Raw genomic sequence first — 53,345 nt, forward strand, 5'->3', positions numbered from 1 at the left:
GCTGGCGCACGGTCCGCGAGCAGCTGCGGCAGCTGCCCGGCGCCTCCCACATCGCCCTGGTGGGCGGCGACTTCGACGTCCTGCTCCTGGTGCACACGCCCGACAACCGGGCGCTGCGCGAGCTGGTGCTGACCCGGCTCCAGGCCATCCCCGAGGTGCTCAGCACCCGCACGCTGCTGGTGTTCGAGGAGGAGGACCTGGAGCCGGAGGGCTGAGGCCGGTCCGTGCCGGCCCTGGACGGCCGCCGGGGTCAGTGCGCGCGCAGGCCGGAGAAGGCCAGCCGCACGACCGCGTCGGAGACCTCGCGCTCGCTCACGCCGTGTCCGTTCGGGCGGTACCACTCCACGATCGAGTTGACCATGCCGAAGACCAGCCGGGTGGCGAGGCGCACCTCGACGTCGCCGCGTATGTCCCCCTCGGCGGCGGCCGCCTTGAGCAGGTCGGCCACCCGGTGGTCGAAGTCCCGGCGCCGCTCCAGCGCCCAGCGCTCGGTGTCGGTGTTGCCGCGCACCCGCAGCAGCAGCGTCACGTACGGCAGTTCGGTGACCAGCACCTCGACCATGCGCCGTACGACGTGCTCCAGGCGGTCGGCGGCGGGGCCCACGCGCGCGTGCTCCTCGTCGAGGATCCCGAACAGGCCGTCCAGGGCCCGGCTGACCGCGCGGCGCAGCAGCTCCTCCTTGCCGGAGACGTGGTGGTAGATCGACGACTTGGAGATGCCGGCCGCCTTGGAGAGGTGCTCCATGGAGGTGCCGTCGTAGCCGCGCTCGTTGAAGACCTGGACGGCCACCGAGAGCAGGGTCTCGGGGGTGTAGGTGTCGCGCTTGGCGGTGGTCATGAGGCGCCCTCCCGCTTCTCGGTGGCGTAGGCGTGGCGGTAGAGCGCGAGGGAGGGCGCGTAGCGGCCGCTCGGATCGCGCAGGTGCAGGTCGTCGAGGAGGTCGTAGGCGAAGTCGCGGCCGAGGCGGCGGCTCCACTCGAAGGGGCCGAGCGGGTAGTTGACTCCCAGGCGCATCGCGGTGTCGATGTCCTCCTCGGTGGCGACGCCCTTGGCTACGGCGTCGTGCGCGAGGTCGATGACCCGTGCCACCGTGCGGGCGACGATCATGCCGGGCACGTCACCGATGACACTGACCTGCTTGCCGAGCGCCTGGAAGAGGCCGATGGCCTCGCTGAGGGTCTGGGGCAGGGTGTCGTGGCCCGCGGAGAGGGCGATCCGGGTGGCGCGGCGGTAGTCCAGGGCGAGGTCGAAGTAGACGACGTCCCGGAACTCCACCGAGGTCTGGCCGTCGGCGAGGACCAGCTGGCCGCCGCTGGGCAGGACCAGGCGGGTGCCGTGGTCCTCGTCCTCCTCGCGGACCTGGATGCCCGCCTCGCGGATCATCGCGAGCACGTCGGCCGCGGGGCCCAGGCCGCCCTCGGCGACGACGTAGGCGGGCCGGTCGGCCGGCTCGGCGGTGTGCGGCTCGACGGGCTCGGCGTCGTCCGTGTAGTCGTACCAGCCGTGCCCGCTCTTGCGGCCGAGCCTGCCGGACTCGACGAGCCGGCGCTGGGCCAGGGAGGGCGCGAAGCGGACGTCCTGGAAGAAGGCCTGCCACACGGAGTGCGTGACGGACTCGTTGACGTCCTGGCCGATCAGGTCGGTCAGTTCGAAGGCGCCCATCCGGAAGCCGCCGCACTCGCGCAGCACCGCGTCGATGGTGGCCGGGTCGGCGGCCTGCGCCTCGTGGACCGCGAAGGCCTCGGCGTAGAAAGGCCGCGCGATGCGGTTGACGATGAAGCCGGGGGTGTCCGCGCAGGCGACCGGCGTCTTGCCCCAGGAGCGGGCGGTCTCGTACGCGCGCGTGGCCGACGTGACGTCCGTGGCGAAGCCGGAGACGACCTCCACCAGCGGCAGCAGCGGGGCCGGGTTGAAGAAGTGCAGGCCGACCAGGCGGGAGGCGCTGCGCAGGGCGCCGCCGATGGCCGTCACCGACAGGGACGAGGTGTTGGTGGCGAGCAGACAGTCCTCGCCGACGATGTCCTCCAGGGCCCGGAAGAGTTCCTGCTTGGCCTCCAGCCGCTCCAGCACGGCCTCCACGACCAGCGTGCAGTCGGCGAACTCGGCGAGTTCACCGGCGGGCACCAGCCGGGCGCGGGCGGCGTCCCGGGCGGCGGCCGTCATCCGGTCCTTCTCGACGAGCCGGTCGAGGCGGGCGCCGATCGCCGCGGCCGCCTCCCCGGCCCGCCCGGGGACGGTGTCGTACAGCCGGACGGGATGGCCCGCGACGAGTGCGACCTGGGCGATGCCCTGGCCCATGGTGCCGGTGCCGACGACTCCCACGGTGCTGCTGAGGTCGAGTGCTGTCATGTGCGCGATCCTCCCGCACGGGGTTTTCCACAGATGCGGCAGGCCCCCTTGTCCCGACCGATCGTTCGGTTACTCTAACTCTGTCCGGCCGTTTCCGCCCAGGTCATGAGCTTCGAGGGGAGCTCATCAGACGAGGAGTTGGTCCCGCATGACCGCCGAACTCACCGCGCACGAGCTGATCGCCAAGCACCGGCCCACGCTTGACCAGGCGCTGGAGGCGATCCGCACACGCGCGTACTGGTCCCCCCATCCCGAGCACCCCAAGGCCTACGGCGAGCACGGCAGCCTGGACGCGGCCGCGGGCAAGGCCGCCTTCGACGCCCTCCTCGGCACCCGCATCGACCTCGGCCAGCCCGGCACCGACGACTGGACCGGCGGCGAGGTCTCCCCGTACGGCATCGAGCTGGGCGTGACCTACCCGCATGCCGACGTCGACACACTGCTGCCGGCGATGCGGTCCGGGCAGCGCGCGTGGCGCGACGCCGGCGCGGAGGCGCGCGCGGTGGTGTGTCTGGAGATCCTCAAGCGGATCAGCGACCGGACGCACGAGTTCGCGCACGCGGTCATGCACACCAGCGGCCAGGCCTTCATGATGGCGTTCCAGGCGGGCGGCCCGCACGCCCAGGACCGCGGTCTGGAGGCGGTGGCCTACGCCTACGCGGAGCAGGTCCGCACCCCCGACGCGGCGGAGTGGAGCAAGCCGCAGGGCAAGCGCGACCCGCTCGCGCTGACGAAGACGTTCAAGCCGGTCCCGCGCGGCATCGCGCTGGTCATCGGCTGCAACACGTTCCCGACGTGGAACGGCTACCCGGGCCTGTTCGCCTCCCTCGCCACCGGCAACGCGGTCCTCGTGAAGCCGCACCCGCGCGCGGTGCTGCCCCTGGCCCTCACCGTCCAGGTCGCCCGCCAGGTGCTCGCCGAGGCCGGCTTCGACCCGAACCTGGTGGCGCTGACGACGGAACACCCCGGCGAGGGCATCGCCAAGACGCTCGCGACCCGCCCGGAAATCAAGATCATCGACTACACCGGCTCGACCGCCTTCGGCGACTGGCTGGAGGCCAACGCCCGCCAGGCTCAGGTGTACACCGAGAAGGCCGGCGTCAACACGGTCCTGGTCGAGTCGACCGACGACTACAAGGGCATGCTCTCCAACCTGGCCTTCTCGCTCTCCCTCTACAGCGGCCAGATGTGCACCACCCCGCAGAACCTGCTGATCCCCCGCGACGGCATCCGCACCGACGAGGGCCCCAAGACGTACGACGAGGTGGTCGCCGACATCGCCCGCGCGGTGGACGGCCTGCTCGGCGACGACGCCCGGGCGAACGCGCTGCTCGGCGCCATCGTCAACCCCGACGTCAAGGCCCGCCTGGAGGCCGCCGCCGGGCTCGGCGAGGTCGCCCTCGCCTCCCGTGAGATCGCCAACCCGGAGTTCCCGGACGCGGTCGTCCGGACCCCGGTGATCGTGAAGCTGGACGGGGCCAAGCCGGACGACGAGGCCGCCTACATGAGCGAGTGCTTCGGCCCGGTGTCCTTCGCCGTCGCCGTCGACTCCGCCGCCGACGCGGTGGAGCTGCTGCGGCGGACCGTCCGCGACAAGGGCGCGATGACGGTCGGGGCGTACACGGTCGACGCCGAGGTGGAGGGCGCGGTGGAGGAGGTCTGCCTGGAGGAGGCGGCCCAGCTGTCGCTGAACCTGGTGGGCGGGGTGTACGTGAACCAGACGGCCGCCTTCTCCGACTTCCACGGCTCGGGCGGCAACCCGGCGGCGAACGCGGCGCTGTGCGACGGGGCGTTCGTGGCGAACCGGTTCCGGGTGATCGAGGTGCGCAGGGAGGCGTAACGCGCGGGGCGCGCGACCCAGCCGACATGGTTGGTCGCCCCCCTTTGGCCGCCGCGACGGCGCTCCGCCACGACGGTGGTGATCGGCGGTGCCGAACCGGGCGGTGCCGCCGTCATGGCTGCCGATCCGCGGCCAGTGCGGCGCCGTCGTGGCTGGTCGCGCAGTTCCCCGCGCCCCTTTCGGGGCGCTCCAGTCCCGCCTCCTACAAAGCACTCCAGTGGTACAAGGTCATCGCCACGCTCGTTGCCAGGTTGTAGCTGCTCACCTGCGGGCGCATCGGCAGCCGCAGCAAGTGGTCGGCTCGCGCGCGCAGGTCGGCCGAGAGTCCCGTCCGCTCGGAGCCGAAGGCGAGGATCGCGTCGTCCGGGAGTTTCGTCGCCCTGATGTCCTCGCCCTCCGGGTCCAGGGCGAACAGGGGGCCCGGCGGCAGCTCGGGCACCGTCAGCCGCTCCACCGCCGTGGCGAAGTGGAGGCCCGCGCCGCCGCGGACGACCGTCGGATGCCAGGGGTCGAGGGTGCCGGTCGTGATGACTCCGGTCGCTCCGAAGCCCGCCGCCAGGCGGATCACCGCGCCCGCGTTGCCCAGGTTGCGCGGCTCGTCGAGAACCACGACCGGGGCCGTGCGCGGGACGCGGGCCAGCTCGCGCAGGTTGGCCTCGCGGGACGGCCGTACGGCCAGGGCGGCCACCGCCGTGGGGTGCGGGCGCGGCACGAGGGAGGCGTACGTCTGGGACGGCACCTCCGTGAGCAGCGCGGACAGCGCCTCCCGTACGTCGGGCGCCAGTTCCTGCGCCAGGGCCAGCGTCGCCGCCCGGTCCGTCGTGACCGCCACCGGCACCTCCGCGCCGAAGCGCAGCGCGTGCTTGAGGGCGTGGAAGCCGTCGAGGAGGACGGCGGAGCCGGCCAGCCGCGCCCAGTGGTCGAGGGGGTCGGTCATGCCCCGAAGCCTACGCGGGGCCGTTCGTCGGCCTCCGGGAAGCGCTGCACGGGCAGCTCGGGGTCGGTCCGGCGGAAGACCCGGTCACGCGCGCGTGCCGCCCAGCCGCCGAGCCGCTGCAGGAAGGACGTCGGCAGGAAGACGGAGTCCGCCGCGATCATGGCCAGCGAGAAGAAGGGCAGGCCGAGGACGACGGCGATCACCGCGTGCTCGGTCATCATCGCGGCCAGCAGCACGTTCTTGACCCGCCGGTTGAACAGCGTGAACGGGAAGGCGACCTGCACGATGACCGTCCCGTAGGTCACCAGCATCACCAGCGTGCCGTTCGCGGACAGCAGGTCGGCGAGGGCCGGCCAGGGCGAGAAGTAGTCCAGGTGGAGCGGGTAGTAGACGGCGGTGCCGTCCTGCCAGCGGGAGCCCTGGATCTTGTACCAGCCGGCGGTGGCGTAGATCAGGCAGGCCTCGGCCATGATCACGAACAGGGCGCCGTTGTGCAGGATGTTGGCGACGACGTCGAGCAGTATCCGGGGCTCGGGCGTGCGCGCCCAGCGGCCGGCCGCCCACCACAGGGCGGCGCCCGCCCAGGTGGCCCACAGGACGGCCGGGACCAGCCAGCCGCCTCCGGTGCGGCCGGTGAGGGCCGCCACGAGCAGCACGAGGCCCGACACCGCCCACAGGGCGGGGCCCGCCCGGTCGGGGGCCACCCGCTCGCCACGCGCGCGTGCGGCGCTCGCGCGGGCCGCCCGGCGCGCGTCCAGCGACCACACCTGGCCGCAGCGCGTGAACACCAGGTAGAAGGACATCAGGTGCAGCACGTTGTCGCCGCCGTCGCCCACGAAGACGCTGCGGTTCTGCAGGGACAGCACGCCGACCATGAACAGCAGGGACGTGGCACGGGTGCGCCAGCCCACCAGCAGCAGGGCGCCGGCCACGACGGCGACGAAGTAGAAGACCTCGAAGTAGGCCTGGTTGTCGGAGGCCAGCAGCGCCGTGAAGGCATGGTTGTCGGCGGTCAGCTGCTGGGCGAGGTCGAAGCTCCAGGGGCCGTCGGGACCGTACAGCTCCTGGCGGTGCGGGTACTCGCGCAGCAGGAACAGCAGCCAGGTGGCGGCGAAGCCGATGCGGACGACGGCCGTCTGGTAGGGGCCGAGGGCCGCCTCGGTGACCCGGGCGATGGCACGGGACAGGCACAGGGCGAGACGGTTCACCGCACACCGCCGTTCGCCTCGTCCGCGGTGACCGTCCACCAGGGCAGCACCCGGTAGACGGGCGTGTCGGAGACCTTCTCGCCGCTCCAGTCCGGCGGCGGCACGTTGGTGGTGCTGGAGCGCACCTGGACGCGCTCGATGGTGCCCTTCTGGCTCGTAGCGTCCCCCGCGTACATGCGCATCACGACGATCCGGCGCAGGTACTGCTCGGACAGGGAGCCGCGCAGGCCGATCGGGCGGTTGTCCGCGCCGTGCGTGGTGGTGAAGAAGTCCCAGGCCCGGCGCAGTTCGTTCTGCACGGTGTGGCTGGGCAGCAGGCTGCCGTCGATGGCCCTGCCGTCCTGGGCGGACAGGTCGTTCCAGCCGGTGGTGGTCGTGGTGCCGTCCTGCATCAGCACGTCGGCACGCACCTGCACGGCGATGTTCTGCTGCAGCGGGTTCGGCGCGAAGAGCTTCCAGTTCTGTTCGAACTCCGGGTACACCCACTCCTCGATCGCCTTGCCGTGCTGCTTGGTCACCGTGTTCGCCGGCGCCACGCTCAGGAACACCATCCCGAGGTGCACGCAGGCGGCGACCGCGACCAGGGCGAGGGCCAGGGCCGCGCCGACCTGGTAGCGGGGGGAGAGGGCGGCGACGCCGGTACGGGGGAGGGCGAGGGGTCCCGCGGGCGGGGCCGGTGAGACCGGGGACACCGCTGGGACCGGGGATTCCGCGGTCGGGGGATCGAGGGGCGGCCGGCCCGGTGGGGCCGGTGGGGCGGACTCCGGCTCCGGACGCGTCCCGCTCGGGCCGTCCGGCCCGTGCGGGGCGTCCGCGCCCTCGTCGTACGCGTCGTCCATGCCGCCCCGTTCCCCGATCCCGCCACGTCGTCCGGGCGGCCGATCCGGGACCGCCAGGTGTGCCGCTGCCCGGCACTCGCACGGAACGGTACTCAGCACCGGCCGCCGGGCGCAGCCCCGGGGACAAGGCCGACGGCGTGGCCATCGCCACTCCGGTCGGCACCACCGGCCCTCCCGGACCGGGACACCGGAGGTTCTTCGCTTGATGTAGCCCCAGGTCATACGGCGTCCGGGCCCGCCCGCCGGTCACCCTCCCGCGAGTTTTCCACAGATCGTGGCCGAGGTTTTCCACAGGGGTTGATCGCTCGCACGGGCCCGGCGACCATGGGAATGGCCGAAACCGAACGATCGGCCGGGACGGCGCCCACCTGCGACGTCGGCATGCGACATCCGCCTGTGGTGTCCCACAGGCGGAGTCCGAGAGTCCGAAGGGCGGTGTCCGGGAGTCAGGCTTTGGCGGTCCGGGCGTGGAGCATGCGGCGGACGGAGTCCGCGCGCTCCAGGAGGGTGTTGCGGACCACGGGGGCCGCTTCCCGGGCGGCCTGGCGGGCCTTCTCGATGTAGGCGGGATCGACGGCGTACGGCGGGAAGAGGTGGGAGGCGTAGGTCATCGCCGGGATCATGCCGCCCTGGTGCAGCTCGGGGATCGCGGCCAGGTAGTGCTCGGCGTAGGGGGCGAGCAGGTCGTCCTGGCCGGGGCGCCAGAAGGCGGCCGCCACCGCGGAGACCGCCGCGACGGGCACCTCGCGGTCCACGGCCAGCCGCCGCCAGACCTCGGCCTTCGCGGCCGGGTCGGGGAGCGCGGCCCGGACGGTGAGGGCGCGGACCCAGGCGTCGGGGTCGGGGTCGCGCTCCAGCAGGGCGGCGGACTCGGCGGTGACGTCGCCGCCGAGTTCGGCCTCGCGGACGAGGGCGCGCCAGCGCAGGTCGACGTCGTCGCCTGCCTGCTCACGGAGCCAGGCCAGGTCCTCGGCGCCGGTCGCGGTGCGGGCGAGACCGCGCAGCGCGACCTGGCGGCGGCCCGGGTCGGCGGCGAGCCGCCGGCAGGTCGCGGCCACGGCCTCCGCCAGCGCGGGGCGCTCGGCGGGCGGGGCCCAGAGTTCGGCGATGTTCGTGACGAGCGTGAGGTAGGGCTCGATCACGGCGTCGGACGTCTCGGCGGCGAGCAGCGCGGTGAGGCAGCGGCCGGCCTCGGCCGCCGTGGCCTCCCCGGCCGTGAGCATGTCCCAGACCGTTGCGGCGGCCGCGCCCCGCGAGATGGCCGTGGGCAGCTGGTCGGCCGCGCCGAAGAGGGTGTCCCGGGTCGTGGGATCCGGGCGGGTGGTGGCGAAGGTGAGGTCGTCGTCGTTGATCAGGAGGAGGTCGGACGTGGCAGGAAGGCCGGTGACGGGGGTACGGGCCTCGGTCACCTCGACGCGGACCAGCGCGGTGCGTTCCAGGGCGTCGCCGATGCGGTCGTACGCGCCGACCGCCAGGACCTGCGGGCGCGGGTTGCCGTCGGCGACCAGGGTGACGGTGTCGCCGTCGTGCTCCAGGGTGAAGCGGTCGGTACCGGCGGTCTCCAGCCAGGCCTTGCGCCAGGCGGCCAGGTCGCGGCCACTGGCCTCGGCGAGGGCGTCGATCAGGTCCTGGAGGGTGGTGGTGCCCCAGGCGTGCCGGGCGAAGTAGGCGGCCATGCCGGTACGGAAGCGGTCCTCGCCGACGTAGGTCATCAGCTGGAGGAGGACGGAGGCGCCCTTGGGGTAGGTGATGTTGTCGAAGATCGACGCGGCCTGGGCGACGTCGTGGATGGGCTGGTGGATCGGGTGCGAGACCGGGCCCTGGTCGGAGAGGTACGCCCTGACCTTGCCGCCGAGGAGGTGGCCCGCCCAGGCGTCGGTGTAGCGGGTGGCGCCCTCGGCGGCCCAGTGGCAGGCGAACTCGGCGAAGGCCTCGTTCAGCCAGAGGTCGTCCCACCAGCGCATGGTGACGATGTTGCCGAACCACATGTGCGCCATCTCGTGCAGCAGCACCACCGCGAGCAGCTCGCTCTCGGCCGGCGTCGGCGTGGCCCGCCGCAGAAAGGAGTCCGACCAGGTCACGCAGCCGTAGTTCTCCATCGCACCGCCGAACTCGGGCATGAAGACCTGGTCGTACTTGCGCTGCGGGAACGGCATCGCGAAGGCCTCGGCGAAGAAGGCGAGGCCCTGGGCGGTGAGGGTGAAGATGTCGTCGGCGTCGCGCTCCAGGACCTCGGCGAGCGAGCGGCGCGCGTAGATGCCCAGGTCGTGGCCGTCGGCCTGGCGGCGGATCTCGTGGAAGGGGCCGGCGTTGACGACGGTGTTGTACACGGACAGCGGCGGGGTGTCCGGGAAGCTCCAGCGGCGGGCCGCGCCCTGCTCCTCGATCCGCGGGTCACCGGAGTTGCTGAGGACGGTCCAGGCGGCCGGGGCCGTCACGGTGAAGGCGTGCGGGGCCTTGAGGTCGGGCTGGTCGAAGCAGGCCCAGACGAAGCGGGCCTCGTCGGGTTCGAAGCTCGTCCAGACGTACACCTCGCCGTCGGCGGGGTCGACGGCCTTGTGCACGCCCTCGCCGGCCGTGGTGTCGGCCTGGACGCTCTCGACGCGCAGCACGTTGTGCGCGGCCAGGCCGGGCAGCGGGATCCGGCCGTCGGCGGAGAGGGCGAGGGGGGTGCCGTTCAGGGTGGCGGCACGGACCTCGGCCGCGCAGTCGACGAAGGTCTCCGCGCCCGGCTCGGAACAGGTGAAGGTCACCGTGGAGACGCAGCGGATCTCCGGTCCGTCGGGCAGGGCGGTGAGGTCGATGTCGACGTCGTACCGCTCGACCGCGATCAGCTCGGCCCGGCGTTCGGCCTCGGTACGCGTCAGGCTGCGGATCCCCATGTGTCCTCCCTCGTGTGCCCGTCCCCGTCGGCGGACAGCGGCCGTCAGCCTACGACGGGAGGAGCTGGTGATCGCAGCTGTTTTAGGTTCCCTTCTTCTAGAACCTGTTCTATCTTGACGGACCGTCAGATCAGCGGAGACCCGCCGGGAGGACAGGACCGTGGACTTCACCTTCACCGAGGAGCAGTTGGCGGCGGCCGAGGCGGCGCGCGGGGTGTTCGCCGGGGTGGCGCCGGACGCGGTGCCGAGTCCGGCGCTGACCACCGGCGCCGTGGCCGAGGGCTTCGACCGGGAACTGTGGGACAGGCTGGCGGGCGCGGATCTGCTGAGCCTGCTGCTGGGCGAGGAGTACGGCGGGGCCGGTCTGGACGCCATCGCGCTCTGCCTGGTGCTGCGGGAGTCGGCGAAGGTGCTGGCCAGGGTGCCGTTGCTGGAGCACAGCGCGGCTCTGGCAACCGTACAGAGGTATGGGGCGGCGGAGTTGAGGGACCGGCTGGCGGCGCGGGCTGGGCGGGGCGAGCCGGTGCTGACCGTCGCCGCGAGCGGGCGCACCGGGCACGACCCGGCGGAGCTGGCGGTGACCGCGCGGCGGGACGGCGACGGGTGGGTGCTGGACGGGGTGCAGACGGCGGTGCCGTGGGCGTACGACGCCGATCTCGTCGTCGTACCGGCGCGTACGGAGGCGGACCGGAGCGTGCTGGCGCTGGTGGCGCCGGGAGGCGAGAGGACCGGGGCCGAGGCCGAGGCTCGGAGCGCCGCCGGGGTCGCGGCCGGAGTCTCGGTCGCCGAGCAGGTGTCGACCAGCGGGGAACGGCTCGGGGAGCTGCGGCTGGACTCGGCGCGGGTCGCGGAGCGGGATGTGGTGGTGGCGGAGGGGGCCTGGGAGTGGCTTCGGGAGCTGCTCACGACCGGGATGTGTGCGCTGGCGCTCGGGGTGGGTGAGCGGGTGCTGCGGATGACCGCCGACTACGCGGGGAAGCGGGAGCAGTTCGGGCATCCGATCGCCACGTTCCAGGCGGTGGCCGTGCAGGCCGCCGACCGGTACATCGATCTGCGGGCGATGGAGGCGACGCTGTGGCAGGCGGCGTGGCGGATCGCGTCGGGTGCGTCCGGGGCGTTGCCGGCGGCCGGGGATGTGGCGGTGGCGAAGATCTGGGCGGCGGAAGGGGTGCGGCGGGTGGTGCAGACCGCGCAGCATCTGCACGGGGGGTTCGGGGCCGACACCGAGTATGTGCTGCACCGGTATCACGCGTGGGCGAAGCAGATCGAGCTGGCGCTCGGGGGGGCCGGGGTTTACGAGGAGGCGCTGGGGGATCTGCTCGCTGCGCATCCACTGGGGTAGCTGGAAGACAGGAAATGGGGGGCGCTCGGTGGTGGGGAGTCCGCGGGCCGGTGGGGGCTGGTCGCGCAGTTCCCCGCGCCCCTCACGGGGCGCGTCGATGCGGGGCGCTCCGGCGGCTTGGCTCCTGATGCGTCCCGTCAGACGACGAAGCCGGGCTCGCCCTCGTCCGTGACGACGTCGCGGCCCGCTGCCTGCCATACCTGCATGCCGCCGTCCACGTTCACCGCGTCGATGCCCTGCTGGACCAGGTACATCGTGACCTGGGCCGAGCGGCCGCCGGAGCGGCAGATGACGTGGACGCGGCCGTCCTGGGGGGCCGCCTCGGTGAGCTCGCCGTAGCGGGCCACGAACTCGCTGATCGGGATGTGCAGGGCGCCTGCGGCGTGGCCCGCCTGCCATTCGTCGTCCTCGCGGACGTCCAGCAGGAAGTCGCCGTCCTTGAGGTCCGCGACCTCGACCGTGGGCACACGCGCTGCGAAGTTCATGTCCCCGACGCTACCCGACCGGAACGGGGCGCTACTCCTGGGTCAGCAGGGCCGCCAGTTCCGCCTCGCGTTCGGCCACGTCCTTCTGCAGCCGGCCGGCGATCTCCTCGAGGAGGCCGTCGGGGTCGTCCGGGGCCAGCCGGAGCAGGCCGGCGATGGGGCCGTTCTCCAGCTCCTTGGCGACCAGGGCGAGCAGCTCCTTGCGCTCGGAGAGCCACTCCAGGCGGGCGTACAGCTCCTCGGCCCGGCTCGGCCTGCGCTCCGGCGGGACCGGGCCGGCCGCCCACTCCTCGGCCAGCTCCCGCAGCAGGGCCTCGTCGCCGCGGGCGTAGGCCGCGTTGACCCGGCTGAGGAACTCCTCGCGCCGCTGCTGCTCGGGCTCGTCCTGCACCAGGTCGGGGTGGGCCTTGCGGGCCAGCTCGCGGTAGAGCCGGCGGGCCTCCTCGCTGGGGCGGACCCGCTGCGGAGGCCGGACCTCCTGCTCGGTGAGCATCGCGACGGCCTCCGGGAACAGGCCGTCGCCGTCCATCCAGCCGTGCAGCAGTTCCTCGACGCCGGGCATGGGCAGGACCCGGGCCCGGGCCTCCTCGGCGGCGCGGATGTCCTCGGGGTCGCCGGTGCGGGCGGCCTTGGCCTCGGCGATCCGCGCGTCCAGCTCCTCGATGCGGAGGTAGAGCGGGCCGAGTCTCTGTTCGTGCAGGCGGGAGAAGTTCTCGACCTCGACGCGGAAGGTCTCGACCGCGATCTCGTACTCGATCAACGCCTGTTCGGCGGCCCGCACGGCCCGCTCCAGCCGCTCCTCGGGCCGCGGTGCCTGGGACTGCTCAGCTTCCGGGGTCGTCACCCGACCAGCCTAGGGCCTGTCGCCGTCGGCGGTGGCCGGGACCCGCTCGGCGACCGGATCGGTGCAGGCCACGACCAGGGTGCCGCCCGGATCACACCCCGAGTTCCGCCGCTATCCGCCCCGCCCGCACCGCGGTCACCAGTTCCTCGTGGTCCGCCTCGGTGCGGTCGGCGTAGGTCACCGCGAACGCGGCGATCGCCTCGTCCAGCTCCTCGTTCTTGCCGCAGTACCCGGCGATCAGGCGCGGGTCGGCGCTGTGCGAGTGGGCGCGGGCCAGCAGGGCACCGGTCATCCGGCCGTAGTCGTCGATCTGGTCGGGGGACAGGGCGGCCGGGTCGACGCTGCCCTTGCGGTTGCGGAACTGGCGGACCTGGAAGGGACGGCCGTCCACCGTGGTCCAGCCGAGCAGGATGTCGCTGACCACCTGCATCCGCTTCTGGCCGAGGACCACCCGGCGTCCCTCGTGGTCGACGGCCGGCGTCTCGAGGCCGGCCGTGGCGAGATGGGGGACGAGCGCGGACGGGCGGGCCTCCTTGACCTGGAGGATCAACGGCTCGCCGCGGTGGTCGAGGAGGAGGACGACGTAGGACCGGGTGCCGACGCTGCCGGTGCCGACGATCCGGAAGGCGACGTCGTGCGGGCTGTGCCGGGCGAGCAGCGGGTGGCGGTCCTCGGAGAGCGTGGTCACGTAGTGCTCCAGGGCCGCGGTGACCGCCTCCGCCTCCGCGTCCGGGACCCGGCGCAGCACCGGCACGGCGTCCACGAAGCGACGGCCGCCGTCCTCGGTGGGCTCGGTGGAGCGGGCCGCGAACCGGCCGCTGGTGTTGGCACGGGCCTTCTCCGAGACCCGGCGCAGGGTGCCGAGCATGTCGTGCGCGTCGGAGTGGGAGACCAGTTCCTCGTCCGCGATGGCGTTCCACGCGTCCAGCACCGGGAGCCTGGCCAGCAGGCGCATGGTGCGGCGGTAGGCGCCTGCCGCGTCGCCCGCGGCCTTGCGGCACGTGTCCTCGTCGGCGCCCGCCTCCCGGCCGGCCAGCACCAGGGAGGCGGCGAGCCGCTTGAGGTCCCACTCCCAGGGGCCGAGGACCGTCTCGTCGAAGTCGTTCAGGTCGATGACGAGGTCGCCGCGCGGGTCGCCGTACAGGCCGAAGTTGGCCGCGTGGGCGTCACCGCAGATCTGGGTGGCGATCCTGGTCATCGGGGTGCGCGCCAGGTCGTGCGCCATCAGGCCGGCCGAGCCGCGCAGGAACGCGAAGGGGCTCGCCGCCATCCTGCCGACCCTTATCGGGATCAGCTCCGGGATGCGGTCCTGGTTGGACTCCTCGACCGCGCTCACCGCGTCGGGACGGGAGCCGTCCAGGTCCAGGGCATCGTGGCTGCGGCGCGGAACCGCCGAACGCAGCGCCTTGCCCGCCTCCTTGGGGGAGCCCGTCAGGGGCCACTGCGCAAAGCCCTTCGGCGCGGGCAGTTTGCGCCCGCCGGCCCTCGTCGGCTCTTCCGGTCCGGTCACGTCGACCGCCTCCCCCGCACTCCACGCACGAACATCAACTCGTGGAGACGGTACAGGCGGGGGCCGAAAGTCGTCAGACCCTGTGGATAACTTCGGGGTGGTTTGGTGAGTGATGGGTGACCGTCGTCGTATATCTGTGGGCCGGTGGGGGTTGTTCGCGCCCACGCGGCGGCAGCCGCAAATCAACGCAGCCCCGCGCCCCCAAGAAAGGTGGGTCCACCGGTCCCATCTCAAAGGGGCGCGGGGAACTGCGCGAGCGACCACGACGCACCCGCAGCCGAAGACACCACGGAACGCACCCCGAAGCAAAGGCTCACGCCCTCAAATACGCCAGCACGGCCAGCACCCGCCGATGTGAATCCTCCGCCGGTGGCAGGTCCAGCTTCGTCAGGATCCCCCCGATGTGCTTGCCGACCGCCGCCTCCGAGACCACCAGCTCTCTCGCGATCGCCCCGTTCGACTTCCCCTCGGCGACCAGCGCCAGCACCTCCCGCTCGCGCGGGGACAGCCGCTCCAGCGGATCCCGGCGCCTGCGCAGCAGTTGCCGTACGACCTCGGGGTCGACGACCGTCCCCCCGTCGGCCACCTCCCCCAGCGCCGCGACGAACTCCGCCACCTGCCCCACCCGGTCCTTGAGCAGGTACCCGACGCCCGACCCGTCGCCGGAGTCGAGGAGTTCGGCGACGTAACTGCGCTGCACGTACTGGCTGAGCACCAGGATCGGCAACGTCGGCCGGGCCGCCCGCAGCCGCACCGCCGCGTGCAGCCCCTCGTCCTGGAAGCCCGGCGGCATCCGGACATCCGTCACGACGATGTCGGGCGCGTGCTCCTCGACCGCAGCGACCAGCGCCTCCGCGTCCCCCACCGCCGCGACCACCGCATGACCGAACCGGCTCAGCAGCCCCGCGATCCCCTCCCTCAGCAGGACGCTGTCCTCGGCCAGGACTACGCGCAGAGGTCGATCGGCTCGCACGGCAACTCCACACGCAGCAGGGTCGGTCCGCCCGGCGGGCTGGACAGGGAGAGTCTGCCATCGAGGACGGACACCCGGTCCGCCAGTCCGGTGAGGCCGCTGCCCGCCGCGGCCGCCGCGCCGCCCCGGCCGTCGTCGCGCACCTCCAGGTGGAGCCGGCCGTCCCGGTACCCCCCGGTCACCTCGGCGCGGCCCGCGCCACTGTGCCGGTCGACGTTGGCGAGCGCCTCGCGCACCACGAAGTACGCGGCCGCCTCGACCGACTCCGGCAGCCGCACGGGCAACCGGAAACCGACGTCCACAGGAACGGCCGTTCGATCCGCCGCGTCCGCCACGGCCGCCTCCAGGCCGTGGTCGGCCAGTACCTTCGGATGGATCCCGTGCACGATCTCCCGCAGCCCCGCAAGGGCCTCGCCCGCCTCGCGCTGGGCCTTGGCGAGCTGGTCGGCGAGCGGTCCCGGCGGGGCGTCCAGACGGGCCAGGCCCAGGGTCATCGACAGGGCGACCAGGCGTTGTTGGGCGCCGTCGTGCAGATCGCGTTCGATACGCCGCCGTTCCGCCTCGAAGGCGTCCACCAACCTCGCCCGGGACCGCGCCAGTTCGACCACCCGGTCCCCCAACCCGTCCTCGCGCGGCGCGATCAGCAGCCGGGTCAGTCCGGCCCGCGCACCGGCCGTCACGCCCAGCGCGTAGCCGCCGAGGGCCAGCAGGAACACCCCGGCCAGCGCGACGCCGAAGGCGGTCGGCCAGCCGGTGACGGTCCACAGCTTCAGCACCTTCGTCTCCCGGCCGCCGCCGGCCGTGGCCAGCAGCAGCGGGGCGGCGACCACCGACAGCGGGCAGAGCAGACCGAGCGCCACGGCGAGCGCGTCCACCGGCCACAACAGGCCCGCGAACAGCAGCGCGTGCCCGAGTTCGCGCCAGGTCGCCCGTTCCCGCAGCCGGGTCGTGAGCCAGGCCCGCAGCCCCGTGGCGGACGGCCGCGCGTGGGGGTCGTACACCCGCTCCCGGTCGACCATGCGCAGCCGGTGCCGTTCGAGCCGGGCCACCGGCAAACCCGTGAGTGCCACGAGGAACAGCAACGGCAGCCCGACGAGTGCGACGGCGAGCACACCGCCGGCCACCACCGCGACGACCAGCCCCACCAGGAGTACGGCACCGGTCACCGCGCCGGTCGCCAGGTAGGCGGCGGCACGCCAGGGCCAGGCGGAGAGCAGGTAGCGGGGCGCGGCCATCGCCTGCCAGACGCTGCGCGGAGGGGGCTGCATGCCGGTCACCGTAGGCGGCGGGCGGGGCACCCGGCCATCCGTCCAGCCTCCGTGACCGGGGTATGCCTGGCCCTACCCCAGGTCTCCGTCCTGCCGCACTGCGCCGCCCCGGCCCCGGACGGTTTCGTGGAGCCACCGACGTCATCGACGACGGGACCGGCCGCAGGACCGGGGACGAGACCGGCAACAAGACCGGCCACGAGCAGGACGGGGTTTCATGACCGCCATCACCTTGCGTTCCGTCAGCAGACGGCACGGTTCCGGAGACAGCGCCGTCACCGCGCTCGACGACGTCTCCCTCGCCTTTCCGGAAGGCACCTTCACCGCCGTCATGGGTCCCTCCGGCTCCGGCAAGTCGACGCTCCTGCAGTGCGCGGCGGGTCTCGACCGGCCCACCTCCGGTTCGGTCCTGTTGGCCGGCACCGAGCTGACCGGGCTGAACGAGACCGAGCTGACCCTGCTCCGCCGCCGGCGCATCGGCTTCGTCTTCCAGTCGTTCAACCTCCTCCCCTCCCTCACCGCCGAGCAGAACGTGGCGCTGCCGCTGCAACTGGCGGGCCGCCGTCCCCCGAGGGCCCGGGTCCGCGAGGTGCTCGACCGGGTCGGGCTCGCCGACCGCGCCCGGCACCGGCCGAGCCGGCTGTCCGGCGGTCAGCAGCAGCGCGTGGCGCTGGCCCGCGCCCTGGTCACCCGTCCCGAGGTGCTGTTCGCCGACGAGCCGACCGGCGCCCTGGACACCCGGACGAGCCGTACGGTGCTGTCACTGCTGCGCGCCATGGCGGACGACGAGGGCCGGACGATCGTCATGGTCACCCACGACCCGGTCGCCGCCTCCTGCGCCGACCGCGTGGTCTTCCTCGTCGACGGCCGGGTCGACGGCGAACTGACGGGCGCGAAAGCCGACGCCATCGCCACCCGCATGACCGGTCTCGAGGCCCTGCCGTGCTGAGCGTCGCCCGGTACGGCCTGCACACCCTGCGCACCCGCTGGGTCACCTTCGCCGGCAGTTTCGTCGCCCTCTGTCTCGGCGTGGGCCTGCTCACCGTGACGGGCCTGGCGCTCGCCTCCACCCTGGACGCCCCGCGGCGCGCCCCGGAACGGTTCGCCGCGGCCCCGGTCGTCGTCAGGGGCGCCGACACCCTGCGCGTCGCCACCCCGATCGGAACCCGCGCCCAGAAGCTCGCCCAGCCGCGTGCCGTGCCCGCCGCCGCCGTCGCCGCGTTGCGGAAACTCGGCAGGGTCACCCCCGACCGCACCTTCGCCGTGCGCCTCGCCAACGCGGGGAACGGGCCCGGTGATCTCGTCGGTCACCCCTGGTCGGTCGCCGCGTTCGCGCCGTACGAGATCGCCTCGGGCCGCGCACCGCGCACCGCCCGCGAGGTCGTCACCACCGGGACCTGGGCGAAGCCCGGCCGCACCCTCGGTACGGATCGCGGCGACGTCACCGTCGTCGGCACGGTCGCCGACCGCGGCTTCGAGCACGCCGTCTTCTACACCGACGCGCGGGCGGCGCGACTGGCGCCGCACAGCACCCAGTTGGTGGTGGCCGCGGCCGCGCCGGCCGTACGGAACGCGGTCCGGGGAAACCCCGGCGTACGGGTCCTCACGGGTGCCGACCGGCGCTTCGCCGACCCGGACCCGGACCGCGACCGGGAGGCGCTGAACGCGTTGAACGCCCTGTTCGGCACGGCCGGCGGGGTGGCCGCGTTCGTGTCGGTGTTCGTGGTGGCGTCGACGTTCGCCTTCGCGGTCGCCCAGCGCCGCCGCGAGTTCGGCCTGCTGCGCATCGCCGGGGCGACGCCCGGACAGCTCCGCCGGACGGTGGTCGCCGAGGCCCTGCTGGTCGGGGGGCTCGCCTCGGCGGTGGGCTGCGTGCTCGGCCGGTACGGCGCACCCGGCCTCGCCCGCTGGACCGTCGACGGCGGACTCGCTCCGGGCTGGTTCCGGATCGGCGACGGCCACAGGTGGCCCTACTGCGCGGCCTTCGCGACCGGACTGCTGGTCGCCCTGTGCGGAGCGGCCGCCGCGTCCTGGCGGGCGGGCCGCACCGGGCCGGCCGAGGCGCTGCGCGAGGCGGCCGTCGACGACCGGCCGATGACCGCGGGCCGCCGGCTGTCCGGCGGCGTCCTGCTGCTGACCGCGGCCGTCCTCCTGTTCCTCGCACTCCTCCACGACCCCGGCGGCCTGCTGCACCGCAAGTCCTACGTGAGCCGCCCCATGCTGCTGATCACCGCGGTCGCGCTGCTCGCCCCCGTCCTGGTCCGCCCGCTGACCAGGCTGCTCACCTGGGTCCCGGCCCGGCTCCCCGGCGCCGGCGGCATGCTGGTGCGCGAGAACGCGGCCGCCGGAGTCCGCCGTACCGCCGCCGTCGCCGCGCCCGTGCTGGTCACCGTCGCCCTCACGGGCTCGCTGCTCGGCACCGCCGCGACCCTGAACGCGGCCCGGGCCGTGGAGACCCGCGACCGGACCACGGCGGCCTTCGTCGTCACGCCCGCGGCGGGCGGCTTCGCGGAGACGACGCTCAGCGCGCTGCGCTCCGTACCCGGCGCCGAGCTCTCCGCGACCTCGGCGAGCGCGGTGTACGTCCTGGAGGACGGGGTCGCCCTGATCAGATCGGCGGCCCGGGCCGCCGATCCCGCCGCGCTGGAGGCCACCACGCGCCTCCCGCTCGTCTCCGGCAGGACCACCGGCCTCGACGACGACTCGATCATCGTCAACGAGGAGTGGGAGAACCACACCGTCGGCGAACGGGTCCGGGTGTGGCTCGGTGACGGCACCCGGAGGACCCTGCGCATCGCCGCCGTGATGCCGACGGGCACCGGAGACAACGGTGCCTACGTGACGCCGGCCAACGCGCCCGGTGCCGCCGTCGACCGCGTCGACGTGGCCCTGCGTCCCGGCGCGGACGCGTCCACGGTGGCCGCCGGGCTGCGCGCGGCGGCCCGGACGTCCGGCGCGCACGTCCTCACCAGGGACCGGTGGATCGCGGAGACCTACCCGGAGACCGACCGGACCACCCGCCTCGGCCTCCTCCTCGTCCTCGGCATCGCGCTTCTCTACACCGGGATCTCCCTGGTCAACACCATGGTGATGGCCACCTCGGACCGGGTGCGCGAGCTGGCCGCACTGCGGCTGGCCGGGGCGGGCCGCCGGCAGGTGCTGCGGCTGGTCGGGGCCGAGGCGCTCACGGTGGTCGCGGTCGGGGCGGTGCTGGGGCTGCTGGTGACCGCCCTCGACCTGGCGGGAGTCGCGGCGGCCCTGCACGCGCTGTCGGTCCCGGCCGCCCTCACCCTGCCGTGGACCACCCTGCCCTGGGCCGCCCTGGCCGTCACCACCGCCGGCTGCGCGGCCCTCGCCGTCCTGGCCTCCGTCGTCCCGGCGGCCCTGACCCTGCGCCACCGCGCGGTGGACCTGGCGGGCGTCCGCGCATGAGCAGGGTGAGCCCCCGCCCTCACGCCGCACGTGCGGCCGCAGCCGCCGGTCCCCCTGCCGACCGACCGGCCGACAGGCCGATGGGCCGACCGACCGATGGGCCGACCGACCGGCGGGCCGACGGGCCGACCGGACTACGCCCCCCGCTTGGCGACGGCGGTACGCGCGGAGTGCCACAGGGTGCGGGGATTGTCGCGGTCGCCGTGGAGCTGGAGCATCGCGTTGACGACGTCCTCGACCCCGCCGCCCTCGTTGACGACGCGGCTGAAGTCGCGCAGGTACTGCTGGCTCGCGCCGATGCTCTCGGGCAGGTCGGGGGCGCCCACGCTCTTGTGTCCGGCGACGACGATCCGCGGGTCCAGCGCGGCGACGGCGTCCAGGCTGGCGATCCAGGCCTCGCGGCTCTGCTCGTCCGTCTCGGCCGTCATCATGTGCACGCCGTTGTAGACGACGTCGCCTCCGACCACCGCGGCGGCCGAGGGAACGTGCAGGACGGTGGAGTGCTCGGTGTCTCCCTGGCCGACGGAGACCGCGCGCAGGATCCGGCCCTCCAGCTCGAACTCCCCGTCGGCCAGCGGCTCGGGAAGCACCGCCGTCCGCGGCAGTTCACCGGGGAAGCTGGCCTGCCAGTAGGCGGACAGACCTGGGTCACTGGCTTCGAACCGGGCACGCTCGACGACCTCGGGGGTGGCGATTCCCCGGGCGTCCGGGAAGTGTTCCTGGAGGCGGGCCAGGCCGATCCAGTGGTCCTGGTGGCCATGGGTGATGTAGACGCCGGTGACACGCTTCCCGAAGCCGCGCACCCATGCGGCGAGGGCGTCGACCTGGTCCAGGGTGACGAGCGTGTCGACGAGGACGGCCTCCTCGGCGCCGGCGATCAGAGTGCTGCTCATGGGCGACCACATCGGGTCGTCGCCCGGCCCCTGGGCGGAAGCGCCGGCGAACGGGCGCATCGGTGCGACGTACACGTCGACGGTAAGTGCATCTGAGCTCATGACAGGACCCCTCGGGGGTGGGCGGCGATGACTCCGACATCGGATTATGCTATGTAACATAGCATAATCAAGGGACGGGTCCAGGAGCCCGCACACGATGGGAAAGAATGGTCCGCATGTCAGAGAGCGTGCGCGAAGCGATGATCAAGGCGGCATGGGTGCTGATCGCCGAGCGCGGGCTCGAGGGCATGTCGACCCGCGAAGTGCTCGCCCGCACCGGGGCGCCCCGCGGCTCCGTCTACCACCACTTTCCCCGCGGCCGCGCGGAACTGATCGAACTCGCCATCGACCACTCCCAGCAGTGGATGCGGGACCAGATCGACGCGATCCAGGCGGAGACCCCGCAGGACGTGGTCACCGGGTACATCGACATCTGGCGCAGAGTGGTCGAAGGCACGGACTTCCGCGCCGGCTGCGCCATGGCCGGGGTCACCACCGGCGGACACGACCCCGCGATCCTCGACCGGGCCGAGGCGGCGTTCAACGCCACGGCCGACGCGCTGACCGCCCGGCTCGAGCAGGTCGGCCTGGCGCCCGCCGAGGCCGCACAGCGCGCCACCCTGCTGGTGATCGCCGCGGAGGGCGCCGTCATCCTGGCCCGCGCACGACGCAACAGCGAACCGCTCACCCTCGTCGCCGCACAACTCGGCTGACGGCCACCGCTCCAGGGCCGGCGTCGGCTCAGCGCCGCACGAGCACGAGCACCAACACGAGCACCGGCACCAGCACCAGCACCAAGACCGGCGCAGCTCAACCCTCCGCCCCACCCAGACAGCACCCACCGACGGGCTGACGCACCGCCAGGCGCCACAAGGCGACCAGGGCGACCGAAGCGACCTCGATCGCGACCACGCCGACGACCACGACCGCGAACACGACCGCGAACGCGAACGCGAACGCGACCGACGAGTCGATCCGGCCCATCGCCATGTCCTGCCGCACCGCAGGAGACGGACGCATCCACGCCACCACCAAGGGGCACGAGACACCCACGCTTGACTCTGAAGATGATGTGCGTAATCTTCAATGTGGGCGAGTCACTGGAGCACTGGGCATGTCGATACCGGAGCGCGGCAAACCCTGACGCCGCTCGGGCGGTTGATGTACAGGATTTCAACGCCCCCGCACCCTCGCCGACGGAAAAGCGATCCGTACGGTCACCACCCAGGGCCGAAGCGTTCACCCTGATTTCGTGCTCGTCGCTCGTCGGCACGGAAATCGACCTCCACCTGCCTGGGTTCCCCTGCCGGAGCGCCATCGCCCCGAGCGGCGAGATCGTCGCGATAATTCCAATCCGAGAACAGGAGATCAGCAAATGACCGACCGCATCATCGCCGAATCGGTTTCCGAATCCACCATCCAGGCGCCGCTGACGGCGATCGACCTGACAGAGTGGGTCTTCACCCTGACCGACAGCGAATATCAGGCCTGCTCGAAGAATCACATCGCCGGGGCGACGACACTCACGCCCGAGGGAAAGCGCATGTCCATCAACGTGGAGCACGTCGGCAATCTGATGGTGCAGCACTATGTCGAGGACGTCGCCGAGCGAAACCACTGCCGCCTCGTGTCGCTGTCGGATTCGATCGGTCCGGAAATCGGTGCCCGCGTCAAGCTCGTCGTGATCTGGGAATTCAGCGCCGAAGCCATCGACGCGGGCACGACGAACTTCATCAACAAGGTCGAGGTCCGGACAGCTCCCGGCTATCTGGAAGCGCTGGAGGAACGCGGCGTGCCTTTCGCCGTGGCGAGTGAAGCCGCGCAGAAGGCCTTGAGCGCCCACAACGCCGAGGAGACTCCGCTCTTCGCCAGGGACATAGAGCGCAAGGCACGCGCCAGTCGCTGGGGATGACGCAGATCCCCGGCCGAACGGACCGGCCGAGCCAGACCCGAACCGAAACCCAGCCCTAAACCCAAACCCAAACCCAAAGCCAAACCGGACAGGAGATTGTCATGAGCTACGACGCCTCGACCACCGCGGTTCTGCTGGTCGACCCCTACAACGACTTCCTCAGCGAGGGCGGCAAGATCTGGCCCCGGGTGAAGGCGGTCGCCGAGGAGGTGAACCTGCTCGATCACCTGCGAGAGGTGGTCGCGGCCGCACGCGCCCAGGGGGTGAAGATCATCTTCGTTCCGCACCACCGCTGGGAGCCAGGCGACTACGTCTCCTTCGACTTTCCCACGCCCTACCAGCTCAACTCCGCCAAGGCCGAGGTCTTCGCCAAGGACACGTGGGGCGGCACCTTCAGCGACGACTTCCAGCCCCGGCCCGGAGACGTCGTGGCCCACGAGCACTGGGGATCGAGCGGCTTCGCCAACACCGATCTCGATCTGCAGCTCAAGCAGCACGGCATCCGCCGCATCATTCTGATCGGCATGATCGCCAACACGTGCATCGAGGCGACCGGCCGCTTCGGCATGGAGCTCGGGTACCACGTCACCCTGGTCAAGGACGCGACCGCCGCCTTCAGCCAGGAGGCGATGCACTACGCCCACACGCTCAACGGGCCGACCTTCGCCCACGCCATCGTCACGACCGAGGAACTACTCGCGCAGCTGGGGTGACGACTGCGGCAGCTCCCGGCCCCCAGCCCGCATCACCCCAGGATGATGACTATAATCTTCATTTGTCGCGGGCCGAGGACGGCCCCGTGGGCCGGAGGTTCGATCATGGTGAGTTCGCAGGCGGACAAGGCGGCGAGTCATGCCCGGATCGTCGACAGGGCCGCGGCACGTTTCCGTCGCGACGGCGTGAACGGGGTCGGGGTGGCCGAGTTGATGAAGGAGGCCGGTCTGACCCACGGCGGCTTCTACCGGCATTTCGCCTCCCGGGACGATCTCGTCGCCGAGGCGGTCGAACACGCCTTGGAGCAGGGAAACCAGTGGTTCCTGACCACCGCCGCCCGTGGCGGACAGCAGGCGTTCACGACGATCGTCGACGACTACCTCAGCACCGCTCACCGGGACGCGCCACAGGACGGGTGCGCGGTCGCTGCCCTGCCGCAGGACGTCTCACGGGCCGATGACAGAACGCGGGCCGCGTACGGCCGGCAGGTCGAGAGCTACCTGAGCATCCTGGCGGGCCTCGCGTCGGGCGACGATCCCGCGGCCGACCGCCGGCAGGCGTTCCTGGCACTCAGCGCCATGGTCGGGGCGATCGCCATGGCGCGGGCCGTCGGCGACCCGGAGCTGTCCACCGAGATCCTCGCCGAGACGGCCGCCGCGCTCAAGGAGCTCCCGGAGCCTCGTTGATCGGTCCGGCCCCCGAACACCGCGGCACAACCACGGCGCAACGGCCGCCAACGGCCGCCGGGGCATCGCAGTTCCGCGGGCGGCTTCAGCGTGTGAACAGTTCGGGGTTCTTGCGGACGTAGTCGGCCACTCCGGCGGCGGGCCGCCCGGTGACCTCTGCCATGCCGTCGGCCTGGCGGTCGTAGCGTCCGGCCATGTGCAGGCGAGCCATGGTGGAGATGTGCTGGAAGACATGGTCCGGCAGTCCCAGTGCCCCGAGATCGTGGTCGAGCCATTCCTGCAGCGGAACGTCGGTGTGGCCGACCGTGCGGTGCAGGGCGTCGGAGATCTCCGCGGCCGTAGCGGCGGCGTCCTGTGACCGGGGGCCGGTCAGCTCGTAGATCCGGCCGATGTGCCGGGCCGGATCGGCCAGGATCTCCTCGACGACCGCGGCGACGTCGTCGGCCGCGATCGGGGAGGTCTTCGCCTCGCCGAAGGGCCACCTGACGGCGCCGTTCTCGGCGACCGAGGAGAACACGGCCCGGAAGAGCGGGTTCTCCATGAAGACGGTGGGCCTGACCTCGACCACGGGCAGGCCCGACCAGTCGAGGACCTGCTCGACCAGCCACTGCTGACGATGCTGGTGCGACTCGGAGCCGCTGGTGGCGTCCATCTCGGAGACGGTCAGCTGCGACATGTTCACGAACGCCTCCAGCTCCCCGTAGGCGCGCGCGACCGCCGCCGTGGTCACGGCGGCCAGCAGATACTGCTCCGACACGGCCATGCCGAAGTACATCCGTCCGCAGCCGTCGAGGGCGTCGGCGACGTCACGGGCCCGCGTCAGATCTCCGACCACGACTTCGGCGCCCGTCGCGCGCAGCGCCCGGGCACGGTCGTCGTCCCGGCGCACCAGAGCGCGGACCTGGAATCCCCGGCGCCGAAGACCTTGGACCACCGTCCTGCCGACGGCCCCGACGCTGCCCGCGGCACCGGTCACCAGAATGGGCCGCACGCCTGCTTCCGGGCTGTAGTCCATGGGGGCAGCCTGCGACCCGCACGACCCGGGCGCAACCGGGGTGATCCAGCCCCCAGCCCCCAGCCCCCGGGCCCGGGCTCCCGGTGACGCCGACGGCGACCTCCGGTTGCCGCCCGTCGCGACCTGCCGCCGCCTCCCCAGTCACCCGTGACATAGCTCACGAGCGAGGCCCTCCGCCTGCCCGGGCGAGGCCGTGCGATGCCTCACAGCCGCCGGACGATCACCGGAGAACCGACGGAATGCACTGGTGAGGGGTTTATGTTCCGCCAGCGAAGGGCGTTTCCCACACACATAAGGATCGTTTCCCACGGACCAGGTCGGGCGGCATGACGGCAGGGGCATCGAGTCCGCAGGCTCCCGCCGCATCCGCGGCATCGCCGCGCAGACGATCCTGCTCGCCTTCCAACTGGCCCACGCCAACCGCCGCAAGATCAGGAAGTGGCTGGACACCCTCGCCCTCGGCGGCGAACGCCCACGGCGCCGCACCCACCACCGCCGGCAGACCAAAGAGCGGAAGACCTGGACCCCGACGGGGCACCTCGCAGCAACGGCGTAGATCGATCCGGCGCCCCAGCGCCACAGCACAAAGAAGACAGGCCCCGCCCGTGAGATAGCTCACGAGCCGGGGCCTTCCCCATGCCTTGCCAAGGCCGTGCGATGCCTCACAGTCATCGAACGATCACCGGACAACGAGAAACGGGCCCCTGCGGTGACTTCTGTCACCAGCAGAGACCCGTTCCGTCGGTATCTCTCTGTGCGCGAGGGGGGAGTTGAACCCCCACGCCCTTGCGGGCACTGGAACCTGAATCCAGCGCGTCTGCCTATTCCGCCACCCGCGCATTGGGTGTGTCTTCCGGCTCCGACCCCGTTGTTTCCTTCGGGTTGGCCCCTTCCGACATCGAGAACACTAGCACGTGGGACACGGTGGGTTCACATCCCTTATCCCGGGGCAGCGCTGGGGCAGCGCCCACCTGACGATCACGTACCGAGCAGTCGGCCATCACGTATCAACCTCGTACCGGTCAGGGCCATCTGTCCAGGAGACGGATCGGGTGCACAGTCAGGTGCGGGACACTGGTCGTGGGCCACCTCTACGATCCATGGCAGAAGAAGCGCCGATCCTTGACAGGAGAAGCACGCCGAGGAGTTCGAACAGGGGCCGCTCGGGGAACCGGCTGATTGCCGGGCGCGTAGATACGATCAGTGAGCAGTAGCGGCAACGGCAGGCAGTACGGGCAAGGCGACAGAGGAGGTGCCCTGTGGGAGTCCTGAAGAAGTTCGAGCAGCGTCTCGAAGGTCTGGTCAACGGCACCTTCGCCAAGGTGTTCAAGTCCGAGGTCCAGCCCGTGGAGATCGCCGGCGCGCTGCAGCGCGAGTGCGACAACAACGCGACCATCTGGAACCGGGACCGGACCGTCGTACCCAATGACTTCATCGTGGAGCTGAGCGCGCCGGACTTCGAGCGGCTCAGCCCCTACTCCGGGCAGCTCGGCGACGAGCTCGCCGGGATGGTCCGCGACTACGCCAAGCAGCAGCGCTACACCTTCATGGGGCCGATCAAGGTCAACCTGGAGAAGGCCGACGACCTCGACACCGGTCTGTACCGGGTGCGCAGCCGCACCCTCGCCTCCTCCAGCAACCAGCAGGCCCCCGAGCGCGCCCCCGCCGGCGGCCCCGGCGCCCCGCAGCGTCCGGGCGGCTACGGCTACCCGCAGGGCGGCGCCGCCGCTCCGCCGATGCCGAGCGCCCCGCCGCCCGGAGCCCGCCCCGGCGGCTACGGCTATCCGCAGCCCACCCAGCCGGCCGCCCAGCGGCCGCCCTCGGGTCCCGTCGGCGCCTCGGCGCCCGGTTCCCGTACCCGCTACTGGATCGAGATCAACGGCACCCGCCATCAGATCTCCCGCGCGACGCTGGTGCTGGGCCGCAGCACCGAGGCCGACGTGCGGATCGACGACCCCGGCGTCTCCCGCCGGCACTGCGAGATCCGGACCGGAACGCCCTCGACGATCCAGGATCTCGGGTCCACCAACGGCATCGTGGTGGACGGGCAGCACACCACCCGCGCTACGCTCCGCGACGGCTCGCGGATCGTCGTGGGCAGCACCACCATCATTTACCGGCAAGCCGAAGGGTGAAGCGGGGGCAATGTCAGAGCTGACCCTCACGGTCATGCGGCTGGGTTTCCTGGCCGTACTGTGGCTGTTCGTGATCGTGGCCGTGCAGGTCATCCGCAGCGACCTGTTCGGTACGCGCGTCACCCAGCGCGGATCGCGTAGGGAAGAAGGGCGCCGGCAGCAGCCCGCCGCCCGGCAGCAGGCCGCGCCTCCGCAGCAGCGCGCCCAGCAGCCGGCGGCCGGCGGTCGCCAGCGCCGTAACGCCCCTTCCAAGCTGGTCGTCTCCGAGGGCACCCTCACCGGTACGACGGTCGCGCTCCAGGGCCAGACCATCACCCTCGGCCGCGCCCACGACTCGACGATCGTGCTGGACGACGACTACGCCTCCAGCCGTCATGCCAGGATCTACCCGGACCGTGACGGCCAGTGGATCGTCGAGGACCTCGGCTCGACCAACGGCACCTACCTGGACCGGTCCCGGCTGACGACCCCCACACCGATCCCGCTGGGCGCGCCGATCCGCATCGGCAAAACCGTCATCGAGCTGCGGAAGTAGTGCTACATCATGAGTAGGCGCGAGCGGAGCGAGCACGCGGCGGCGGACCGGACGCCGGTCCTTCGCGCGCTCCCGACCGGAGGGTGGGCACCGTGCGGATGTACCCGGAGCCGACGGGCGAGGTGCGCATGAGTCTGTCACTGCGCTTCGCCGCCGGATCGCACAAAGGCATGATCCGGGAGGGCAACGAGGACTCCGGTTACGCCGGCCCCCGCCTGCTCGCCATCGCCGACGGCATGGGCGGCCAGGCCGCCGGCGAGGTCGCCTCCTCCGAGGTGATCTCCACCCTGGTCACGCTCGACGACGACGTGCCCGGCTCCGACATCCTCACCTCCCTCGGCCACGCCGTGCAGCGCGCCAACGACCAGCTGCGCGCCATGGTCGAGGAGGACCCGCAGCTGGAGGGCATGGGGACCACCCTCACCGCCCTGCTGTGGACCGGGCAGCGGCTCGGCCTCGTCCACGTCGGCGACTCCCGCGCGTACCTCCTCCGCGACGGCGTGCTCACGCAGATCACCCAGGACCACACCTGGGTGCAGCGGCTCGTCGACGAGGGCCGGATCACCGAGGAAGAGGCCACCACCCACCCGCAGCGCTCACTGCTGATGCGCGCGCTCGGCAGCGGCGACCACGTCGAGCCCGACCTGTCGATCCGCGAGGTCCGCGCCGGCGACAGGTACCTGATCTGCTCCGACGGACTCTCCGGGGTGGTCTCCCACCAGACCCTGGAGGAGACCCTCGCCAGCTACCAGGGCCCGCAGGAGACCGTGCAGGAGCTGATCCAGCTCGCGCTGCGCGGCGGCGGCCCCGACAACATCACGGTCATCATCGCGGACGTCCTCGACCTGGACACCGGCGACACCCTCGCGGGGCAGCTCTCCGACACCCCGGTCGTGGTCGGCGCCGTCGCCGAGAACCAGCAGCACCTGCACGACAACGGCTTCATGCAGACGCCGGCCGGCCGCGCCGCCAGCCTCGGCCGCCAGGGTCCCCGGCACGGGGGCGGCGGCGAGTTCGGCCCGCCCGGCTCCGGCGACACCACCGGATACGTCCCCACCGACAGCTTCGGCGACTACACCGACGACGACTTCGTCAAGCCCCGCCGCGGCCGGAAGTGGCTGAAGAGATCCTTCTACAGCGTGCTCGCCCTCGCCGTGATCGGCGGCGGCTTGTACGGCGGCTACCGCTGGACGCAGACGCAGTACTACGTCGGCGCCAACGGCACGCACGTCGCGCTGTACCAGGGCATCAGCCAGGACCTCGCCTGGGTGTCGCTGTCGAAGGTGGAGACGGACCACCCCGAGATCGAACTCAAGTACCTGCCGCCGTACCAGCAGAAGCAGGTCAAGGCCACCATCGCGGAGGGCGGTCTCAAGGACGCCCAGTCGAAGGTCCAGGAGCTGGCCGTGCAGGCCTCCGCCTGCAAGAAGGAGTCGGAGCGCACCGCCGCCGAGTCCACCGCCAACTCCAAGACCGGCCAGGGCGAGGCCGGCGGCACCACGGGAACCACCAAGACCTCTCTCACGTCCAAGGCCTCGCCAAGCCCCTCGAACTCGGCGTCCTCCACGGCGTCACCGTCCCCGTCCCCCTCAGCGACCCCCAGCCCCGGCCCCACCCTCTCGGAGGATGAGCAGAAGGTCGTCTCGCTGTGCGGTAAGCAATAGGCAAGCCGTGAGAGGCCCCGTCACACGATGAGCAGTACTACCAACACGTCGACGAACCACACGTCCACGATCGGCTCCATCGGCACGCCGAGCCGGCGCAACACCGAGCTCGCGCTCCTGGTGTTCGCCGTCGCCATCCCGGTGTTCGCCTACGCCAACGTGGGCCTGGCCATCAACGACAAGGTCCCCGCCGGACTGCTGAGCTACGGACTGGGCCTCGGCCTCCTGGCCGGCGTCGCCCACCTCGTCGTCCGCAAGTTCGCCCCGTACGCGGACCCGCTGCTGCTGCCGCTGGCCACCCTGCTCAACGGCCTCGGCCTGGTCGTCATCTGGAGACTCGACCAGTCCAAGCTGCTCCAGTCGATCCACGTCTCGGGCGGCAAGGCCACCAACCAGCTGCTGTACACCGCGATGGGCATCGCGCTGTTCATCGTCGTCCTGATCTTCCTCAAGGACCACAGAGCACTCCAGCGCTACACCTACATCTCGATGGTGGCGGCGCTCTTCCTCCTCCTGCTCCCCCTGGTCCCGGGCCTCGGCCTGAACGTCTACGGCGCCAAGATCTGGATCTCCGTCGGCGGCTTCACCATCCAGCCCGGCGAGTTCGCGAAGATCGTCCTCGCGGTCTTCTTCGCCGGCTACCTGATGGTCAAGCGGGACGCGCTGGCCCTGGCCAGCCGCCGCTTCATGGGGCTCTACCTGCCGCGCGGCCGCGACCTGGGACCGATCCTGGTCGTCTGGTTCATCTCGATCCTCATCCTGGTGTTCGAGACCGACCTCGGTACCTCGCTGCTGTTCTTCGGAATGTTCATCATCATGCTGTACGTCGCCACCGAGCGGACCAGCTGGATCGTCTTCGGTCTGCTGATGTCGGCGGCCGGCGCGGTCGGCGTGGCCAGCTTCGAACCGCACGTCCAGCAGCGTGTCCAGGCCTGGCTCGACCCGATGAAGGAGTACACGCTCTCCCGGGAGGGCGTCGCCGGCCACTCCGAGCAGGCGATGCAGGCCCTGTGGGCGTTCGGCTCCGGCGGCACCCTCGGCACCGGCCTCGGCCAGGGCCACTCCGAGCTGATCCGGTTCGCCGCCAACTCCGACTTCATCCTCGCCACCTTCGGCGAGGAGCTGGGCCTCGCCGGCATCATGGCGATCCTGCTCATCTACGGCCTGATCGTGGAGCGCGGCGTGCGCACCTCGCTCGCCGCCCGCGACCCGTTCGGCAAGCTGCTCGCCGTCGGCCTCTCCGGCGCCTTCGCGCTCCAGGTGTTCGTCGTCGCCGGCGGTGTGATGGGCCTCATCCCGCTGACCGGTATGACGATGCCGTTCCTCGCGTACGGCGGTTCCTCCGTGATCGCCAACTGGGCGCTCATCGGCGTGCTGATCCGCATCAGCGACACCGCCCGCCGCCCGGCCCCGGCCCCCGCCGCCAACCCCGACGCCGAGATGACCCAGGTGGTCCGCCCCTCATGAACAAGCCCCTGCGCCGGATCGCGATCTTCTGCGGCCTCCTGGTCCTCACCCTGCTGCTGCGCGACAACTGGCTCCAGTACGTCAAGGCCGACACCCTCCGCGAGGACCCCGCCAACCGCCGTGTCACGATCGCCCGCTACTCCACCGCACGCGGCGACATAATCGTCGACGGCAACCCGGTCACGGGCTCCACGGCGTCCAGCTCCTCCGGTCTCAACGACCTGAAGTACAAGCGCACGTACAAGAACGGCCCCATGTGGGCCCCGGTCACCGGGTACGCCTCCCAGGCCTTCGGCGCCAACCAGCTGGAGAGCCTCGAGGACGGCATCCTCACCGGCAACGACGACCGGCTCTTCTTCCGCAACACCCTCGACATGATCACGGGCAAGCAGAAGTCGGGCGGCAACGTCGTCACCACCCTGAACGCGGCCGCCCAGAGCGCCGCCTACAGCGGGCTGAAGAAGCAGGGCGGCAAGGGCGCGGTCGTCGCCCTGGACCCCTCCACGGGCAAGATCCTGGCCCTCGCCTCCTACCCGTCGTACGACCCCTCGGCCTTCGCGGGCACCTCGGACACCGACGCCGAGGCCTGGAAGAAGCTGCAGAAGAAGTACAACCCGAACGACCCGATGCTGAACCGGGCGCTGCGTGAGACCTACCCGCCGGGCTCCACCTTCAAGGTCGTCACCGCCGCGGCCGCCCTGGAGAACGGGCTGTACACCTCCGCGGACGAGGCCACCAAGTCACCGCTGCCGTACGTCATGCCCGGCACCACCACCGAGCTGAAGAACGAGGGCAGCATCCCCTGCAAGAACGCGACCATGCGCGTCGCGCTGCGCTACTCCTGCAACACCGTCTTCGGCAAGATCGGCGCCGACCTCGGCAACGACAAGATGCTCGCCGAGGCGAAGAAGTTCGGCTTCGACTCCGAGCAGTTCACCCCGGTCCGCTCCAGCGCCTCGGTCTTCTCCGACAACATGAACCAGTCGCAGACCGCGCTGTCCTCGATCGGCCAGTACAACACCGCCGCGACCCCGCTGCAGATGGCCATGGTCGCCTCCGCGGTCGCCAACGACGGCAAGCTGATGAAGCCGTACATGATCGACAAGCTGCAGTCGTCGAACCTCGACACCATCTCCCAGACCGAGCCCGAGGAGATGAGCCAGCCGCTGTCCTCCTCCAACGCCCAGGTCCTCCAGTCCATGATGGAGACGGTCGTCAAGGAGGGCACCGGCACGAACGCCCAGATCAACGGCGTCACCGTCGGCGGCAAGACCGGTACCGCCCAGCACGGTGTGGAGAACAGCGAGAACCCCTACGCGTGGTTCATCTCCTACGCCAAGCTCCCCGACGGCAGCAAGCCGGTCGCGGTCGCCGTGGTCATCGAGGACGACCAGGCCAACCGCGACGACATCTCCGGCGGCGGCCTCGCGGCCCCGATCGCGAAGAGCGTGATGGAGGCGGTCATCAACTCCAAGAAGTGACCCCGCTCACGTCCCCTTCACATCGGTGCACGTTGACATACCGGTCCTGTATCGGGTTACGGGCTTGGCCAGGTCACACAAACACAGCCGGGTACGGTAGGCCCGGACGGCAGCCTCCGACCGCACACCCGTGCCGGTCGGGACCGACGGAGAGGGCTGGTAGGGAACTATGGAAGAGCCGCGTCGCCTCGGCGGCCGGTACGAGCTGGGCCACGTGCTCGGCCGTGGTGGCATGGCGGAGGTCTACCTCGCCCATGACACGCGGCTCGGCCGCACGGTGGCGGTGAAGACGCTGCGCGCGGACCTCGCGCGCGACCCGTCCTTCCAGGCCCGGTTCCGCCGGGAGGCCCAGTCGGCCGCCTCGCTCAACCATCCCGCGATCGTCGCGGTCTACGACACGGGCGAGGACTACATCGACGGGGTCTCGATCCCGTACATCGTCATGGAGTACGTGGACGGCTCGACGCTGCGTGAGCTCCTCCACTCCGGTCGCAAGCTCCTGCCCGAGCGCGCGATGGAAATGACCATCGGCATCCTCCAGGGCCTGGAGTACGCGCACCGCAGCGGCATCGTGCACCGGGACATCAAGCCGGCGAACGTCATGCTGACGCGCAACGGCCAGGTCAAGGTCATGGACTTCGGCATCGCCCGCGCCATGGGCGACTCCGGCATGACCATGACCCAGACGGCCGCCGTGATCGGCACCGCCCAGTACCTCTCCCCGGAGCAGGCGAAGGGCGAGCAGGTCGACGCCCGCTCGGACCTCTACTCGACGGGCTGCCTGCTCTACGAGCTGCTGACGGTACGGCCGCCGTTCGTGGGCGACAGCCCGGTCGCGGTCGCCTACCAGCACGTCCGCGAGGAGCCCCAGCCCCCGTCGGTCTTCGACCCCGAGATCACGCCCGAGATGGACGCCATCGTCCTGAAGGCCCTGGTCAAGGACCCGAACTACCGGTACCAGTCGGCCGACGAGATGCGCGCCGACATCGAGGCGTGTCTGGACGGCCAGCCGGTCGCGGCCACCGCGGCGATGGGCTCCGTCGGCTACGGCGGCTACCCGGACGACATGCCGACCACGGCCCTGCGCTCCGACGCCGGCGCCACCACCATGCTCCCCCCGATGAACCCGGACGACGGCGGCTACGGCTACGACGAGCGCCCGGACCGCCGCCGCCAGCAGAAGAAGAGCAACACGTCCACGATCCTCCTCGTGGTCGCGGGCATCCTGGTGCTGGTGGGCTCGATCCTGATCGGGAAATGGGTGGTCAGCGGGGGCGGGGGCGGGAACGACACGGTCAGCACGCCGACGTTCGTCGGCCAGACCAAGGCGACGGCCACGCAGATGGCCGACAACGTCGGTCTGAAGCTGGCCTTCACCCAGAAGACCTGCGACGACCAGCCCAAGGGCAGCATCTGCGACCAGGACCCCAAGGCGGGGACCGACGTCAAGAAGGACTCCACGGTCAACCTGGTGGTCTCGACGGGCGCGCCGAAGGTGGTCGTACCGAGCGTCGTCGGTCAGAACATCGACGATGCCAAGACCACGCTCGAGGGCGACAAGTACAACTTCGTCGTCAAGACGAAGCAGCAGACCTCCGGTGAGGACCCGGGTACCGTCCTGGACCAGGATCCCGCCCTCGGCGCGGAGGTCCAGAAGGGCTCCACGATCACCCTCACCGTCGCCAAGGCCGAGGAGAAGTCCACGGTCCCCGACGTCACCGGGCAGACCTGCGACGCGGCCAAGGCACAGATGACGGCCAACAACCTGACCGGCAACTGCACCGAGGTGGAGACCGACGACTCCAGCCTGGTCGGCAAGGTCATCGCGACCGACCCGCAGAAGGGCACGCAGGTCGACAAGAACTCCTCGGTGAACATCCAGATCGGCAAGGCCAAGCAGCAGACGGCCGTGCCGACCGTGATCGGCCAGACCGTGAGCCAGGCCAAGCAGACCCTGCAGGCGGCCGGCTTCACGAACATCCAGTTCAACGGCGACTCCAGCGACAACGCCCTGGTCACCAACCAGGACCCGCAGGCCAACACCGGCGTCGACGACCCCGGCAACACGCAGATCACCCTCACCACGGTGAGCGTCGGCAACAACAACGGCGGGAACAACGGCGGTACCAACTTCTTCGGCGGTACCAGCGGCTGACGTTTCCCCTGTGACGACGGATGGGCCCCTGCCGGGGAGTTACCGGCAGGGGCCCATCCGCTTCTCCGGTTCGGTGGCCTCCAGGTGGCCTCGCTCAGCCGCGCAGTTCCTTCGGCGGTGTCCGGTTGCTGTCGACCTTGTCGACGCGGACCAGCTCGCCCCAGACCACGTAGCGGTAGCGGCTCGTGTAGACCGGGGTGCAGGTCGTCAGGGTGATGTAGTGGCCCGGCTTGGTCCTGCCGGACTCCTTGGGGACCTGGGAGAGGACCTTGACGTTGTACTTCGAGGTCTCGGGGAGGATGTCGTAGACCTTGTAGACGTACCAGTCGTCGCGGGTCTCGAAGACGACCGGGTCGCCGACCTTGATCTTGTCGATGTTGTGGAACTTGGCGCCGTGGCCGTCGCGGTGGGCGGCGACCGCGAAGTTGCCGGTCTTGCCGGTGGTGGGGAGCGTGGCCTTGACCGGGTCCGTGTAGTAGCCGGCCACGCCGTTGTTCAGGACGTCCGTCGAGGTGCCCTTCTCGACCAGGACCTCGCCGTTCTTCATCGACGGCACGTGCAGGAAGCCGATGCCGTTCTTCGTGTTCAGCGCGCCCGGGCCGGTGTCCTGCTGGGCCCAGGTGTCCCGGACCTTGTCGCCCTCCCGGTCGGCCTTGCGGTCCGCGACGACGTTCGTCCACCACAGCGAGTAGACGACGAACAGGCCGAGCACCAGGCCCGCCGTGATGAGAAGTTCGCCGAAGACGCTGACCGCCGTCGCGATCCGGCCGATCGGCCGCCGCCCCGGCCCGGACGCCGCGTCCGGTGCGTCGGTCTGCTCTTCGGTGTCGTCGGCGGTCGCTGCCACTGTTCCTCTGCCTCTGCCCTTACTCGACGAGCGCGTCCGGTTTGCCCTTGCTGCGCGGGCGTTCCTCGACCATCTTGCCCCACACGATCAACCGGTACTTGCTGGTGAACTCCGGCGTGCAGGTGGTGAGAGTGATGTAGCGGCCCGGTGTGGTGAAGCCCGAACCCTTCGGGATCGCATCCAGCACACTCACGTTGCTCGGCGCCGTCACCGGCAGCATCGACGTCACCTTGTACACGTAGTACTCGTCCTGCGTCTCGACCACCACCGAGTCGCCGGCCACCAGCTTGTTGATGTATCGGAACGGCTCACCGTGCGTGTTGCGGTGCGCGGCCAGGCCGAAGTTGCCGGTCTTGTCCTGCGGCATCGCGGTCTTGAGCGCACCCTCGCCGTAGTGCCCGACCATGCCCTTGTCGAGGACCTTCTTGTTGCTGACGCCCTCGGCGATCGGCGCCACCACGTCCAGCTTGGGAATGTGCAGGATGGCGAAGCCCTGCCCCGGCGCGAAGACGCCCGGCGCGCGCTTGCCGCTCGCCCAGTCCTGCTGGAGGCTGCTGGCCTCCTTGCCGGCCTGCGCGTGGGCGCGGACGTTCGTCCACCACAGCTGGTAGGTGACGAAGAGCAGCATCAGCACGCCGGTGGTGATGAACACCTCGCCTATCGCCCGGCTCGCCATGACCGCCGGGCTGGGCTTGCGCAACCGCTCCCGCCGCCGGGCCTCGACCCGGGAGAGCGGCCGGCCCGGCGCGGTGGTCTCCGGCGACGCCGACTCCTGAGGCGCTGCCTCCGGTGCGCCGCCGTGCCGGCCGCCGCGCCGCTTGGCGGCCTTTCTGCGGGCCGCGCGGCCACCTCCTGGGGTTCCGGTGCCGGAAGGGGCTGCTGTGCCCGCAGAGGCCGATACGGGCGGCGGATCGGGGATCCGCAGCGCGACGGTCTCCTCGTCGATCGGCGGAAGCGGTGCGAGGTACGCCGTCTCCCCGAGCGCGCTCGACGCCCCGTACGGCTGATCCCCGTACGAGGCACCGGTCTCGCGCTCGGGGCGCAGCGCGGTCACGCCGTGGCCCTGCCCACCACCGGGGCGAGCCCCACCGACCTCGCCACGGCCCCCTGGTCACCGCACTCCACCAGCCAGTTCGCCAGCATCCGGTGCCCGTGCTCGGTCAGCACCGACTCGGGGTGGAACTGCACACCCTCCACCGGGAGTTCACGGTGCCTGAGGCCCATGATGATCCCGTCGTGGGTACGGGCGGTCACCTCCAGCTCGGCCGGGACCGTCGCCGGCTCGGCCGCCAGGGAGTGGTAGCGGGTCGCGGTGAAGGGCGTCGGCAGGCCCGCGAAGACCCCCTTGCCGCCGTGCTCGACCAGCGAGGTCTTGCCGTGCAGCAGCTCGGGCGCCCGGTCCACCACACCGCCGTACGCCACCTGCATCGACTGCATGCCGAGGCAGACGCCGAAGACCGGGACACCGGTCGCGGCGCAGTGCCGGACCATGTCCACGCACACCCCGGCCTCCTCCGGCGTCCCGGGCCCGGGCGAGAGGAGGACACCGTCGAAGCCGTCCTGGGCGTGCGCCGTCGACACCTCGTCGTTGCGCAGCACCTCGCACTCGGCGCCCAGCTGGTACAGGTACTGGACCAGGTTGAAGACGAAGCTGTCGTAGTTGTCGACGACGAGAATCCGCGCGCTCACTGGTTGTCCACCGTCACATCGTTGAAGGGCAGCAGCGGTTCGGCCCAGGGGAAGACGTACTGGAAGAGGACGTAGACCACGGCCAGGACGAGCAGGAGTGAGATCAGCGCCCTCACCCATGCGTTCCCCGGCAGATGCCGCCAGATCCAGCCGTACATGCCGTCCCTTCCGTTCCACCACGGCACCAGAATCCCGCCGTACTGCACCAGACTAACGGCGCAGCGCCTTAGGTCTGCCTGACTCCACGGGCTGTGTGGAGTCCAAGTGCGCCCAGACGATCAGCCGATGGCTGTGCCCCCATTCCGGATCGCACGTGGTCAGCGTGAGATAGCGCCCCGGACGCGTATACCCCGACTTACGTGGCACAGGGTCGATCACTTCAACGTCCGTCGGAACTGTTTTGTAGGGGCCTTTGTCGATCCGATACGTGAACCAGGTCGTCCCGTCCGTCAGCACGATCGCATCGCCCTCGCGGAGCTTCGGGAAGTCGAGGAACGGATCGCCGTAGGTGCGCCGGTGGCCGGCGACCGCGAAGTTGCCCACCTGGCCCAGCTGCGCGGTCCGGGCGTAGTGCGCGAGGCCCTTCTTCAGCACGTCGGTGCCGGTGCCCTCCAGGACCGGCTTGTTCCACGTGAAACCGAACCGGGGGATGTACATGATCGCGAAGGGCTTGCCGTAGTGGTACGCGGCGGGCTTCGCGGGTGCGGCGGTCGCCTTCGCCGTCGGGTGCACCGCCGCCTTCGCCGACCACTGCCGCTGTAACTGGTCGATCTGGTCGTGCATCACGCTGTCGGCCTTCACGCCGGTCCAGAACAGCACGTACGCGACGAAGAGCACGATGAGCGTGCCGACGGTGATGCAGAGCTCGCTGACGGTCCTGACGATCACGCGCACCGGCGGCTCCAGAAAGTGACGAGCTGCTTACCCCACGGGCTTCGCGTAGTGCAGATCCACTGTGCCCGAGTAGCCCGGCAGAGTCACCGTCCCGTCCTCGGTCACTTTCCACCCGAGGCCGTACACGTTCACGTACACCATGTAGTTCTGGATGGCCTCGGAGTCCGCGAGCGCCTTCTGCATCTTCGCCGGGTCCCCGACCGCCTGGATCTTGTACGGCGGCGAGTAGACCCGGCCCTGGAGGATCAGCGTGTTGCCGACACACCGCACGGCACTGGTGGAGATCAGCCGCTGGTCCATGACCTTGATGCCGGTGGCGCCGCCCTGCCACAGGGCGTTCACCACGGCCTGCAGGTCCTGCTGGTGGATGACCAGGTAGTCGGGCTGGGGCTCGGGGTAGCCGGGGAGCTTGGCGGTGGCGTTCGGCGGAGCGTCGTTGAGGGTGACGGTGATCGCCTTGCCGGTGAGCTTCTGGGTGCCCGCGTCCTTCTCCAGACCGGTCAGCTTGTCGTCCTGGGCCTTGGTGGAGCCGTCGTCGCGCTTGGCGAGCTTCTCGTTCTCGTCGCGGGTGCTCGCGTTGGACTCGTCCAGCGCCTTGTTCTTGCGGCTGTGCTCCTGGATCAGGTCGGAGAGCTTGAGCAGGTTGTCGTCCGAACGGATGTCGGTGCCCTTGGCCGTGTTGAAGCTGGTGAAGAAGAGCAGACCGGCGAGGGCGAAGACGCCCACGGTGAGAATCCGCACCGGCCGGAAGCCGTTCTTGCGGGATGGGCCGGCACCCGTTGATCCGGTCCCCTGGGAGTCGGCAGAATTGCTCAACGTACCCTTATCTCCTTCGGCGCCACGGAAGCACTACGCTAACGGACGCCCGCGGGAGCGCTCAGTGTGCCCTTACTGTCCCCTTGTACGCTGCTCCGAGCCCGACCCAGTTACCTGCGCGGCCACGCAGCGCATCGACAGGAGAGACCCTCGTGCCGAAGTCACGTATCCGCAAGAAGGCCGACTACACGCCGCCCCCGGCGAAGCAGGCGACCGCCATCAAGCTCAACAGTCGCGCCTGGGTCGCGCCGGTGATGCTGGCCATGTTCCTCATCGGGCTGGCCTGGATCGTCGTCTTCTATGTGACCGACGGTTCGCTGCCGATCGACAGCCTCGACAACTGGAACATCGTCGTGGGCTTCGGCTTCATCGCGGCCGGCTTCGGCGTCTCCACGCAGTGGAAGTAACCCGGCCGACAGCTCTGCCCAGGGCTGTTCGCTGAGTTATCCACAGGCCTGAGCTGCTGTCCACACCCTCCTGGGGAAAAGACGACGATCTGTGGATAACCCGTTGGGCGTTGACGCCGGTACGACTACCACAACACCCAGCGCAAAACCACTCGCCCCCTCCCTGACCTGCGGCAACGCAGGTGAGTAGGAGGGGGCGCAGTTGTGCACGCACGTTGTGCACAAGATCGGCCACCGACTGTGGACAACGGTTCGGTATCGGTGCGGTGAGCCGCCGTGATCGGTGATCGCTGATGGGCCTCGGGCTCAGGCTCAGGTGAGCTGTGCGGTCCGGACGACGGTGATCACCACGGCCACGACCAGCACCAGTGCACAGGTGCCGTACTGGATCAGGTTCCGCCGCTCGCGCGGGGCGTGCACCATCGCGTAGCCGGTGATGACGCCGGCGACCAGACCGCCGATGTGGGCCTGCCAGGCGATGCCGCCGCTGAAGGTGAAGATGAGGTTGATCACCAGCAGGGCGATGATCGGCCGCATGTCGTAGTTGAGCCGGCGGATGAGGACCGCGGTCGCGCCGAAGAGGCCGAAGATCGCGCCGGAGGCGCCGAGCGAGGGCTGGTTCTGGGCGGCCAGCAGATAGGTGAGGGCGCTGCCGGCCAGGCCGGAGACGAAGTAGAGCGTGATGTAGCGGGCGCGGCCGAGGGCGGCCTCCAGGGGGCCGCCGATCCACCACAGGCTGAGCATGTTGAACACGATGTGCATGGGGCTCGAGCTGTCATGCAGGAACATCGCGGTCAGCATCCGGTAGTACTGGCCCTGGGCGATGCCCTCGACGTCGCCGTACTGCGGGAACCAGGCCTGGCCGATCAGGTCGAAGCGGTTGGTGAAGCTGTCCCCGACGGAGAGCTCGACCAGGAAGACGGCGATGTTGATGCCGATCAGGATCTTGGTGAGCAGCCGTGGGTCGGCGGTGACCGTGCCGCCGGCGAGGGTGCGGGGCCGGGACGCCGCCGGGGGCGGGCCGCTCTGGCCGGCGGTGGTGCCGTGGACGCATTCGGGGCACTGGAAGCCCACGGAGGCGCTGACCATGCACTCGGGGCAGATGGGGCGCTCGCAGCGGGTGCAGCGCACGCCCGTCTCCCGGTCCGGGTGCCGGTAGCACTTGGGCAGGCTGTGGGCGTCGCGCGCGCTGCCTGTCGCCTGGTCCTCCATGGGGTCCCCTCGCTCGTCGTGGGCAGTGTTCCGCCCCGCCCATCCTTACGGACGAGCGGGGCGTTTGGTTCCCTTCGGGTGCTTCGCTTTGGGACCGCTCAGCCGCCGCGCTTCTCGACGACGACCGTCTCGATGACGACGTCGTTCACCGGCCGCTTGTTGGGTCCGCTGACGGGGACGGCGGCGATGTTGTCCACGACCTTCTGGCCGGCCGGGTCGACGACCTCGCCGAAGATGGTGTGCTTGCGGTTGAGGTGCGGGGCGGGGTTGACCGTGATGAAGAACTGGGAGCCGTTGGTGCGGGGGCCGGCGTTGGCCATGGCGAGCAGGTAGGGGCGGTCGAAGCGCAGGTCGGGGTGGAACTCGTCCTCGAACTTGTAGCCGGGGCCGCCGATGCCGCTGCCGAGCGGGTCGCCGCCCTGGATCATGAAGCCGCTGATCACCCGGTGGAAGACCGTGCCGTCGTAGAGCGGATCGGTGGAGACGGTGCCGGTGGCGGGGTGGGTCCACTCACGCTCGCCCTGCGCCAGTTCGACGAAGTTCCTGACCGTCGTGGGCGCGTGGTTCGGGAAGAGCCGGACCTCGATGTCGCCGAGGCTGGTCTTCAGGGTGGCGTAGAGCTGCTCGGCCACGATCTGCCTTCCGTTGTGCTCGGATTCAGTGTCACGATCCTCGCACGGTACGGCGGGTCCGACGCCCGCCCGGAGTTTCCGGACCTGGATCCTCACGAATCACTTGCGGAACCCCTTCTGTCATGCGGGGGCGCGCGGCACCGATCCGTGGCATTGTCGTCGACAAGCCCCTCTTAGCTCTGGTTGCACCCGTATGCCCGTCCTCGCGCGCCACTCGGCCCGCGAACAGGCATGATCCGTAAAAGGGTGGAAAGTCGAAATACCGTACGCCACCGAGGAGGAGGAAACCCGTGACCCGCAAAGACAGCGTGCGCGCCGCGACCAGTTCGGCGAAGGACAGCGTGCGGCACGCCGCGGAAGCGGTGGCGCCCTATGCCGACACGGCCAAGGAGCGTGCCGCGTACTACGCGCAGGAGGCACGCGTACGGCTCGCGCCCGTGGTGTCGCAGGCCGCAGAGCAGGCTCGCGTCCAGTACGACGCCCGTCTCGTGCCGCGCTTGGAACAGGCCCTTACCCATGTACCGCCGAAGGTGGACCAGGCCGCGCACGACGCCGCGGACCTGACGCGCAAGGCGGCCCGGCAGGCCGCCGACTACTCGCGGCCGAGGATCGAGCAAGCCGTGGCGGCGGCCGGTCCGGTCCGCGAGGAGGCTGCCACGCGGGGTGCCGCCGCGCTGGCCGCGTTGCGCGGCAACGTCTCGGCCGAGGAGATCGAGAAGCTGGCGCACCGGAACCAGCGGCGCTCGTCGTGCGGCCGCGCGTTCAAGGCGTTCGCCGTGGTCGGCGTCCTGGCCGGCGCGGCTTTCGCCGCCTGGAAGTGGTGGGACAAGCAGGCCAACCCCGACTGGCTGGTCGAGCCGCCCGTCGCGACGGAGGTTCCGGATCCGGGCCGGCTCGGCTCGGTGGACGGCAGCTCGCCACTCGACCCCGAGGTGCAGGCCAAGGAGGCGGAGGAGCGGGGATCACGGTCCCGGGACGACAAGAACCGCTGAGCCCGGCGGACCGCACACCGTTTCACGTGAAACCAGACGCCTGACCGCGAGGGCGCGCACATCAACCTCTCTGGCCTGCGTTTACGCAGGCCAGAGAGGTTTTCTGAGGCCCAGGGGACATCCCGTGGCTGCCGTAACTCAGCACAGCTCGGCACTCAGCACAGCGCGACACTCAGTACAGCTAGACACTCAGTGCAGCGCGACGCGGTCGAGCAGCCCCGCGGCGGTGAAGGCGGAGGCGGTCACCAGCTCGGCCCGGCCCTCGGCGAAATGGGCCCAGCTGTCGAAGTGGACCGGGACGATCCGGCGCGCGCCGAGAATCCGGCGGCCTCGGCGGCCTGGGCGCTGTCGAGGGTGAGCACTCGACCACGCCCTGGGCGTCCTCGCGCGCCCCCAGCGCGCACCAAAAATGCCCCCTGAAACTGCGTTTCCGCAGATCAGAGGGCATTCGACGAGTGGAGCCTAGGGGAGTCGAACCCCTGACATCCGCCATGCAAAGACGGCGCTCTACCAACTGAGCTAAGGCCCCGTACGGGAAGCCACCGGCCAAGCGGTAGATCCGCAGGGTCGGTGCCGCAGACCAGAGTACCGGGTCACCCCCCTTACCTCGCAAAAAGATTGGGGGTCCCCGCAGATGACCACTCTCCGTAAGATGCTCGACGGGGTTCGCTGTAGCGAACCGTGGTTTTTTTGGGGAAGCGATGGGGAGACGCAATGGACGCCGCACAGCAGGAAGCCACCGCCAGAGCGCGGGAGCTGCAGCGGAACTGGTACGGAGAGCCGCTGGGGGCGCTCTTCCGTAAGCTCATCGACGACCTGGGGCTCAACCAGGCACGTCTCGCGGCGGTCCTCGGACTGTCCGCACCCATGCTGTCGCAGCTGATGAGCGGGCAGCGGGCGAAGATCGGCAACCCGGCCGTGGTCCAGCGGGTGCAGCTGCTCCAGGACCTCTCGGCTCAGGTCGCGGACGGCAGCGTGAGCGCGGCCGAGGCGACCGAGCGCATGGACGAGATCAAGAAGTCCCAGGGGGGCTCGGTGCTCAGCAACACCACGCAGACGACCAGCGGTTCGGGGGCGCCGACGGTCAAGCGCGTGGTGCGGGAAATCCAGTCGCTGCTGCGCTCGGTGGCCGCCGCCGGTGACATCATCGACGCGGCCGACACGCTCGCTCCGACCCACCCGGAACTCGCGGAGTTCCTCCGGGTCTACGGTGCCGGCCGCACGTCGGACGCGGTCACGCACTACCAGTCGCACCAGAGCTGAGCCACGGCCCGGCGCACCGGAGGGGGTCCGGTGAACCGGGCGGGGCCAGGCCCTGGCAGAGGGGGTCACGCGAGAGGGGTCGTATCGCTCATCCGGGGGAAGCAAGGGGGGTAACAGGCAGGGGGTGGCCGGGGGACCAGAGGGGGAGGGCTACGGGCAGTCATGGGTGAGGTCTTCGCGGGCCGGTACGAACTGGCCGACCCGATCGGTCATGGCGGAGTGGGCGCCGTCTGGCGCGCCTGGGACCACCGGCGGGGGCGCTATGTGGCGGCCAAGGTGCTCCAGCAGAGCGACGCCCACGCGCTCCTGCGCTTCGTGCGGGAGCAGGCACTGCGCATCGACCACCCCCATGTCCTGGCTCCGGCCAGCTGGGCCGCCGACGACGACAAGGTCCTCTTCACGATGGACCTGGTCGCCGGCGGCTCGCTGGTCCACCTGGTCGGGGACTACGGCCCCCTGCCACCGCTGTTCGTCTGCACCCTCCTCGACCAGCTGCTCTCCGGCCTCGCCGCGGTGCACGCCGAGGACGTGGTCCACCGGGACATCAAGCCCGCGAACATCCTGCTGGAAGCGACCGGCACCGCCCGTCCCCGGCTGCGCCTGTCCGACTTCGGCATCGCCATGCGGCTCGGCGAGGCCCGGCTGACCGAGACCAACCTCGTGGTCGGCACGCCGGGTTACATCGCTCCCGAGCAACTCCTGGGCGCCGAGCCCGACTTCACGGCCGATCTGTTCGCCGTCGGCCTGGTCGCCCTGTATCTCCTCGAAGGCGCCAAGCCCGACGCCAAGGCGCTCGTCCAGTACTTCGCCGAACACGGCACCCCGGGAGCGCCCAAGGGCATCCCGGATCCGCTCTGGCAGGTCGTCGCCAGCCTTCTCCAGCCGGATCCCCGCGCCCGCTTCCACACCGCCACCGGCGCCCGCAGGGCCCTCGCCCAGGCCAGGGAACTCCTCCCGGAGACGGACGCCCACGACGACTCGATCGAGATCTTCGACCAACTGGGGCCGCTGCCGAAGGGGTTCGGGCCCGGGGGGCCGGTACGGGTGCCTTCGGGGGGCGGCGCGGCACAGGGGGTGCCGGGGACTCCGGCAGGGCCTGGTGCCCCGGGAGCGGGGGCTCGGGCAGCCACTGCCGCGGCGGCGCGGGGAACGGCCGACGAGGCCTCCCCGGGCCGGGAGACGGCCGGGGAATCGGCCGGGGCGGCAGGGGTGGCCGGGGCGGGTACGGGTCGGGGTGCGGGTACCGGCTCGGAGGCGGCCGCAGGTGCGGGTACGGGTTCCGGCTCGGAGGCGGCCCCGGACGCAGGTACAGGTTTCCGCTCGGCGGCGGCCTCGGGCGCGGGTGCGGGTCCTGGCCCGGTCATGGCAGGCGGGTCGGGACGGGGTACGGCCGCGGTGGCAGCCCCGGACGGGGCAGGGAGCGGCGAAGGGGCCCCTGCGCCCGACGCCGGCCGGGCCGGCGGCACCGGCAGCACCAGCGGCGTCGCCGGACCGCCCTCGGCCCCCGTCTCCATGTCCGACACCGGCAGTTTCCGGCTTCCCCCGCCCCTGACACCGGTCACTCCGGCGCCCGCTGCCGCGCAGCCCGGGCCGACGCCGCCGTATCCGCCGTACGCCGGGCAGCAGCCGGTTCCGGTGCCGCAGACCGCCCCTGTCGCGCAGCCGCACACCCCGTGGCCGCCCGCGCAGCCACTCCCCCCGGCCCGGCCGGACACGGGCACGGACACCACCACGGCCACCTACACCGCGCGTGACCCGCAGGCCCCGCCGCCGTCGGTCCGCACCCACGGCCGGCGTCGGCGGCGGGCGCGCAGGACCGGCCCTCCGGCCAGAGCCGCCGTGCCCATCCTTCTCCTCGCGCTGGCCTGTTACGCCGTCGGTTTCTGGGCGTTGGCCCGGATCTGAGCACGCCGGGCGATCAGGGTCCACACGCCCAGGACGAGCAGCAGCGCCGTTCCCGTGCCGATGCCGCCGGCCGCGAGCGCCCGCATCGCCGTGCCGTCGCCGCCGGCCGCGGTCCCGAGGCTCCCCCGGTCCGAGGACGCGTCGAATACGCCCTTCGGGACCGGCGAACCGGCGTACGCGGGGCCGGAGTTCGGGGTGCCGTCGACGCGGACATGGAGCGTGACGCCGTACGGCCCCTTCCCGAAGGTGTCCGCGGTCTGCCCGGTGAGGTGGACGACGAGGTAGTAGGCGCCGGCGAAGCGGACGGAGCTCTCCGCGCCGGAGACGGCGTACCGGTTGGCGTACGCCACGGGTGGCAGGGGGTCTAGGGAGGACGACTTCTGGGTGCCGTCGTAGCCGAGGGAGACGTCGTCGACGTAGCCGCGGACCGGGTTGTAGAGGGAGAGGTTGAGCGCGGCGCTGACGTAGCCGTGGGCGGCGCCGCTGGTGCTGCCGAGGTCGACGGTGGCGTGCAGCTGCTGGCCCCAGTCGACCGGAACGGCGTAGTAGAGGGTCTGGCCGGGCGTGATGTCGGTCCGCCAGACGCCCTGGTCCAGGGTGCGGGCCGAGGCGAAGCCGGCGCCCGCGGTGCGGCGGCGGGGTTCTCCGGTGAGCGGCTCGGGCGACGCGGAGTTCCAGGTCTCGGGGGCGGTGGTGGCGCCGGCCCTGGCCAGGGCCGGTTCGGTGACGGGGGCGATCTCCAGGTCCCAGCTGCCCGGGGTGGTGGTCGTCGAGCCGGACACGAGCCGCTCGACGACCACGTAGTAGGTGCCGGCGTCCTGGCACAGCGTCTTGCCCGCGTCCCGGCGCCCCACCGCCGTGACCGGCCGGGGGCTGAGCCCGGCGCCGAAGCGGGCGCTGCTGTAGTCGCAGGCGGTGCCGTTGGCGTCCTCGATCGAGACCTGGATGCCGTCGCTGGCGGAGACGGTGGCGTCGGAGGGCGGAACGGCGGTGACGGGGACGTAGGCCGTGGTACCGGCGGCGAGTTCGAGACGGAAGTACAGCTCGCCCTTGTCCGGGAGGGTGCTGCGGTAGGTCGTACCGGGCTCCAGCGGTACGGCGTCCGTGCTGCCCGTCGCGCCGGTGACCGTGCGGTCGGCGGGGGCGAAGGCGTATCCGCCGCCGCCACCGCTCGCCGCGGCGGCGGAGGCCGGCAGCAGTGCCGTCAGTGCGAGGGCTGCCGTCGCACCGATGCCCCGCCATGCCGCCGCCGTACGCCACCGCCGTATCACGCGCGCCCCCAGCCGTCGTCGAGCCGGACCCGAAGTCCGGGACCGGTCGGGGCCCCATACTGCCCCGCGCGCCGTCGCGCCACCCGGGGATCCCCACGACCGTCCGAAACGCCCGCATCACACCCCGGCGGCCCGCCCCACCGCCCGGCCGCCGGCCGCCCGTCCGTCCACCCGCCGCCTGTCCGTCCGACACCTGCCGTCTGCCCGTTCGCGGGCCCGCCCGTCCGCCCCGGCAACGCAAAACCCCGACCGCTCGGGCGGCCGGGGTCTCAGTGTCGTCTGTTGTCGGTACTCACGAACCCGTGGGCACGGAGTCAGTCGCCTCCGTCCACAGATCCTGCTCGGCGCGATCCGCCTGGATCTGGCGGTACACGAGGAGCCCGCCGATGGCGGCCAGTGCGACCAGGAGAAGCTTCTTCACCGCGCGACCTCGTCTCTTCCTTGACGTAGGGGACCTCTGGCGCCCGACTATACACACCGACCGATATCGATCGGTGACCTGGCATCCGACCCCAACTCCGGTCCGCCACAAGGCGTTGCCCGAGGTCGAACCGCTCCGATCGGAGGGTGATCACACCCCCACGGACGGTTACTTTGCTCCCTCTCGACTCCTTTCACGGGCCTTTCTTGGGATTTTTCCCGCCTCATGCACCCATCCGTGTGGTGTTCATCAGAACATCGACGCGCCACAGTTCGACGTCCCCCACTTCGCGAGCCCCATACACATCATGAGGAAAGTACGCAAATCGCCCAACCCGAAAGTGAGGGGCCATGGCCCGGAACGCCAAGGTCATGAAGCTGTGGACCGCCATCGTCACCGCCTTCCTCGCGCTGTTCACGGCGCTCGGATTCGTCTCCGCCGCCACCGCCGCCGCGGTACCGCAGACCGAGACCCCGCGCAACAGCACCGGCGAGGACCACACCACGGACCGGGTGACGATCCCGGCACAGAGCCACTGGCTCTGGTCCCACGCCAGGTCCCTGCCGCCCACGATGAAGCAGCGCATCCGGGCCGAGGCCCACGGCAAGACCCCCAGCTGCCGCCAGCGCCCCCTGGACACCACCGAGTCCGAGAACCCGGCCGAGCCCCCCGCGGCACCGCTCGACTGCTGACCCCGACGGTACAGACGGCTCGGACGCAACGGCGCAAGGGCGACTTGCGTACGTACCAGCGCCTGCTGCGACAACAGACCCGCGACCAGGAGCTATCCGGCCGCGGGTCTCCGCACGTCCTTGGACGGAACTGTTCGACTCCTCAACTCCTCTTAAGGAGTCGTAGGCTGATCATGTGCCCAAGGCCTACGAGGAGATCGCCTGCGACCTCCGCCGCGCCATCCGGAACGGCGAGCTGAAGCCCGGTGCCCGGCTGCCCTCCGAGGCGGAGCTGGCCCGGCGGCACGGCCGTAGCGTGCCCACGATCCAGAACGCGCTGCGGCTGCTGAGCGCGGAGGGACTGATCGACAAGCGGCACGGCAGCGGCACCTTCGTGCGCCGCCCCCGCACCCGCGCGGTCCGCGACAACGAACGGCACCAGTGGGAGAAGGACCGCGCCCGGATGCCGGAGGCCACCCGGGCCGAGACCGGCGCGACCGAGCGCGAGACCGGCCTGGTCATCGGCGACCTGGTCTTCTTCGCCCGCTACCGCGAGCTGACCGCGCCCAGCGACCTCGCCGACGCGTTCGGGGTACCAGAGGGCACCGTGCTCCTCGAGCGCACCTACCGGACCCGGCACTCCGCCGAGACCGCCCCTTTCAGCCTGGTCACCTCCTACCTGGTCCGCGACGTGATCGCGGCCAACCCGGATCTCCTGGACGAGACCAACGAACCCTGGCCGGGCGGCACCCAGAACCAGCTCCACACCGTCGGCATCGAGGTCGACCGCGTCGAGGAGCGCTTCACCGCCCGCCCGCCGACGCCCGAGGAGGCCCGCGAGCTGGACCTGCCGGCCGGCACCTCGGTGATCCTGCTGCGCAAGACGTCGTACGACATCCACGACCGCATCGTGGACATCACCGCCGTCACCCTCCCCGGCGACCGCACCGAACTGCTCTTCACCACACACCTGGAAAGGTGGTGAGCGCTGCCGTGACCCGGCGCGTCACCGTCGTCACCGCGGTCCACGCGCCGTCGGCCCGCTTCCTGCCCGAGGCCTACGCGTCGCTGTGCGAGCAGCGACTGCCCGAGGGGTGGGAGTGGCAGTGGCTGATCCAGGAGGACGGGGGCGGAGACGGGGACGGGGAGGGTTCCGGCGAGGTCCGCGCCTACGTCCCCGACGACGCGCGGGTGTCGTTCCGGCGGGGCCGGGCCGGTGGTCCCGGGGTCGCGCGCACCCTCGCGCTGGCCCGGGCGGGGGGCGCGTACGTCAAGGTCCTCGACGCCGACGACCAGCTCACGCCGGGTGCGCTGGGCCGTGACCTGGCCGCGCTGGAGGGCCGCCCGGACATCGGCTGGGCCACCTCACGAGCCCTGGACCTGCTGCCGGACGGCTCCACGGCCGGTTTCCCGGGCGACCCCGAGGAGGGGCCGATCGAGCGCGGGACGGTGCTCGGCCACTGGACCGCGCACGACTTCCGCGCCCAGGTCCATCCGGCCACCCTCTTCGTCCGCCGCGAGCTGCTGCTCGCCCTCGGCGGCTGGATGGCACTGCCCGCCTCCGAGGACACCGGGCTGCTGCTCGCTCTCGACGCCGTGAGCCGGGGCTGGTTCTCGGCGGAGGCCGGGCTGCTCTACCGCAAATGGGAGGGCCAGGTCACCGGCCGTCCGGCACACACCGACCCGGTGGAACGGGAGGCCCGCATGGCGGTCGTGGCGGCCCGGGCACGGGCCCTGGCGGAGCTCGGCTGGCGGTACGGCTGACCGACCTGTCAGGCAGGGCCCAGCGTCGCCGCGTCCACGCGCGAGAACACCAGGTCGCTCTCCTCGGTGACCGGGCGGTCCCAGCGGACCGGGACCACGGGTTCGCCGTACAGGGCGCGGGGGTAGCTGTCGGCCGCATAGCTGTTGGCGAGCCGGTAGACGTGGTAGCCGGCGTCGGTCATGGTGCGCAGCAGGTCGTCCGCGGAGTCGCCCAGCTGGGCCATCCGGTCGGGGGTGACCTCGACGGTGATCTCGGCGTCCGGGCGCAGCTTCTCCAGCAGGGGGGCGAGCCCGCGCACCACCGCGCCCTCGGCGCCCTCCACGTCGATCTTGACGACCCGCGCGGTCTCGATCTCCTCCGGCCGGAGCAGTTCGGGCAGCGGCACGGCCTCGATGTCGAAGCTGGACTCGGCCGGGCCGTCCCACGGGACGATGCTGTTGGCGCCCATGTTGCGGGAGCTGGCGAGCACGAAGGTCAGGGTGCGGTGGGCGTCGGAGACGGCGGCGTTGACCGCGCGGATGTTCCGGCAGCCGTTGAGCGCGCTCTGCTGTTCGAGGCGACGGTGGAAGACGGGGGAGGCCTCGACGGCCACGACCCGGCCCTGCTCCCCGACCAGCCGGGAGGCGAGGACGCTGAAGACGCCGATGTTGGCGCCGACGTCGACGAAGCAGTCCCCGGGCGCCAGCCGGCCGCGCAGCCAGCGGGTCATGTGCGGTTCCCACACCCCGAAGAGGTAGAGGTAGCGCTGGATGAGGTCCTGGGTGTCGACCGCGAACCGGTCGCCCGAGAGGGTCTCGACGACGCGCCGCCGGGGGTGGTCGCGCAGATAGGGGTTGAGCGCGCGGGCCGCGAGGGTCTTGCCCCAGGGGCCCGGGAAGTCGCGGACGTAGCGGCGGCCGAGGGTGGCCAGGAGCTCGGCGAGCTCGGTGAACTCGGTGAGCTCGGTGCGCGAGGTACTGGAGGTGCGCGAGGTTCTGGAGGTACTGGAGGTGCGCGAGGTGCGCGGGTTGCGGGGGCTGCTCATCCGCTAGTCGGTGACCCTTCGGCCGTCGATCCGGATCGCCTGCGACGGGCAGCGCTCGGCGATGTCCCGGATCAGTTCGTCGTCGTCCCCGGACTCCTCCCGTCCGGGCAGGACGAAACCGTACCCGTCCTCGAACCCGAACACAGCGGGTGCCCGGAAGGCACACTCGCCCGACCCATAACAGACGTCGGCGTCGACGGAGACCTTCATGCCCGGTCCCCTGCCCACCGGGCGACCCGCTGAACCGGCTAGTCGAAGGGCAGCTGGAGCATCCGGATCGCGTTCCCGCGCAGCAGTTTGTAGGCCACCTCCGGGGCCAGTCCGCCGACGTGTTCCTGGGCCACCCGCTTGGTCTCCGGCCAGGTCGAGTCGACGTGCGGGTAGTCCGTCTCGAACGTCGCGTTGTCCACGCCGATCGTCTCGATCGCCTCGATGCCGTGCCGGTCGCGGAAGAAGCAGCAGAAGATCTGCCGGTAGTAGTACGTCGAGGGCGGCTCGGGGATCAGGTCCTTCACCCCGCCCCAGGCGCGGTGCTCCTCCCAGACGTCGTCGGCGCGCTCCAGCGCGTACGGGATCCAGCCCATCTGGCCCTCGCTGTACGCGAGTTTCAGCCGGGGGAACTTCACCAGGACCCCGGAGAAGAGGAAGTCCATCATCGAGGCCATGGCGTTGTTGAAGCTGAGCGAGGCCTGGACGGCGGGCGGGGCGTCCGGGGAGGCGGCCGGCATCTGGGAACTCGACCCGATGTGCATGTTGACCACCGTCCCGGTCTCCTCGCAGGCCGCGAAGAACGGGTCCCAGTAGCCGGAGTGGATGGACGGCAGGCCCAGATAGGTCGGGATCTCGCTGAAGGTGACCGCCCGGACGCCCCGCTCGGCGTTGCGCCGGATCTCGGCGACGGCCAGGTCGATGTCCCACAGCGGGATCAGGCACAGCGGGATCAGCCGGCCGCCGCTGTCCCCGCACCACTCCTCGACCATCCAGTCGTTGTAGGCCCGGACGCAGGCCAGCGCGACCTCCTTGTCCTTGGCCTCGGCGAAGGTCTGCCCGCAGAAGCGGGGGAAGGTCGGGAAGCAGAGGGAGGCCTCGACATGGTTCATGTCCATGTCCTCCAGGCGGGCCTTGGGATCCCAGCAGCCGCGCCGCATCTGCTCCCTGGTGATGCCGTCGAGCGTCATCTCGTCCCGGGAGAAGCCGACGGCGGCGATGATGCGCTTGTACGGGAAGAGCAGGCCCTCGTACTCCCACCAGTCGGTGATCTGGCCCTCGGGGTCGGTGGTGAACCGGTACTTGCCGCCGACGTAGGCGAGTTCGCCGATGCCGGCGGTGAAGGGCTTGGGCCCCTTGTCGCGGTACTTGCCCGGCAGCCACCGCTCGAAGAGGTGGGCGGGCTCGATCACGTGGTCGTCCACGCTGATCACCCTGGGCAGATCCTGGGTGCCGGTCGCGTTCTCTGCCATGCCTACCCCCTGCTGCCTGCGGAGTTCCGAATTTATCTGACGGTCCATCAGATAAGCCGTCGGCATTCAGGCTAGGCCCAGGAGCCTGCACCAGCAAGGGCCACCACACCCCGCACCCCCCTCCTGCCGGAACCTTCCGGAGTTCGTCCCGCTCTCCCTCTTGCGACGCACGCCGCCTTCCGCTGAACTGACGAACCGTCAGATGTATGGCTATGGGGATCCGGGGAGGGTGCGGGATGCGATCAGCCTTGCTGAGCGGTGCCGAATGGTTCGCGGTGCTCCGCATCGGGCTCGGTCTGTGGTGGCTGGAGAGCTGGCGGCACAAGGACAAGAAGCAGTGGTTCGGCGGCGGAGGCATCCGGTGGGCGGCCGGTGTCGCGGAGAAGCACCGCTGGCCGGTGGTCCGGCAGGGCTTCGACACCGTCGTCGCGCCGCGCCCCCGGCTGATGGCCTACGTCGTCGCGTACGCGGAGCTCGCCCTGGGCCTCGGCCTGGTCTCCGGCTTCCTCACACCGATCGCGCTGGCGGCCGGGTTCCTGCTCAACCTGATCTACCTGGTCCTCATGATCCACGACTGGGCGGAACAGGGACAGAACCTGATGATGGCCCTGATCTCCGTGGTCGGCCTGTTCGCCGTCAGCTGGCAGAGCTGGTCGGTGGACACGGCACTGGGCCTGTTCGGCTAGCCGATGCGCCCTCAGATCGGCGACGCAGTCGCCGATCTGAGGGCGCGGGGAACTGCGCGACCAGCCACGACGGGCCCGCAGCGACCCTCCGTCCCCATCACCCCCATCACCCCCATCACGGCACTCGTGGCACTCGTGGCACTCGTGGCGAGGAGGCACAGATGACGACCGACCCCTCGAAGTCCCCCTCGGACAGCCCCTCGGCGGACACCCTGAGAAAGCTGCACTCGGCCCGCGCCCACAGCGCCTACGAGCGCGCGGTCGCCGCCTGCCGCCACGCGGGGATCACCCCCGAAGCAGCGCAGACCGTGCCGACGAGCCCGGTGGGCCGGGCCGCGAACGCGCTCCGGCTGTCGGCCAGTTCGCTCGCCGCCCTGCCCGGCACCGCACCCGACCCGGCGGCCGACGCCCGCTGCGCCCGCAACGCCGCCGCGACCGCGGCGCTGGCCGCGCAGGTGGCGGCGCAAGCGGCCGGGCAGGTGCCCGGCTCCCCGGACGAGCACACCGAGATGGCGGCGGCCCTGCGCGCCGCCCTCACCGCATCCCAGGCGGCCGCGACGGCGGCCGGTGGCACGGCGGCGGGACAGGACGGGACCCTGAACGCGAAGGCCGACGACGCGGAGGAACGCGCGGTCGAGGCGGCACGCACGGCGGGCTGGATGTGATGATCCCGTGCCGTTCGGCACCGGGCCCACCCCCCGTGGGGGCCCGTGCCGAACGGCGCCGGTGGTGTCGGACCCCCCACAGGGAACGGATGCCGCGTTCAGCGCGGGAGCACCACG

Annotated in this window: 51 protein-coding genes, 2 tRNA genes and 1 pseudogene (1 of these 54 only partly in view); 24 read left to right on the top strand and 30 right to left on the bottom strand. The window is 71.2% G+C overall.

Going from position 1 to position 53,345, the window contains the following annotated elements; all coding sequences use genetic code 11:
- Window positions 1-215, top strand: the final stretch of a protein-coding gene (locus ACFWPQ_RS38550; RefSeq protein WP_384045672.1) for an Lrp/AsnC family transcriptional regulator. Its footprint begins 286 nt before the window's first position; only the last 215 of its 501 coding nucleotides appear in the window; its start codon lies beyond the left edge, outside the window; its stop codon occupies window positions 213-215.
- A gap of 35 nt (window positions 216-250) precedes the next feature.
- Here ACFWPQ_RS38550 and ACFWPQ_RS38555 read toward each other — a convergent pair whose 3' ends face one another.
- Together ACFWPQ_RS38555 and ACFWPQ_RS38560 are read right to left on the bottom strand one after the other, a co-directional pair.
- Window positions 251-838 carry a TetR/AcrR family transcriptional regulator gene (locus tag ACFWPQ_RS38555; protein WP_384045675.1) on the bottom strand — a complete coding sequence of 196 codons (588 nt, stop codon included), beginning with the start codon at window positions 836-838 and terminating at the stop codon, window positions 251-253.
- A complete protein-coding gene (locus tag ACFWPQ_RS38560) occupies window positions 835-2,349 on the bottom strand; it encodes a 3-hydroxyacyl-CoA dehydrogenase (RefSeq protein WP_384045677.1) in 1,515 nt (504 codons plus the stop codon). Before ACFWPQ_RS38560 ends, ACFWPQ_RS38555 begins: the two co-directional genes overlap by 4 nt.
- 148 nt (window positions 2,350-2,497) lie before the next feature.
- On the opposite strand from ACFWPQ_RS38560, the gene paaN reads away from it, so the two are divergent.
- Window positions 2,498-4,189, top strand: a complete 1,692-nt coding sequence (paaN, locus tag ACFWPQ_RS38565; protein WP_384045680.1) for a phenylacetic acid degradation protein PaaN — start codon at window positions 2,498-2,500, stop codon at window positions 4,187-4,189.
- Between the two features lie 202 nt (window positions 4,190-4,391).
- Here the strand turns inward: paaN and ACFWPQ_RS38570 are convergent, their stop codons facing one another.
- The 4 genes from ACFWPQ_RS38570 to pepN form a co-directional block, all read right to left on the bottom strand.
- Complete coding sequence (locus ACFWPQ_RS38570; RefSeq protein WP_384045683.1) at window positions 4,392-5,126, bottom strand: TrmH family RNA methyltransferase; 735 nt, start codon at window positions 5,124-5,126, stop codon at window positions 4,392-4,394.
- The gene (locus tag ACFWPQ_RS38575) at window positions 5,123-6,334 is read right to left on the bottom strand and encodes an HTTM domain-containing protein (RefSeq protein ID WP_384045686.1); all 1,212 of its coding nucleotides are present in this window, start codon (window positions 6,332-6,334) and stop codon (window positions 5,123-5,125) included. Before ACFWPQ_RS38575 ends, ACFWPQ_RS38570 begins: the two co-directional genes overlap by 4 nt.
- Window positions 6,331-7,173, bottom strand: a complete 843-nt coding sequence (locus ACFWPQ_RS38580) for a DUF5819 family protein (RefSeq protein WP_384045689.1) — start codon at window positions 7,171-7,173, stop codon at window positions 6,331-6,333. The genes ACFWPQ_RS38575 and ACFWPQ_RS38580 overlap by 4 nt, the downstream gene beginning before the upstream one ends.
- 446 nt (window positions 7,174-7,619) lie before the next feature.
- Entirely contained in the window at window positions 7,620-10,055 is a 2,436-nt protein-coding gene (gene pepN, locus ACFWPQ_RS38585) for an aminopeptidase N (protein WP_384045691.1), read from the bottom strand.
- Window positions 10,056-10,215: 160 nt separating this feature from the next.
- On the opposite strand from pepN, the gene ACFWPQ_RS38590 reads away from it, so the two are divergent.
- Complete coding sequence (locus tag ACFWPQ_RS38590; protein WP_384045694.1) at window positions 10,216-11,397, top strand: acyl-CoA dehydrogenase family protein; 1,182 nt, start codon at window positions 10,216-10,218, stop codon at window positions 11,395-11,397.
- A gap of 137 nt (window positions 11,398-11,534) precedes the next feature.
- Here ACFWPQ_RS38590 and ACFWPQ_RS38595 read toward each other — a convergent pair whose 3' ends face one another.
- The 5 genes from ACFWPQ_RS38595 to ACFWPQ_RS38615 form a co-directional block, all read right to left on the bottom strand.
- Window positions 11,535-11,864, bottom strand: coding sequence for a rhodanese-like domain-containing protein (locus ACFWPQ_RS38595; RefSeq protein WP_384045786.1), 330 nt, complete (start codon window positions 11,862-11,864; stop codon window positions 11,535-11,537).
- A 49-nt stretch (window positions 11,865-11,913) separates the two neighbouring features.
- Entirely contained in the window at window positions 11,914-12,726 is an 813-nt protein-coding gene (locus ACFWPQ_RS38600; RefSeq protein ID WP_384045697.1) for a hypothetical protein, read from the bottom strand.
- Between the two features lie 91 nt (window positions 12,727-12,817).
- A complete protein-coding gene (locus ACFWPQ_RS38605) occupies window positions 12,818-14,236 on the bottom strand; it encodes a DUF2252 domain-containing protein (protein ID WP_384045700.1) in 1,419 nt (472 codons plus the stop codon).
- A gap of 313 nt (window positions 14,237-14,549) precedes the next feature.
- Window positions 14,550-15,209 (bottom strand): response regulator, encoded by a 660-nt coding sequence (locus ACFWPQ_RS38610; RefSeq protein ID WP_384045703.1) that lies wholly within the window; start codon window positions 15,207-15,209, stop codon window positions 14,550-14,552.
- A complete protein-coding gene (locus ACFWPQ_RS38615) occupies window positions 15,182-16,444 on the bottom strand; it encodes a sensor histidine kinase (protein ID WP_384045789.1) in 1,263 nt (420 codons plus the stop codon). Before ACFWPQ_RS38615 ends, ACFWPQ_RS38610 begins: the two co-directional genes overlap by 28 nt.
- Window positions 16,445-16,694: 250 nt before the next feature.
- Between ACFWPQ_RS38615 and ACFWPQ_RS38620 the strand changes: the two genes are divergently transcribed.
- Window positions 16,695-17,426, top strand: coding sequence for an ABC transporter ATP-binding protein (locus ACFWPQ_RS38620; protein ID WP_384045706.1), 732 nt, complete (start codon window positions 16,695-16,697; stop codon window positions 17,424-17,426).
- Entirely contained in the window at window positions 17,420-19,909 is a 2,490-nt protein-coding gene (locus ACFWPQ_RS38625) for an ABC transporter permease (RefSeq protein WP_384045709.1), read from the top strand. The genes ACFWPQ_RS38620 and ACFWPQ_RS38625 overlap by 7 nt, the downstream gene beginning before the upstream one ends.
- Before the next feature lie 134 nt (window positions 19,910-20,043).
- Here ACFWPQ_RS38625 and ACFWPQ_RS38630 read toward each other — a convergent pair whose 3' ends face one another.
- A complete protein-coding gene (locus ACFWPQ_RS38630; protein WP_384045712.1) occupies window positions 20,044-20,904 on the bottom strand; it encodes an MBL fold metallo-hydrolase in 861 nt (286 codons plus the stop codon).
- 116 nt (window positions 20,905-21,020) lie between these two features.
- On the opposite strand from ACFWPQ_RS38630, the gene ACFWPQ_RS38635 reads away from it, so the two are divergent.
- Window positions 21,021-21,557: a TetR/AcrR family transcriptional regulator gene (locus ACFWPQ_RS38635; protein ID WP_384045715.1), complete on the top strand. Its 537-nt coding sequence runs from the start codon at window positions 21,021-21,023 to the stop codon at window positions 21,555-21,557.
- A gap of 97 nt (window positions 21,558-21,654) precedes the next feature.
- On the opposite strand, the gene ACFWPQ_RS38640 is transcribed toward ACFWPQ_RS38635, so the two are convergent.
- The gene (locus ACFWPQ_RS38640; RefSeq protein ID WP_384045719.1) at window positions 21,655-21,864 is read right to left on the bottom strand and encodes a hypothetical protein; all 210 of its coding nucleotides are present in this window, start codon (window positions 21,862-21,864) and stop codon (window positions 21,655-21,657) included.
- 355 nt (window positions 21,865-22,219) lie between these two features.
- Between ACFWPQ_RS38640 and ACFWPQ_RS38645 the strand changes: the two genes are divergently transcribed.
- From ACFWPQ_RS38645 to ACFWPQ_RS38655, 3 genes are all read left to right on the top strand, one after another.
- A complete protein-coding gene (locus ACFWPQ_RS38645; protein WP_384045722.1) occupies window positions 22,220-22,756 on the top strand; it encodes a hypothetical protein in 537 nt (178 codons plus the stop codon).
- Between the two features lie 101 nt (window positions 22,757-22,857).
- A complete protein-coding gene (locus ACFWPQ_RS38650) occupies window positions 22,858-23,469 on the top strand; it encodes an isochorismatase family cysteine hydrolase (protein WP_384045725.1) in 612 nt (203 codons plus the stop codon).
- Window positions 23,470-23,574: 105 nt separating this feature from the next.
- Complete coding sequence (locus tag ACFWPQ_RS38655) at window positions 23,575-24,156, top strand: TetR/AcrR family transcriptional regulator (RefSeq protein ID WP_384045728.1); 582 nt, start codon at window positions 23,575-23,577, stop codon at window positions 24,154-24,156.
- A gap of 85 nt (window positions 24,157-24,241) precedes the next feature.
- On the opposite strand, the gene ACFWPQ_RS38660 is transcribed toward ACFWPQ_RS38655, so the two are convergent.
- Both ACFWPQ_RS38660 and ACFWPQ_RS38665 read right to left on the bottom strand, forming a co-directional pair.
- Window positions 24,242-25,171: an NAD(P)H-binding protein gene (locus tag ACFWPQ_RS38660; protein ID WP_384045731.1), complete on the bottom strand. Its 930-nt coding sequence runs from the start codon at window positions 25,169-25,171 to the stop codon at window positions 24,242-24,244.
- Between the two features lie 755 nt (window positions 25,172-25,926).
- Window positions 25,927-26,010: transfer RNA gene (locus ACFWPQ_RS38665), tRNA-Leu, on the bottom strand.
- A gap of 420 nt (window positions 26,011-26,430) precedes the next feature.
- On the opposite strand from ACFWPQ_RS38665, the gene ACFWPQ_RS38670 reads away from it, so the two are divergent.
- The 6 genes from ACFWPQ_RS38670 to pknB all read left to right on the top strand — a co-directional run bounded on the left by ACFWPQ_RS38670 (window position 26,431) and on the right by pknB (window position 34,608).
- Window positions 26,431-27,306 carry an FhaA domain-containing protein gene (locus ACFWPQ_RS38670; protein WP_384045734.1) on the top strand — a complete coding sequence of 292 codons (876 nt, stop codon included), beginning with the start codon at window positions 26,431-26,433 and terminating at the stop codon, window positions 27,304-27,306.
- Window positions 27,307-27,316: 10 nt separating this feature from the next.
- Complete coding sequence (locus ACFWPQ_RS38675; RefSeq protein ID WP_361285358.1) at window positions 27,317-27,841, top strand: FHA domain-containing protein; 525 nt, start codon at window positions 27,317-27,319, stop codon at window positions 27,839-27,841.
- A 98-nt stretch (window positions 27,842-27,939) separates the two neighbouring features.
- Complete coding sequence (locus tag ACFWPQ_RS38680; protein WP_384045792.1) at window positions 27,940-29,505, top strand: Stp1/IreP family PP2C-type Ser/Thr phosphatase; 1,566 nt, start codon at window positions 27,940-27,942, stop codon at window positions 29,503-29,505.
- Window positions 29,506-29,532: 27 nt separating this feature from the next.
- A complete protein-coding gene (locus tag ACFWPQ_RS38685; RefSeq protein WP_361285355.1) occupies window positions 29,533-30,972 on the top strand; it encodes an FtsW/RodA/SpoVE family cell cycle protein in 1,440 nt (479 codons plus the stop codon).
- Window positions 30,969-32,453, top strand: coding sequence for a peptidoglycan D,D-transpeptidase FtsI family protein (locus ACFWPQ_RS38690; protein ID WP_384045737.1), 1,485 nt, complete (start codon window positions 30,969-30,971; stop codon window positions 32,451-32,453). The genes ACFWPQ_RS38685 and ACFWPQ_RS38690 overlap by 4 nt, the downstream gene beginning before the upstream one ends.
- A 169-nt stretch (window positions 32,454-32,622) precedes the next feature.
- Complete coding sequence (pknB, locus tag ACFWPQ_RS38695) at window positions 32,623-34,608, top strand: Stk1 family PASTA domain-containing Ser/Thr kinase (protein ID WP_384045740.1); 1,986 nt, start codon at window positions 32,623-32,625, stop codon at window positions 34,606-34,608.
- A 94-nt stretch (window positions 34,609-34,702) separates the two neighbouring features.
- On the opposite strand, the gene ACFWPQ_RS38700 is transcribed toward pknB, so the two are convergent.
- Genes ACFWPQ_RS38700 through ACFWPQ_RS38725 form a run of 6 tightly spaced genes read right to left on the bottom strand, consistent with a single transcriptional unit; the run spans window position 34,703 to window position 38,854 of the window.
- Window positions 34,703-35,455, bottom strand: a complete 753-nt coding sequence (locus ACFWPQ_RS38700) for a class E sortase (RefSeq protein ID WP_384045743.1) — start codon at window positions 35,453-35,455, stop codon at window positions 34,703-34,705.
- A 19-nt stretch (window positions 35,456-35,474) separates the two neighbouring features.
- The gene (locus ACFWPQ_RS38705) at window positions 35,475-36,509 is read right to left on the bottom strand and encodes a class E sortase (protein WP_384045746.1); all 1,035 of its coding nucleotides are present in this window, start codon (window positions 36,507-36,509) and stop codon (window positions 35,475-35,477) included.
- On the bottom strand, window positions 36,506-37,144 hold the full coding sequence (locus ACFWPQ_RS38710) for an aminodeoxychorismate/anthranilate synthase component II (RefSeq protein ID WP_361285337.1): 639 nt from the start codon (window positions 37,142-37,144) through the stop codon (window positions 36,506-36,508). The genes ACFWPQ_RS38705 and ACFWPQ_RS38710 overlap by 4 nt, the downstream gene beginning before the upstream one ends.
- Window positions 37,141-37,302 (bottom strand): hypothetical protein, encoded by a 162-nt coding sequence (locus ACFWPQ_RS38715; protein WP_030939017.1) that lies wholly within the window; start codon window positions 37,300-37,302, stop codon window positions 37,141-37,143. Before ACFWPQ_RS38715 ends, ACFWPQ_RS38710 begins: the two co-directional genes overlap by 4 nt.
- 52 nt (window positions 37,303-37,354) lie before the next feature.
- A complete protein-coding gene (locus ACFWPQ_RS38720; protein ID WP_384045750.1) occupies window positions 37,355-38,038 on the bottom strand; it encodes a class E sortase in 684 nt (227 codons plus the stop codon).
- A gap of 27 nt (window positions 38,039-38,065) precedes the next feature.
- A complete protein-coding gene (locus ACFWPQ_RS38725) occupies window positions 38,066-38,854 on the bottom strand; it encodes a DUF881 domain-containing protein (protein ID WP_361285331.1) in 789 nt (262 codons plus the stop codon).
- Window positions 38,855-39,006: 152 nt separating this feature from the next.
- Between ACFWPQ_RS38725 and crgA the strand changes: the two genes are divergently transcribed.
- Window positions 39,007-39,261, top strand: coding sequence for a cell division protein CrgA (gene crgA, locus ACFWPQ_RS38730; protein ID WP_046727637.1), 255 nt, complete (start codon window positions 39,007-39,009; stop codon window positions 39,259-39,261).
- A 312-nt stretch (window positions 39,262-39,573) separates the two neighbouring features.
- Here the strand turns inward: crgA and ACFWPQ_RS38735 are convergent, their stop codons facing one another.
- On the bottom strand, window positions 39,574-40,473 hold the full coding sequence (locus ACFWPQ_RS38735; protein ID WP_361285325.1) for a rhomboid family intramembrane serine protease: 900 nt from the start codon (window positions 40,471-40,473) through the stop codon (window positions 39,574-39,576).
- Window positions 40,474-40,571: 98 nt separating this feature from the next.
- Entirely contained in the window at window positions 40,572-41,105 is a 534-nt protein-coding gene (locus tag ACFWPQ_RS38740) for a peptidylprolyl isomerase (RefSeq protein ID WP_384045755.1), read from the bottom strand.
- A 290-nt stretch (window positions 41,106-41,395) separates the two neighbouring features.
- Between ACFWPQ_RS38740 and ACFWPQ_RS38745 the strand changes: the two genes are divergently transcribed.
- On the top strand, window positions 41,396-42,097 hold the full coding sequence (locus ACFWPQ_RS38745) for a DUF5324 family protein (RefSeq protein WP_384045758.1): 702 nt from the start codon (window positions 41,396-41,398) through the stop codon (window positions 42,095-42,097).
- Between the two features lie 189 nt (window positions 42,098-42,286).
- Here ACFWPQ_RS38745 and ACFWPQ_RS38750 read toward each other — a convergent pair.
- Both ACFWPQ_RS38750 and ACFWPQ_RS38755 read right to left on the bottom strand, forming a co-directional pair.
- Window positions 42,287-42,465, bottom strand: a pseudogene (locus ACFWPQ_RS38750) (MBL fold metallo-hydrolase); the annotation flags it as partial.
- Between the two features lie 88 nt (window positions 42,466-42,553).
- Window positions 42,554-42,626, bottom strand: a tRNA-Ala gene (locus tag ACFWPQ_RS38755).
- A 185-nt stretch (window positions 42,627-42,811) separates the two neighbouring features.
- Between ACFWPQ_RS38755 and ACFWPQ_RS38760 the strand changes: the two genes are divergently transcribed.
- A complete protein-coding gene (locus ACFWPQ_RS38760; RefSeq protein WP_089100435.1) occupies window positions 42,812-43,360 on the top strand; it encodes a DNA-binding protein in 549 nt (182 codons plus the stop codon).
- A gap of 162 nt (window positions 43,361-43,522) precedes the next feature.
- A complete protein-coding gene (locus tag ACFWPQ_RS38765) occupies window positions 43,523-45,265 on the top strand; it encodes a serine/threonine-protein kinase (protein WP_384045760.1) in 1,743 nt (580 codons plus the stop codon).
- Here ACFWPQ_RS38765 and ACFWPQ_RS38770 read toward each other — a convergent pair.
- Both ACFWPQ_RS38770 and ACFWPQ_RS38775 read right to left on the bottom strand, forming a co-directional pair.
- Window positions 45,229-46,536 (bottom strand): hypothetical protein, encoded by a 1,308-nt coding sequence (locus tag ACFWPQ_RS38770; protein WP_384045763.1) that lies wholly within the window; start codon window positions 46,534-46,536, stop codon window positions 45,229-45,231. The genes ACFWPQ_RS38765 and ACFWPQ_RS38770 overlap by 37 nt on opposite strands.
- A 292-nt stretch (window positions 46,537-46,828) precedes the next feature.
- Entirely contained in the window at window positions 46,829-46,957 is a 129-nt protein-coding gene (locus tag ACFWPQ_RS38775; RefSeq protein WP_003999697.1) for a DLW-39 family protein, read from the bottom strand.
- Window positions 46,958-47,307: 350 nt separating this feature from the next.
- On the opposite strand from ACFWPQ_RS38775, the gene ACFWPQ_RS38780 reads away from it, so the two are divergent.
- From ACFWPQ_RS38780 to ACFWPQ_RS38790, 3 genes are all read left to right on the top strand, one after another.
- Window positions 47,308-47,649: a DUF6344 domain-containing protein gene (locus ACFWPQ_RS38780; RefSeq protein WP_384045766.1), complete on the top strand. Its 342-nt coding sequence runs from the start codon at window positions 47,308-47,310 to the stop codon at window positions 47,647-47,649.
- Between the two features lie 175 nt (window positions 47,650-47,824).
- Window positions 47,825-48,613, top strand: coding sequence for a GntR family transcriptional regulator (locus tag ACFWPQ_RS38785; RefSeq protein WP_384045769.1), 789 nt, complete (start codon window positions 47,825-47,827; stop codon window positions 48,611-48,613).
- A complete protein-coding gene (locus tag ACFWPQ_RS38790; protein ID WP_384045772.1) occupies window positions 48,610-49,392 on the top strand; it encodes a glycosyltransferase family 2 protein in 783 nt (260 codons plus the stop codon). Before ACFWPQ_RS38785 ends, ACFWPQ_RS38790 begins: the two co-directional genes overlap by 4 nt.
- 8 nt (window positions 49,393-49,400) lie before the next feature.
- Here the strand turns inward: ACFWPQ_RS38790 and ACFWPQ_RS38795 are convergent, their stop codons facing one another.
- The 3 genes from ACFWPQ_RS38795 to ACFWPQ_RS38805 are packed head-to-tail and all read right to left on the bottom strand — an operon-like array spanning window position 49,401 to window position 51,877.
- Entirely contained in the window at window positions 49,401-50,417 is a 1,017-nt protein-coding gene (locus ACFWPQ_RS38795) for an FkbM family methyltransferase (RefSeq protein WP_384045775.1), read from the bottom strand.
- Window positions 50,418-50,420: 3 nt separating this feature from the next.
- Entirely contained in the window at window positions 50,421-50,627 is a 207-nt protein-coding gene (locus ACFWPQ_RS38800) for a ferredoxin (protein ID WP_089100442.1), read from the bottom strand.
- Between the two features lie 38 nt (window positions 50,628-50,665).
- Window positions 50,666-51,877, bottom strand: a complete 1,212-nt coding sequence (locus ACFWPQ_RS38805) for an amidohydrolase family protein (RefSeq protein ID WP_361285301.1) — start codon at window positions 51,875-51,877, stop codon at window positions 50,666-50,668.
- Window positions 51,878-52,113: 236 nt separating this feature from the next.
- Here ACFWPQ_RS38805 and ACFWPQ_RS38810 point away from each other — a divergent pair, with 236 nt between their 5' ends.
- On the top strand, window positions 52,114-52,563 hold the full coding sequence (locus ACFWPQ_RS38810) for a DoxX family membrane protein (protein WP_384045778.1): 450 nt from the start codon (window positions 52,114-52,116) through the stop codon (window positions 52,561-52,563).
- A gap of 161 nt (window positions 52,564-52,724) precedes the next feature.
- Window positions 52,725-53,228, top strand: a complete 504-nt coding sequence (locus ACFWPQ_RS38815; protein WP_384045781.1) for a hypothetical protein — start codon at window positions 52,725-52,727, stop codon at window positions 53,226-53,228.
- Window positions 53,229-53,345 lie beyond the last annotated feature (117 nt).

Origin of the sequence: Streptomyces sp. NPDC058464, from assembly GCF_042721035.1 — a bacterium.
Taxonomy (GTDB): domain Bacteria; phylum Actinomycetota; class Actinomycetes; order Streptomycetales; family Streptomycetaceae; genus Streptomyces.

Coding starts and splice junctions, on each gene's coding strand:
- pepN (WP_384045691.1), bottom strand. CDS start 10,055: ATGGGGATCCGCAGCCTGACGCGTACCGAGGCCGAACGCCGGGCCGAG.
- ACFWPQ_RS38810 (WP_384045778.1), top strand. CDS start 52,114: ATGCGATCAGCCTTGCTGAGCGGTGCCGAATGGTTCGCGGTGCTCCGC.
- paaN (WP_384045680.1), top strand. CDS start 2,498: ATGACCGCCGAACTCACCGCGCACGAGCTGATCGCCAAGCACCGGCCC.
- ACFWPQ_RS38800 (WP_089100442.1), bottom strand. CDS start 50,627: ATGAAGGTCTCCGTCGACGCCGACGTCTGTTATGGGTCGGGCGAGTGT.
- ACFWPQ_RS38615 (WP_384045789.1), bottom strand. CDS start 16,444: ATGGCCGCGCCCCGCTACCTGCTCTCCGCCTGGCCCTGGCGTGCCGCC.
- ACFWPQ_RS38680 (WP_384045792.1), top strand. CDS start 27,940: ATGTACCCGGAGCCGACGGGCGAGGTGCGCATGAGTCTGTCACTGCGC.
- ACFWPQ_RS38685 (WP_361285355.1), top strand. CDS start 29,533: ATGAGCAGTACTACCAACACGTCGACGAACCACACGTCCACGATCGGC.
- ACFWPQ_RS38555 (WP_384045675.1), bottom strand. CDS start 838: ATGACCACCGCCAAGCGCGACACCTACACCCCCGAGACCCTGCTCTCG.
- ACFWPQ_RS38735 (WP_361285325.1), bottom strand. CDS start 40,473: ATGGAGGACCAGGCGACAGGCAGCGCGCGCGACGCCCACAGCCTGCCC.
- ACFWPQ_RS38675 (WP_361285358.1), top strand. CDS start 27,317: ATGTCAGAGCTGACCCTCACGGTCATGCGGCTGGGTTTCCTGGCCGTA.
- ACFWPQ_RS38640 (WP_384045719.1), bottom strand. CDS start 21,864: ATGCGTCCGTCTCCTGCGGTGCGGCAGGACATGGCGATGGGCCGGATC.
- ACFWPQ_RS38805 (WP_361285301.1), bottom strand. CDS start 51,877: ATGGCAGAGAACGCGACCGGCACCCAGGATCTGCCCAGGGTGATCAGC.
- ACFWPQ_RS38630 (WP_384045712.1), bottom strand. CDS start 20,904: ATGAGCTCAGATGCACTTACCGTCGACGTGTACGTCGCACCGATGCGC.
- ACFWPQ_RS38650 (WP_384045725.1), top strand. CDS start 22,858: ATGAGCTACGACGCCTCGACCACCGCGGTTCTGCTGGTCGACCCCTAC.
- ACFWPQ_RS38815 (WP_384045781.1), top strand. CDS start 52,725: ATGACGACCGACCCCTCGAAGTCCCCCTCGGACAGCCCCTCGGCGGAC.
- pknB (WP_384045740.1), top strand. CDS start 32,623: ATGGAAGAGCCGCGTCGCCTCGGCGGCCGGTACGAGCTGGGCCACGTG.
- ACFWPQ_RS38570 (WP_384045683.1), bottom strand. CDS start 5,126: ATGACCGACCCCCTCGACCACTGGGCGCGGCTGGCCGGCTCCGCCGTC.
- ACFWPQ_RS38780 (WP_384045766.1), top strand. CDS start 47,308: ATGGCCCGGAACGCCAAGGTCATGAAGCTGTGGACCGCCATCGTCACC.
- ACFWPQ_RS38620 (WP_384045706.1), top strand. CDS start 16,695: ATGACCGCCATCACCTTGCGTTCCGTCAGCAGACGGCACGGTTCCGGA.
- ACFWPQ_RS38560 (WP_384045677.1), bottom strand. CDS start 2,349: ATGACAGCACTCGACCTCAGCAGCACCGTGGGAGTCGTCGGCACCGGC.
- ACFWPQ_RS38635 (WP_384045715.1), top strand. CDS start 21,021: ATGTCAGAGAGCGTGCGCGAAGCGATGATCAAGGCGGCATGGGTGCTG.
- ACFWPQ_RS38795 (WP_384045775.1), bottom strand. CDS start 50,417: ATGAGCAGCCCCCGCAACCCGCGCACCTCGCGCACCTCCAGTACCTCC.
- ACFWPQ_RS38645 (WP_384045722.1), top strand. CDS start 22,220: ATGACCGACCGCATCATCGCCGAATCGGTTTCCGAATCCACCATCCAG.
- ACFWPQ_RS38580 (WP_384045689.1), bottom strand. CDS start 7,173: ATGGACGACGCGTACGACGAGGGCGCGGACGCCCCGCACGGGCCGGAC.
- ACFWPQ_RS38690 (WP_384045737.1), top strand. CDS start 30,969: ATGAACAAGCCCCTGCGCCGGATCGCGATCTTCTGCGGCCTCCTGGTC.
- ACFWPQ_RS38660 (WP_384045731.1), bottom strand. CDS start 25,171: ATGGACTACAGCCCGGAAGCAGGCGTGCGGCCCATTCTGGTGACCGGT.
- ACFWPQ_RS38760 (WP_089100435.1), top strand. CDS start 42,812: ATGGACGCCGCACAGCAGGAAGCCACCGCCAGAGCGCGGGAGCTGCAG.
- ACFWPQ_RS38715 (WP_030939017.1), bottom strand. CDS start 37,302: ATGTACGGCTGGATCTGGCGGCATCTGCCGGGGAACGCATGGGTGAGG.
- ACFWPQ_RS38765 (WP_384045760.1), top strand. CDS start 43,523: ATGGGTGAGGTCTTCGCGGGCCGGTACGAACTGGCCGACCCGATCGGT.
- ACFWPQ_RS38655 (WP_384045728.1), top strand. CDS start 23,575: ATGGTGAGTTCGCAGGCGGACAAGGCGGCGAGTCATGCCCGGATCGTC.